The sequence below is a fragment of the Nonomuraea sp. NPDC003707 genome (assembly GCF_053587055.1).
Genome location: NZ_JBSFNK010000027.1, coordinates 1 through 54,318, shown reverse-complemented (window position 1 = coordinate 54,318; position 54,318 = coordinate 1). Strand labels below are relative to the sequence as shown.

Below are 54,318 nucleotides of genomic sequence, written 5' to 3'. Positions count from 1 at the left end.
ACCTGTCGGCCACCCGCATCCGCCGACAGGTCGAGCAGGCGTTCGGCGCGTGGCGGAAACCGAGCCACCCCCCGCCCCGTCTCACCCCAGCCCCCCGTCTCACCACCGAGGCCGGAGCCGGGCGATGCCTCATCACGCACCTGCCCGGCGCGAAACAGGCCGCCCTGATCCTCGGCCGGGCCGGACCCGTAATACCGCTCGGCCCCCGCGCGGGCCTGGAGATCGCCGTTCACGCGCTCGGCGGCTGGTCCGGATCGCGGATCAACCAGGTACTGCGCGAGGAACGCGGCCACGCCTACGGCGTCCAGGGCTGGCTCGTCTCACGCCCGGCGGCGCGCGGCCGGCACCAGTGCACCCTCCAGCTCCGAGCCGCCACGGCCAACCCGGACCTCGGCCACACGGCCCGCGAACTGATCGACACGGCAGCCGCGGCGGCCGGCGGCGACCTCACGCCCGCGGACCTGCGCTCGGCCGCCGACCACCTGATCGGCGTGCAGGGCGTCCGCTGGGAAGCGGCACGCCACCTGACCGAGGCCTACGCGCACCTCGTCAGGAAGGGCTACCCGCCAGAGTTCCTGCAGCGCCGGACCACCGCCATCGCCACCGCCATCGGCCCTGCCCGGCCCGGCATCGCCACCTTCGACCCGCAACACCTGCGACCGGAGCGCCTCACACTGGCAGTGGCCGGAGACGCCGACATCATCCACCCCGCACTGTCCGCCATCGGGCTGGCGCCAGAGATCGTCGAAGGGAACCCGCCATGACACAGGCGGCGTTCCGCCGATCCTTGCGCCTGCTTCCGCACGTCCGCGCCCTGGTCGCCGACGGCCGGCTGCACGTGGTCACACAACTGCGCACCGCGTCCCTGGGCCCGGCCTCCCCGGACAAGCGCGCGCTGCTGCGACACCTGAGCGCCGGCCTGCCCGACCGCGAAACCCACGACGACCTCGTCCAGCAGCTTCTGCGCCAGGGCTGGCTCTCGATCACCGTCGAGCAGCGGGGACGCCCCCTCTACACGCTGCGACCCCACCGGCCACCGCCGGCCCCGCCCCCGCAACAGCCCGCAGCGAAACTCTGCCTGTCGAGGTTCGCCCTCATCACGAAACAGAACGCGACCATGGTCGTGGACTCCCCGCGATCCTGGTGCACCCTGCTCGTCCACGACCCCCTGACGCTCGCCACGCTGGCCGGGCTCCCCGCCAACCAGGACGACGTCCCGGACCACCTGCTGCGAGATCTGGCCTGGGCCCGCCTCGCCGTCCCGCACGGACAAGAGGAGGACTTCCGGCTACGCCAATGGAGCCCGCACGAGCTGTGGTTCCACGCGCGCAGCCGGACGGTCCGCGACACCCCCTTCGGAGTCACCTGGTGGGCGCGGGAACGCTTCGCGCCCCTGCCCGCCCGCCACGACCCCTTCCCCGGACCCCAGGTCGACCTCCACGTCCCCGACCTCGCACGGCTGCGCCGCGACGACCCCACCGTCACAGCCGTCCTCGAAGACCGGCGATCCATCCGCGACCACGACGAGACCCGGCCCCTCACAGCCGCGCAACTCGGCGAGTTCCTCTACCGGTGCGGCCGCGACACCGGCGCCTACCTGCGCGACGCCGTCGAGCACGTCCGCCGCCCCCACCCCAGCGGAGGAGCCTCCCACGAACTCGAGATCTACCCGCTCATCCGCCACGTCGACGGCCTCGACCAGGGCCTGTACCACTACGACCCGGCCACGCACCGGCTCGAACAGGTAGCACCCATGACGGCCGCGGTACGCCGCCTGCTCGAGGTGACCGCCGCCTGCGCCCGCACCACCACCCCACCCCAGGTCCTGCTCGTCATCGCGGCACGCTTCGGCCGGGTCATGTGGAAATACCAGGAGATGGCCTACGCGCTCATCCTCAAAGACGTCGGCGTCCTGACCCAGACCATGTACACCGTGGCCACCGCGATGGACCTGGCCCCATGCGCCATCGGGGGAGCGGGCGCGACCGAGTTCGCCGACGCCACCGGCCTCGACCCGATGACCGAAAGCAGCCTCGGCGAATTCATCCTCGGCACCCGCCGCCCCGACGACCCGGGGGAGAGGCCCGCACCATGACCATCGCCGACGACGCCCGCACCCTCCACGAACACCTCCTACGGCTCCGGCACGACCTGCACACAGAGCCAGAGATCGGACTGACGCTCACCCGCACCCAGCACAAACTCCTCCAAGCCCTGCACGACCTGCCGCTGGAGATCAGCACCGGCAACAAAGCCACGTCGATCACCGCGGTGCTACGCGGCGCCCGGCCCGGCCCGACCGTACTGCTGCGCGCCGACATGGACGCCCTCGCACTCCACGAACACGGCGACGCCGACCGGACCTCACGCTTCCCCGGCCGGATGCACGCCTGCGGCCACGACATGCACGCCACGATGCTGGCCGGAGCCGCACGACTGCTCAGCGACCGCCGCCACACCCTCCACGGCAACGTCATCTTCATGTTCCAGCCGGGGGAGGAGGGCCACGCGGGCGCCAGAATCATGATCGAGGAGGGCGTGCTCGACGCCGCCGGCCCCCGCCCGGCCGCCGCCTACAGCCTCCACGTGGTCTCCGCCGGCATCCCGCGCGGCGTCTTCGTCACCAGGGCCGGATGCGTCATGGCCGGCCGCACCGTGCTCACGGTCACCGTACGCGGCGCCGGCGGACACGCAGCCCTGCCCCACCTCGCCAAGGACCCGCTGCCGGCCGCCTGCCGGATGGTCACCGCGCTGAGCACCATACGCCTGCCGCACCAGGACCCGGTCACCGTCTCGGCCGCCGACTTCCACGCCGGCACCACCCACAACGTCATAGCCGACCAGGCCCGCTTCTTCGTCACGATCCGGTCGCCGGCACCGCGCCTGCAGCGCCAGGCCCAGGACCGCGCCGTACGGTTGCTGCGCGACATCGCCGCCGCCCACGACCTGGCCGTGGACATCGACACCGCCTCCGCCTACCCACCCACCGTCAACGCCGAACACGAGACCGCGTTCGTCCACACGGTGGCCCGCGACCTCTACGGCCAGGAGCGCACCGCGCTCGCCGCCCAGCCCTCCATGGCCGCCGAGGACTTCTCCTTCGTGCTCGAAGAGATCCCTGGCGCGGTCGCGGTGCTCGGCGCCTGCCCCGCCGACCGCGACCCCGGCCGAGCCCCCGCCAACCACTCCTCCTACGCCGCCTTCGACGACGCCGTGCTGACGGACGGCGCCGCCATGTACGCCGAACTGGCCGCCCGCCGAACGGCGTTACCCACCTGAAAACCCCACACCGCCCGGCACCGCCCGATGAGAACGCCGTGAAAACGAGGTGTGATCGACCGCTGACATATTCGCCCCGACGGGCACTCCAACCCTCCGACGGGCGGACCGACGATGAGGCCAGGCAGAGTCCTACTCGTGAACGACAACCTGCTGGCGCGCAGCGGGCTGCGATCGATCCTCTCCCAGCAGTCCGACCTCCAGGTCGTGGGCGAGGCCGACAACCTCACCCAGGCCGGCCGGATCTTCGTCCAGGCCAGACCAGACCTGTTCGTCGTGGACTCCCCGTCGGTCACCACCCAGACCCTGGACACCGTCCGGTTCATGACCGACCGGCCCTCGCGCGTGCCGGTCCTCATCGTCACCGCCGACCCCGCCGGCCTCCAACTGGACCTGCTCCGGCTCGGCTGCTACACCCTGCCCCAACGGCAGCTCACCGCCACCGAACTGATCGCCGCCGTGCGCCTGATCATCGCGGGTTACGCCATCGTGGACCGCCGCAACGCGGGATACCTGGCGAGCGCGTTCACACCCCACCACGACGACGACGTCGAAGCGCACACGGCCCAGACCCTCACCAGGCGCGAGCAGGAAATCACCGGCCTCATCGCCCAAGGACTGTCGAACACCGACATCGCCGATGTCCTGGGCATCGCCCACTCGACCGTCAAGGGCCACGTGAAAGAGATCTTCCGCAAGCTCGGCCTGCGCAACAGAGTCCAGGCCGCCCTCTACCACCACACACACATCGGCGGCGATCCGACCAGCCGGCCCACCCGGACGTAACCACCCGCGCCCCCCGCGCCCGCAGCCGCGGACCAACCGGACGCCCGCCTCCCGGACGCCCGCCTCACACCAGCGCCAGCTGCGCCGCCCGAGGCCGCCGCGGCCCCGCCTCCGGCGCCCCGCACCCCATCCCGTACATCTGGCACAACTGCGCGATCTGCCCCGTGATCCGCCGCTCATAATCCGGCGACGGCATCCCCGCCCGGTCGTACAGCTCCTCATAACGCTCCACCAATTGCGGATGCGCCCCCGCCAGCCACTCCCCATACCACGAGCGCGTCCCCGGCGGCAGCCGCAACACCACCGGCTCCACCGCCCGCGCCCCCGCCGCCGCGATCCGCCGCACCGTGGCACCCAGTTGATCGGCCGCGTCACTGAGCAACGGCAGCACCGGCGCCATCAGCACCCGGCACTCCACCCCGGCCTCCACCAGCGCCGACACCAGCTCCAGCCGCGCCTGCGCGGTCGGCGCCCCCGGCTCCACCGCCCGCCGGATCCGCTCGTCCACGAACGCGATCGACACCGCCACCCGCGCCCCGGCCCGCGCCAGCAACCCCGCATCACGCAACACCAGCGCGCTCTTGGTGTAAACGGTGAACGGCACCGCCGCCTGCGACAGCGCCCCGATCACCCCCGGCATCAGCCGATACGTCTCCTCGGCCGCCTGATAACAGTCGCCGCTGACCCCCACCGCCAGCTCCTGACCGTCCCAGCGCACCAGCTCCGCCCGCAACCTGGCCACCGCGTTCGGCTTCACCACGATCCGCGTGTCGAAATCACGCCCCGCATCCAGCCCCAGCCGCCCATGACCCGCCCGGGCACCACAACCACGGCAGGCATGCGCGCACCCACGATAGGGGGACAGGGCCCACTGCTGGGCGATGCCCGCGGTCTGCGGCACCCGCTCGATCATCGTGCGGGCCTGCAACTCGTAGAAACCGTCACGCACCACCGCACGCCGCTCGATCAGCGGACGCTCATCAGCGGCCTCGTCGACAAGCGCAAGCGCGTCCCAACCCACACCGACCAATGGAACACGCATTCGACAGCCTTTTCAAGCTGTTCCGCCAACCACACCGCCCCCGGACCGGATCCGGCACCCCAGCTAAACTGGCACGCACGTACCACTTTACGTCTGGGGGACCCCCATGCCCTGGCTCCTGCTCGCCCTCGCCATCACCACAGAAGTCCTGGCCACCACCGCACTCAAACTCAGCAACGGCCTCACCCACCCCGGCTGGACCATCGCCGTCGCCGCCGGCTACATCACCTCCTTCACCCTCCTGGCCCAAGCACTCAAACTCCACCTCGACATGGGCACCGCCTACGCCATCTGGGCCGGCGCCGGCACCGCCGCCATCGCCCTCATCGGCGCCGCCTTCATGGGAGAGACCCTCACCCCAACCAAGATCGGCGGTATCCTCCTCATCATCGGCGGCGTCGTCATCCTCAACCTCGCAGGTGGCCATTGAACCCGGACCAGGACCCCACCCAAACAGGGGAGCGGCCCCCACCACACCCGCCCACCCAAGCACGCGGACGCCGCCGCCGCGCCACCCTCCTGACCTCCGCCGTCCACCTCCTCACCCAAGGCGGCTTCGCCGCCGTCACCCACCGAGCCGTCGCCCACCACGCCAACCTCCCCCTCGCCGCCACCACCTACTACTTCGCCTCCCGCGACCAACTCCTCGCCGAAGCCTTCGCCCAACTCGTCGAAACCGAACTCACCACCACCCGCACCTGGATCACCGACCACGGCCTCACCGCCCTCACCGACCAGATCGCCACCGCCGACCGCACCCGCCAACTCGGCCTCTGGGAGCTCTACGTCCACGCCGGCCGCGACCCCGTCCTCCAACAGATCGCCCGCCGCTGGGCCGACGGCTGCATCCGCATCATCGCCGACACCCTCCACCTGCCCGAGACCGACACCCGCGTCCGCCTCCTCTACACCACCCTCAGCGCCCTCTGGCTCGAGCAAGTCGTCGAACAACGCCCCCTCGACGAAGCCCGCACCCTCCTCACCCTCGCCGTCACAACCGCCGAAAACTCATTGCCGCCCCCCTGACCCCTCCCTACACTTCCTCCGTGCTCAAACCCCACTACCCGATCACCACCGACCGCCTCCACCTACGCCCCTTCACCCCCGACGACCTCGACGCCGTCCACGCCTACGAATCCCGCCCCGACGTCGCCCGCTACCTCTACTGGGAACCCCGCGACCGCGACACCACCCAAACCTTCCTCGACAAAAGAGCCACCCGCACCGCCCTCCACGACGAAGGCGACGCCATCGACCTGGCCATCACCCTGCGCCACACCGGCCAACTCATCGGCCAAACCCTGCTCATCTGGACCAGCAGACAACACCGCCAAGGCGAAATCGGCTACATCCTCCACCCCGACCACCACGGCCACGGCTACGCCCCGGAAGCCGCCCGCGAAATGCTCCGCCTCGGCTTCGACGACCTCGGCCTCCACCGCATCACCGGCCGCCTCGACGCCCGCAACACCGCCTCCGCCCGCGTCCTGGAAAAACTCCACATGCGCCGCGAAGCCACCCTCATCGACAACGAATACGTCAAAGGCGAATGGAGCAGCGAAACCATCTACGCCATCCTCCACGCCGAATGGACGCCATGAACCCCATCCACCACCTCGCCCTGCAAACCGACTGGGAAACCGCCCAGAAAGCGGGGGAGTACCGCATCTCCACCCTCGGCCACACCCTCGACGAGATCGGCTTCATCCACTGCAGCCGCGACCAGGCCCAACTACGCGGCGTCCACACCACCTTCTACGCCCACGTCACCGAACCCCTGCTCATCCTCGACATCGACCCCACAGGCCTCGACATCCGCCTCGAAAACGGCTTCCCCCACCTGTACGGGCCTCTGCCCATCACCGCCGTAACCGCCGTCCACCCCTGGTGACACCACAGGAAAACAGGACGGCCGCGGGGGAGCGGCCCCCCACCTCAACCCGAGCGAAACCGGCCTCACAGCCAACCCCCCGCCCGCACAATGGGCCCATGGACACCCGAACCGCCGCCCAACGCTTCGCCGACACCTGGCAACACGGCTGGACCCACCACGACACCGCCGCCATCATCGCCCTCTACCGCGACGACGCCGTCCACACCAGCATGCCCTTCCGCCCCCCACACCAGGGCAGACAAGCCATCGCCGACTACATCCAATGGTCATTCGCCGGCGAAACCGACCCCCACGTCACCTTCGCCGACCCCATCGTCGACGGCGACACGGCCGCCATCGAATTCCGGGTCCACGCCCACGACAACGGCCGCCCCATCACCCTCGCAGGCTGCGTCTTCGCCCGCTTCGACCCCGACGGCCTCGCCACCGAAACCCGCGACTACTGGCACACCACCGACGGCCACTCATAACCCCGACAACACCACACCCGGCCCGCACGACCGGTCACCCCGCACCCCCGCACGGGGAAGAACACACCGAAACGATCAGCGCACCACCCGCAGCGGCGTCCGCACCGGCATCTGCACAGGAGCCACCGGCGCCGGAGCCGGCTCCGGACGCGCCATCTGCTGCGTCTGCTGCTGCGCCATCTGCTGGGCCTGCTCCTCGGCACGCCGCTCCGCGCACCCACCCGCGCAATAACCGTTCGTCAGAATGAGACGACCCCGCAGCGCCGTGTACGCCTCCTTACCCGTCGCAGGCACGACCCCCTGACACACCGGGCATAACACCGACTGGCTCCCCACGTGCTGCTCCTCTCGCGGCGCGAATAGCAGGACTTCCAGCTTAAAACCACACCTCGCGCCAAGGACAGCGAATCGACAGAACGTCAAACTCTCCGTAAGCACCCAGGGGAGCCCGCCACACCACCGCACCGAACCCCAAACCCCCCGCTCAACCCCCGAAACCGCCCCCGCCGCACCACCCGGGACACCGCCGCGCAGCCGGGAAAAAAATCCCATCAGACCCACCGGTCCCACCCGCCGAGGGGAGCGGCGGACCCCTCCCGAAAGCGGCTACTTGACATAATGTTCATTATCAAGCAAACGGCATGAACCGTCCGAGCGGGGGCAGACGGCTTAACATGCCTGCCCTGGAGATCACAACCCCCGGTCTCGTCGCACTCACAGGCGTGATCACCGCCCTGGCCATCTGGCTGATCATCCTGGCCGCCCGGCTCACCAGGAACCCGCGCAACCGGCCCGGCGTCAGCATGGACATGGTTGATCAAGCTCGTGAGCTCAAGTCGCTCGGCCAGATCCAGGAAGCCGTGTTCTTCGTACGCGGCGAGACCGGCATGAGCCAGCGGGCCGCCGCCCGCTTCGTCAACCGCCTCTGACCCCCTCCCGGCCCCGAACCTCGACATTTGCTCCCATACCGAACAGAAGCTGAATTCTGTTCGGTATGGGATATAAAGCAGCAAACAGCGCTTAAAGGGCGTAAGCGCCCGGACGGGCCATCCCCGCGCCGGTCCATGCCCGCCTGCCGGCGGCCGGGGACGTGCGGCGCGCGAGACTGCCGGGGGTTGAGACTGCTGCGGGTTCACGCGAGGGCCCCTTGTGCGGGCCGCTCCCCCGGGGTTGGAGCTCCGGGATGGGGGTTTCGGTTCGGGTGTCACGCACGGTCGCGTTCCCACCACAGGTGATGTTTCGGGCAAAGTAGGTCAACTAGGGCTGGTCAGGGCGGGTTTTTGTCCGGAACTGTCACCACCAGTCGACGATTCGTGTCAGCATCAAAGGCATGTATGGGCCATATGGGGCTGTCTTAAATGCATGGGGCCGAAGGGAACGCCCCTCCCGCTGAGCAGTCCCCCGCCCCCGAACCCGTGTCGTTCCCCTTGCCTGGAAAGAAGTCCCCCGTTGCGTATCTTGCTGCTGTGCTCCTCGTTCAACGGCCTGACCCAGCGTTGCTGGCTGGAGCTGCGCCGGGCCGGTCATGACGTCGGTGTCGAGCTGGCCGTGTCGGAGCAGGCGATGGTGGAGGCGGCCGAGCTGGCCAAGCCGGATCTGGTGATCTGCCCGTTCTTGAAGGAGCGGGTGCCTGAGCGGCTGTGGCAGGCGCATCGTACGGTGATCATTCACCCGGGTCCTCCTGGGGATCGGGGGCCGTCGTCGCTGGATTGGGCGATTTTGGAGGCCGAGTCCGAGTGGGGGGTGACGGCGTTGCAGGCGGTGGAGGAGATGGACGCGGGTCCGATCTGGGGTTTCCGGACGTTCGCGATGCCGTCGGAGGCGCCGCGTAAGTCGGCGTTGTACAACGGGCCGGTGGCGGATGCGGCGGTGGAGTTGGTGGCGGAGGTGGCGGCCAAGGCGGCGGATCCGTCGTTCGTGCCGGATCCGTTGGATTACCGGTCGCCGGAGGTGCGGGGGCGGTTGCGGCGGGCGATGCGGCACTCCGATCGGGAGTTCTCGTGGGAGGAGTCGACGGAGGAGATCGTTCGGCGGGTGCGGGCGGCTGATGGTGCGCCTGGTGGGCGGTCGGTGTTGTGTGAGGTGCCGGTGCGGGTGTTCGACGTGTATCGGGGTCCGGAGCTGGGTGGGCGGCCGGGTGAGGTGGTGGCGCGGCGTGAGGGCGCGGTGCTGGTGAACACCGGTGATGGTTCGGTGTGGGTGGGGCATGTGCGGTTGGAGCAGGAGGGGTCGATCAAGCTTCCGGCGGCGTTGGCGTTGGGTGATCGGGTGGCTTCGGCGCCGGAGCGTTCGGGGTACAGCGAGATCACGTATGACCGCAGTGATGGTGTGGGGGTGGTGAGTTTCGACTTCTACAACGGGGCGATGTCGTCGGATCAGTGCCGGAGGTTGGCGTCGGCGTTGCGGTATGCGGTGGCGCAGGACACGAAGGTGCTGGTGGTTCGGGGTGGGGAGACGTTCTCCAACGGTATTCATCTGAATGTGATCGAGGCGTCTCGTCAGCCGGAGCTGGAGGCGTGGATGAACATCAATGCGATCAACGGGGTGTGCCGGGAGGTCGTGGGGTGTACGAGTCAGCTGGTGGTGACGTCGATCGGGGGGAATGCGGGTGCCGGTGGGGTGATGATGGGTCTGGGGGCGGACCGGGTGATCATCCGGGATTCGGTGGTGTTGAATCCGCATTATCGGACGATGGGGTTGTTCGGGAGTGAGTTCTGGACGTATGTGTTGCCGCGGCGGGTGGGGGCGGAGACGGCGCGGCGGTTGACGCGGCAGGCGTTGCCGGTGGGTGCTGCCGAGGCGGTGGAGTTGGGGTTGGCGGATCGGATGCTGGGGGGTTCGCGGTTGGACTTCGAGCGGCGGGTGCTGGAGTACGCGGAGCGGTTGGCGGTGGATCCGGGTTATGATCGGCTGCTTGCGGGTCGGCGGCAGGTTCGGGAAGTGGATGAGCGGCGTAGGCCGTTGGACGCGTACCGGGCTGAGGAGCTGGCGGAGATGAGCCGGGACATGTTCGACGATCGGCATGAGTTCCGGGCGGCGCGGCGGGGGTTCGTGCATAAGGTGCGGGCGCAGGCGACTCCGGAGCATTTGGTGCGTCTTGGTGGGTTGTCCGGCGCGTCGGCGTCTGCTGGGGCTGGGGCATCTCATATGTGAGATATGGTCTCGTGTTGTGTCAGATGATTACCTTGTACGGATCGGCCGGTTGATCCGGGATGCGCGCCAGCATCGTGGTTGGACGCAGCTGCAGTTGGCGGATGCTCTGGCGACGTCGCAGAGCGCGGTCAACCGGATCGAGCGCGGCAACCAGAACATCAGTCTTGAGATGATCGCCCGGATCGGTGAGGCGCTCGACAGTGAGATCGTCTCGCTGGGGTATGCGGGGCCGATGCATCTGCGGGTGGTGGGCGGTCGCCGGCTGTCGGGCAGCATCGATGTCAAGACGTCGAAGAACGCGTGCGTGGCGTTGTTGTGCGCGTCGTTGCTGAATTCGGGGCGGACGATCCTGCGCAAGGTGGCGCGGATCGAGGAGGTCTACCGGATCCTGGAGGTGCTGGCCTCGATCGGGGTGCGGGCCCGGTGGATCAACGAGGGCAGCGATCTGGAGATCGTTCCTCCGGCCCGGCTGGAGCTGGAGGCGATGGACACGGAGGCGGCGCGCCGTACCAGGAGCGTGATCATGTTCCTGGGGCCGCTGATGCACCGTACGGAGCAGTTCCAGATCCCCTATGCGGGGGGCTGTGATCTGGGGACGCGTACGGTGCAGCCGCACATGTCGGCGCTGAAGCATTTCGGGCTGGACATCACGGCGACGGGCGGCTTCTATCACGCGCGGGTGGATCGGGGGGCGGCGCCGTCGCGGCCGATCGTGTTGACCGAGCGGGGTGACACGGTGACGGAGAACGCGCTGCTGGCGGCGGCGCGGCACGACGGGGTGACGGTGATCCGTAACGCCTCCTCCAACTACATGGTGCAGGATCTGTGCTTCTTCCTGGAGCAGCTCGGGGTGCGCGTGGAGGGGGTGGGGACGACGACGTTGACGGTGCACGGCCTGCCGGAGATCGAGCGGGATGTCGACTACTCCCCCTCTGAGGATCCGGTGGAGGCGATGAGCCTGCTGGCGGCGGCGGTGGTGACGTCGTCGGAGCTGACGATCTGCCGGGTGCCGGTGGAGTTCCTGGAGATCGAGCTGGCGGTGCTCGAGGAGATGGGCCTCGATTGTGATCGGGGGCGGGAGTACGCGGCGGCCAACGGTCGTACGCGGCTGGTGGATCTGACGGTGCGGCCGTCGAAGCTGGTCTCCCCCATCGACAAGATCCATCCGATGCCGTTCCCTGGGCTGAACATCGACAATGTGCCGTTCTTCGCGGCGATCGCGGCTTCGGCGCAGGGGTCGACGTTGATCCATGACTGGGTCTACGACAATCGGGCGATCTATCTGACGGAGCTGACGCGGCTGGGGGCGTCGGTGAAGCTGCTGGATCCGCATCGGGTGCTGGTGGAGGGTCCGACGCGGTGGCGCAGCGCGGAGATGATGTGCCCGCCGGCGTTGCGGCCGGCGGTGGTGGTGCTGCTGGCGATGATGGCGGCGGAGGGCACGTCGGTGTTGCGGAACGTGTACGTGATCAACCGCGGGTATGAGGATCTGGCGGAGCGGCTGAACGCTCTGGGGGCGCGGATCGAGACCTTCCGCGACATCTAGGGCGTCGGCCCTGGGCGGGCGCCTGTGCCTGTGTCGAGGTGCCCGCCCGGGGGCGGTGTTTCTGTCGGTGCCTGCCGCTACCGTCGTGCTTGGTTCGTCGTGGCGCGAGGGAAGGGGTGGCCGGTGCGGCCTGCGGAGCTCGACCGGTTGACGGTGGCGGAGGCGGGTGACCGCTATGTGGAGCTGGTGCGGGCGCGGACGGTGACGGGGGCGTTGTCGTCGTCGACGGCCGAGGTGTATGCGCGGGATGTGGCGACGCTGGTGGAGCTGGCCGGCGCGGATGCGGTGCTGGACGATCTGACGGGCGCGGATGTGGATGCGCTGCTGCTGGCGTTCGCCCGGCGGCCGGATGGGCGGCTGCGTACTCCGAGCGGGGGGCAGTCGCCGTCGTCTCAGGCGCGGTTTCGGCGGTCGATCTCGGCGTTGTTCAAGCATGCGACGCTGGCGGGCTGGGTGCAGATCAATCCGATGACGGCTTCGACGGTGACGTCGAAGGAGCGTGGGGGGTTGCGGCCGCAGCGGCGGGCGTTGACGCGGGAGCAGGCGCAGGGGCTGATCGGGGCGGCGCGGACGTTGGGGGATGTTCCCCCGCCGGAGGGCAAGCGGCGTGATCAGCGTACGGAGTTGCGTGATGCGGTGATCGTGCTGTTGCTGGCGACGATGGGGCCGCGGGTGTCGGAGTTGGTGCGGGCGAATGTGGAGGATTTCTTCACCAACGACGGGGTGCGGTATTGGCGGATCTTCGGCAAGGGCGGGCGGACGCGGGATGTGCCGTTGCCGGATGATGTGGCGGCGGTGTTGCAGGAGTATCTGGCGCGGGGGCGGCCGGCGGCGGCGGAGAAGGCGTTGCTGTTGTCGTGGCGGGGGCGGCGGCTGGCGCGGGGTGATGTGCAGGCGGTGATCGATCGGGTGCAGCAGCGGGTGGATCCTGATCAGCGGCGTTCGGTGACGCCGCATGGGTTGCGGCATACGACGGCGACGCATTTGCTGGCCGATGCGGTGGACATGGATGCGGTGCGGCGGGTGCTGGGGCACAGTGATCTGGCGACGTTGGGTCGGTATCGGGATGAGCTGCCGGGTGAGCTGGAGGTGGCGATGCGTGCTCATCCGTTGTTGCGGGGCCGCTGAGGTTGGGGGCGCTCCCCCGGTCCGCGGGATGGATAACTATCCCGGTATTTGTATCCCTGGGTATAGAGTGGGTGTCATGGTACGACCTCCGCTGACTCTCGAGGAGCGGCTGCGTGGCGAGCAGCTGGGCTTGGTGCTGCGCCGGGCCCGTGGCGAGCGCAGCATCGTCGAGGTGGCCGCTGCGGCGGGGATGTCGGCCGAGACCCTTCGCAAGATCGAGACCGGCCGGATCGCCACGCCTGCGTTCTTCACGATCGCCGCCCTGGCTGATGTGCTCGGCATCTCGCTCGATCAGCTGGCCACGCGCTCCACTCCTGCCGCCACCTGACCTGCCGTCCGGCCGGGACGATGGTGGTGCTCTCCCGTGCTGTGACCGCATGCCTACGGCGGTGCCGCCTGCGCGGAGGTCGTGCGGCGGCGGTTTGACCCTGACGCAGGGTCAATCTCTCAGCATGGTCGGCATGACCACGAAAACCAGTGCGATCGAGGTGGCCGGGCTGCGCAAGGCGTACGGCGCCCTTGAGGTGATCGCCGGAGTCGACCTGAGCGTTCCCGCGGGCACCGTCTATGCCCTGCTCGGCCCCAACGGGGCCGGTAAGACCACCACGGTGCGGATCCTGTCCACGTTGCTGCCCGCGGATGCCGGGCAGGCCCGGGTGGCCGGGTACGACGTGCGCGGCGAGGCGGAGCGGGTGCGCGCGTCGATCGGGGTGACCGGGCAGTTCTCGGCGGTGGACGAGTTGCTGACCGGGCGGGAGAATCTGCGGCTGATGGCCGGCCTGGGGCATCTGGACCGGCGGCGGGCCGAGAGTGTGGTGGGGCGGTTGCTGGAGCGGTTCGATCTGGTGGGTGCCGCCGATCGGCGCGCGGTGACGTACTCGGGCGGTATGAAGCGGCGGCTGGACCTGGCGATGACCCTGGTGGCGGGGCCGCGGCTGATCTTTCTCGACGAGCCGACCGCCGGCCTGGATCCGCGTAGCCGCCGTGACCTGTGGGGCATTGTGCGGGAGCTGGTGGCCGGCGGGGTCACCGTCTTCCTCACCACCCAGTACCTGGAGGAGGCCGACCAGCTGGCCGACCGGATCGGGGTGCTGGACGGGGGCCGGTTGGTCGCCGAGGGCAGCGCGGCCGAGCTGAAGCGGCTGGTCCCCGGCGGTCACATCGAGCTGCAGGTCGTCGACGGCGAGCGGGTGGCGGAGCTGGCGCGCCGGTTGCCCGGAGCGGTCCCGGACGCCGGGGCGCTCACCGTGACCGTGCCGCATGACGGCAGTCTGGCCGCGCTGCGGCGGCTGCTGGACGGGATCGGAGACGACGGCGCGGTCACCGGGCTGGCCGTGCGGACCCCGGATCTGGACGACGTGTTCCTGGCCCTCACCGGCCGCCCCGCCGCCGAGGAGGTGCCGGCATGAGCGGTGTCGGCTATGCCGTGCGTGATTCGGCGACCATGCTGCGGCGCAACCTGAGGCGTATGGCCCGCTACCCGTCGATGACGCTGATGCTGGTCGGCCAGCCGCTGCTGTTCCTGCTGCTGTTCGTCTACGTCTTCGGCGGCACCATGGGCGCCGGTCTGCCGGGGGCTTCGGCGGGGGGCCGCGGCGACTATCTGACGTTCATCACGCCCGGGATCTTGATGATGACGGTGGCGAGCGTGTCCATCGGGACGGCGGTTCTGGTCGCCACCGACATGACGAACGGGATCATCGACCGGTTCCGGACGATGGCCATCGCCAAGGTCTCGGTGCTCACCGGTCACGTGCTGGGCGCGATGATCCAGACGGCGTTCGCGCTCGTGGTGGTCGTGGGGGTGGCGTTCCTGATCGGTCTGGACAGCGGCGCATCGGTGATGCAGTGGTTGGGCCTGGCGGCTCTGCTGGTGCTGGTGTCGTTGGCGATGACGTGGTTCGCCGTGGCGCTGGGGCTGGCCAGTCCGGACCCGGAGACCGCGAGCAACCTGCCGACGATCTTCGTGTTGCTGCCGTTCGTGGGCAGCGGGTTCGTACCGGTCGCGTCGATGCCGTCGGGGTTGCGGTGGTTCGCCGAGCATCAGCCGTTCACGCCGATCATGGACGCGTTCCGCGGTCTGCTGGCCGGGTCGCCGGCGGGGCCTGAGGTGTTGTGGGCCGTGGGCTGGTGCGCGGTGATCGGGTCGGCCGGCTATGCGTGGTCGCGGCGCCTCTACCGGACTCGCGCCGCGCGCTAGGAGACTGGGATGATGCTGACCATCGGCGAGCTGGCGTCGTATGCCGGGGTGACGGTGCGCGCGGTGCGGCACTATCACGCCAAGGGGTTGCTGCCGGAGCCGGGGCGGGACCATTCCGGTTATCGCCGGTACGAGGCCGGTGCTGTGGTGGAGCTGATCAAGATCCGGACGCTCACGGGGGCGGGGGTGCCGCTGGCGCGGGTGCGGGAGCTGCTGCGGGCCGATGAGGAGGAGTTCGCGGCGGCGGTCGCGGACATCGACCGGCGGCTGCGGGCGGAGATCCGGGAGCGGCAGCGGCTGCGGGAGCGGATCGCCCGGCTCGCGGCCGGGGACCAGCTGGTGCTGCCGCCGGAGGTGGTGGAGTTTCTGGACCGGTTGCGGGCGCTCGGGGTGGATGAGCGGATCGTGGAGGTCGAGCGTGACGGCTGGATCCCGCTGGCGGCGCACTCCCCCGAGCGGGTGGCGGAGTGGGTGGCGCGCAAGCGGGAGCAGCTCGCCGAGCCGCAGCTCGCCGACTTCTATCTCACCCTGGGCCGGGCTCTGGACTGGAGCGCCGGGGACCCGAGGCTGGCCGAGCTGGCCGACGAGCTGGCCGCCTACATCACGCGGATGGCCGAGGAGCAGGGTGAGGACTATGTCGACGTGGCGGGGGTCGAGCCGCCGTTCGTCCAGTTGATGGACGATCTGGCGTTCGACTCGGCGCCGCCGGCCCGCCGGCTGATCGAGCTGCTGAAGGAGCGCGGCTGGACGGGCTGGACCCGGCTCGAGCGCGTGGACCCACCACCCCGAGAGGGGCGGCGTTCCCGGTGACGGCGGGCGGGCTCCCGCGGAGATCCCGGTTCTGGAGTTCGTGCGCCTGCCGCGGCCGTGGGGGCGCTGGCGTACCGGCCGGCCATCTTGCCCCGGCCGGTGCGGCAGGGCGATCCGGCAGGGGCGGCGCAGGAGGACATCGGGCAGTCGAAGGCTTCCACGCGGGGAAAGTCGTCGTCGCTCACTCTGCGGAGCGGATGACTGGTCAGGACGTGGGGCCGGACTGCGCGGCAGGACCGTGGATGATCTGTTCCAGGCAGTCGCGGAACAGGTCGTCGACGGTGCGGCCGGCCTGGAAGTACTCTGTCACGCCGGCCATCACGGTGGGGTGCGCCGTGGCGTAGGCGGCCATGTCGAAGCCGTCCAGGGCGTCCGCGTCGGGGCGGCCGGCCTGTTCCTCCAGGACGTAGCCGACGGTGAAGCGCAACACCGTCAACACGATCAGGCGAGCCTGCCGCAGGGGAATGCCCCGCCCGACCAGTGTGCTCATCGCCAGTTCGGAGATGGCGGCCATCTTGAGGGACAGCTGGGAGGCCGCGATGATCCGGGCTCCGTCCGGGTGGGCCAGCAGTGCGCGGCGCAGCCGCTCGGCCAGGCCGATCAGCCAGTCCTGCCAGTGCTCCTCCGGCGCGGGCGACGCCAGTTCGGGGAACTGCTGCTCAAGAATCGCCTCGGCGATCGCGGTGACCAGCGCCGCCTTGTTCGGGATGTGCCAGTAAAGGGTCGGCGACTGTACGCCGAGCCGGGCGGCCAGTTTGCGCGTGGTCACGCCGTCGAGACCCTCGGCGTCCAGTAGCGCGACGGCCTCGGTGACGATCCGCTGCTTGTCCAAAGCCAATTCCGGCACCTCCCTTCCGGAGTCTATCAGTGATAGAGTTCTCTATCGGTGATAGAGACTCGCGCGCCAGAGGAGGCAACGATGAGACACCAGCACCCGCTTCGCGACCTGCTGCACTGGGCGACCCATCGCATATCGGGGGTTCCCGCGCACCTCGAGCAGCCGACCGGGCACCAGGGCCAGGCCCGCCACGCCCATGAGCGGCGGCGCTCGCACACGCACCACCGTTCGCACCACCGTTCGCACCACCACGGGTTCAACCACTCTCCGGCCCGTCCGCCTCGCGTCCTGGCGGCGTGGCAGACGCGGATCGCCCGCTTGTTCGGGCAGGAACTGGGATGAAGGCAGCGGTGCTCCACGAGGCCGGCGGCATCCCGCGCTATGAGGACTTCCCCGATCCGGTGGCCGGCGACGGCGAGGTGATCATCGATGTCAAGGCGGTCGCCGTCGAGAACGTCGACAAGGCGATCGCGGCCGGTACGCACTACGCCAGCGAGAAGTACATCGGCCGGCTTCCGGTGATCCCTGCCTTCGACGGCATCGGCGCCCTCCCGGACGGCACGCTCGTCGGGTTCGGCAACATCCGCCTGCCCTACGGCGCGCTCGCCGAGAAGGCCGTCGTGCCCCAGGGCTCCTACATGCCGATCCCCGACGGCATCGACCCGGCCGTGGTAGCGGTGATGGCCTCGGCCGTCACCGCGATGTCGATGAAGACGGCCGCGGGGTTCGTTCCCGGGGAGACGGTGCTGGTGCAGGGCGCCACCGGGGTCGCCGGGCGGCTCGCGGTCAAGGTGGCCCGACTGCTGGGCGCCGGCCGGATCGTGGCCACCGGCCGCGACGACAACCAGTTGCGCGAGGTGCAGGCCATCGGAGCCGACACGGTGATCAACACCGCGGTCTCCGACGAGGCGCTGGCGCAGGCGTATCTCGACGCCAGGGGGGACGGCTACGACGTCGTCGTGGACTACCTGTGGGGCAGGCCCAGCGAGATCCTGCTGCGCGCCCTGGTGCCGCGGTCGTTCGCCTTCGGCAAGCCGACCCGGGTGGTCCAGATCGGCGAGTCGGCCGGCACCGAGGTCGCCATCGCCGGGTCGAGCCTGCGCACCTCCGGCGTGGAGATCTACGGCGCGGCCAAGGGCCTCGACCGGCAGACCATGGACGAGGTGTACCAGCAGGTCGTGACGTGGACGCGGTCCGGCGAGCTCACCTTCGAGGTGGAGAAGGTCCCGCTGAGCGACATCGCGACCGCCTGGCAGCGAACCGACCTCAAAGGCAGGCGACTCGTCGTGATGCCATGACCGGCCCGCGCCCACGACACACCAGCGGTGATCACCGGTCAGCGTTCCGTCGCCGTCCCCACCCACGACGTCGACGGAACCGTCTCGAGCGGCGGTGCCTAACCCCAGCGGCCGCCTGCCACGATCCGGGACCCCACGAGGCGATCACCTAGCGGCCCTGGGCAGCTGGGATGGAGGGTGACCCGGCAGAGACAGCCGGGCCACGTCCTCCTCCCTTCACCAGCACGCCCTGAGACCGCTGCCCGGACGGGCTTCGGGCAGCGGGCTCAGGGCGTCAGTCGATGGGCCGTCAGGTCCGGGCCGTCCGCTCCGCGTTGACCGCCTGGACGGCCTCGTGGATGTGCTGCCTGCTCGCCGGGTCGAGCACGGCCTGGGCGAGAAGGGTGTCGGTGGCGTCGCGCCGCGTCTCATCGGCGGGAATGTCCAGATACGCCAGCACCACCTCCTGATCGTCGAGATAAGGCAGCAAGGGCCAGGCGTACGGGGTCGCACTCGTACCTTCTGCCGCGCCCAGGACGGCCTCGTCCTCGACGCCCCGCAGCGCCATCGCGGCCTTGAGACAGCAGCGTTTCGCCTGGTCGATGATCTGCGCCAGGCGGTTGAGCGCGGGCACCGTGGCGCGCCCGGCGTTGTTCTGCTGGGCGCGCGCGGAGGGGTCGAAGTTCGCGCGCAGGTCCTCGCATTCGAGTTGCAGGTCCTCCAGGGTCTTGATGATGGAGTCCAGTCGCCGGCTGACGTCGGCGTGCCGCTTGGTCCTGGCGTCGGTCTGCGGCGGTGACGTGGCGAGGTCCTGGCAGGAGTCGTACGCCTGGCTCAGCGCGGTGACGGCCTGCGGCATCGCCGCGCTCACCTTTTTGACGGGCGCGGAGGCGCCGTCGGCCGGGAAGCCGTTCAGGGTGCCCAGGCATTCGCCGGCGTCACGCAGATGGGCCAGCGCCCAGGCCAGCGGTTCGGCGCCGGCCTGCTCGGGCAGCGGGTCACGCCGGGCGCCGCGGCGATAGACGGCGTCCAGGCCGCCGTGCCCGGCGGCGGTCACCCAGCCCCTGGACAGGTCGAGCTTGCTGCGCAGCCTGCCGCGTACGGCATCGGCGATGGCCACCGGGTCGGCGGTCACTTCTGCTCCTTTTCCGCTTCTGCTGCGTGCTCGTTCATCCGGTCCTTGAACAGCGGGTCGTCCCGCTCACTGTTCCAGATGGGCAGGTCGGCCATCATGCCGTTCAGTTCCTCGACGGTTTGCTGATCGAGGGGCAGGTTGTTCATCGCCGCGAGGTCGGCGACCAGCAGGGGAAGCTGGACCCTGTTCTCGGTGGGTGCGACGATGTCGGTCGCTATCTCGAAGAGCTTGCGAGCGCCGTCGTAGGGCTCAGTGGCGGCCTCGGTGTCCTCGGACTCATCGGATCTCTGATCGTGGGCCGTCACGAGTTGCCGGTCCAGGCCGCGCCCGTACATTTCTTTCAAGGTCCACAGCAGCTGCCTGGGAGGCACCCGGGGGCCGAGCCTGGCCACGTGGATGAGCCAATATTTCACGGCGGAGTACAGGGCATATTCCCGTTCCGTCCGCTCGCTGAAGATTACCTGGTACAGATCGATAGGTTCGTTGAGCAAGGCGTTCCAGTGGGTGGCGGGCCTGGTCTGAGTCGACGCCAGGGAGGGCGGCGGGATCCGTAAGCTCCTGCCGGGGCCCGCCGAGGCGGGGTTGAACACGAAGTCGGCCACCTTGACCAGAAAAGAGCTGTTCGTCGCGGCCAGCTCGAAGAGGTCATTCATATCGAGAAAAGGCAGGAGATATGACTCGGACACATCCCTGAACGACATCAGTCCCGCCAGGGTGCTCGGCGGCGGTGCGTTCACAGGCAGTGCGTCCCGCTTGGTCTTGACCAGGGCACGGATGGGCTCGCTCTGCTCGCCTGCCGCCTTTCTGGTCCTCTTGGGGGACCGGCTCCCGCTTCCCCGTTTCTGCTTGTCTCTCTTCATGCGGACCAATGTCGTAGGGCGTCCCGGTGACGCCTACTAGCCGGCCCGCCAGTTTCGCGGACCGGGCGCGGCCGATTCCGGACACGTCGCCGGACGGGGACGGATGGGCGCCGGAACTGGGGTCCAGTCAGATGGTGCGCACCTCCACCTCGTCGGTGAACGACCAGGCGCTGCCGGCCGGCTCGACGGCGATCCGGACGTAACGGGCGGTGGTGGTCAGCCCGAGGAGACGGTACGTACGGGTCCGGTCGGCAATCGTTATCTTGGGTTTGGCCTCTTCTCGCAGGTCAGAGTGAGATGATCTTTAAGGTACGTTGACTGGCGTTGGAAGCATGTCGCATCGATGGCGGAACCGATGTCGGCGCTGGGGGTCGGCCTGGTCGGCGGGCGGCCTCATCGAGCACTTCACAGGCTCTGGGCCCAGCGGCGAAGCTCGGTGGCGGCCTCGTCGGGGGCAAGGGAGCCGCGTTCCAGGTGAACCTCCTGAAGATGCCGGATCGCGGCCCCCACCAGCGGGGACGACGGGATGCCGAGCACCTCCATCACCGCCCTGCCGTCGAGTACGACGGGGACATCGTCACGCCTGACGTACCTGTCACGTTCGGCGGCGGCGCGGGCATCGGCCTCCTCCTTCGCACGGCGCGCCGCCTCCCAGGCGTCGTAGTCGGCGGCGTCCAGGGCACGCACGCCCGCCCGGCGCCACCCCTCCATGTCGCGCTCCTGCCCGAAGCCGACCGCGTCGAAGAGGTCCAGCGCAGCGGTCCCGATCGCTCCGAGGCGCGCGAGCACGGCGTTGATCGGCCAGTCCTCGCACGGTCGCGCAGTCGCAGGGATCCAGGCGTGCTCGGGACCCCAGGTCTGACGGCCGTTCTCCCACAGGGCAGCGGTCTGGCTGCCGTCACCACCCCAGAAGTCCGCCTCCACGTAAGCGACTCGACCGCCGCGTGACCAGACCTCCAGCCTCTCGGCGAACGCCGGCGACATCCACCTGAACGGCCCGGCCTCCTGCCGTACGTCGGTCAGCTCGTTGAAAACCTCGTCGGTAACCGGCAGCAGCCCCAAGCGTTGCCGAAGCGGCACCACCACAGCCCGCGGCACGTCATCCGGCAGGAACCGGAGATGGTCGAAGTCACCGACAACACCGCGCAGCACGTACGACATGCCCGCACCCTAGATCGGGCAGCGGCATGGATTCAGCACATTTCATAGGTCGGACGTCGCGGTGTCGACCATCTTCAACGGGCGTGCACGGCTCAGTGCGGCCGGAGCGATGTCGTTCTTCAGTGCCGTTGTTCAGTGCCGGGTGCCGCCGTCAGGGCTGGGTACGCCGGGTCGGGTGAGGCGTTCGGGATCGACGATCTTGTCGTAGAGGTCCGCGGAGATGCCGCATTGGAGCGCCGCTTCCTTCAGCGGCAGGCCCTTGTCGAGGGCGTGGTGGGCGATGTGGGCGGCCCGGTCGTAGCCGACGACGGGGCTGAGCGCGGTCACCATCATGATCGAGTGCTCGATGTTGTGGTGCAGTGTCTCGGTGTTCAGCCGGGCCCCTTCGACCAGGTAGGTGCGGAAGTGGTCCATCATGTCGGCCAGGATGCGCGCCGAGTGCAGCACGTTCCTGATGATGACGGGGCGGAAGGCGTTCAGCTCGAAGTTGCCCTCGCCGCCGGCCATCGAGACGGCGGTGTCGTTGCCGGCCACCTGGATGGCGACCATCAGCATGGCTTCGGCCTGGGTCGGGTTGACCTTGCCCGGCATGATCGACGAGCCCGGCTCGTTGGCCGGCAGGATCAGCTCGCGCAGGCCGGTACGGGGCCCGGAGCCCAGCCAGCGCAGGTCGTTGGCGAACTTGAACAGCGGCACGGTCAGGGTGCGCAGCGCCGCCGAGGCGCGAACCAGGTCGTCGCAGGAGGCCTGGGCGGCGAACTTGTTGGGCGCGCTGACGAAGGGCCGCCCGGTGAGCTCGGCGATCTGTGCGGCCACCTGTTCGCCGAACCGCGGCGGGGCGTTCAGGCCGGTGCCGACCGCGGTGCCGCCGACGGCCAGCCGGTACAGGCCGGTGCGGGTGCGTTCGAGGTGGTCGATGGCGTCGCCGAGCTGGGCGGCGTAGCCGGACCATTCCTGGCCGACGGTCAGCGGGGTGGCGTCTTCCAGATGGGTGCGCCCGATCTTGACCACGTGCGCCCATTCCCGGCTTTTGGTCTGGGCGCTGTCGCGCAGCCTGGCGGCGGCGGGCAGCACGTGGTCGTCGATGGCCTGGGCGGCGGCGAGGTGCATGGCGGTGATGAAGGTGTCGTTGGACGACTGGCCCATGTTCACGTGATCGTTCGGGTGGATCGGGTCCTTGCTGCCCAGCCGCTCGCCGACGAGCTGGATCGCCCGGTTGGAGATCACCTCGTTGACGTTCATGTTGGATTGGGTGCCCGAGCCGGTCTGCCACACGTACAGCGGGAACTCGCCGTCCAGGTCGCCGCGGATGACCTCGTCGGCGACGCGGCTGATCAGGTCGGCCTGCCACCGGGGCAGGCGGCCCGCGCGGGCGTTGACGATCGCGGCGGCCTTCTTGATGTAGCCGTAGGCGTGGTAGACGGCTTTGGGCATGCGGTCGTCGCCGATGTCGAAGTGGATCAGCGACCGTTGGGTCTGGGCGCCCCAGTAGTGCCCGGCCGGGACCTCGATCTCGCCGAGCGAGTCGCTTTCCGTCCGGGTGCCGGTCTCGTGCAGCCCGATCGGCACGTCCCGGACCCGTGGCGTGCTCATCGCCCGTTCCCGCGGATCGCGCGGTAGGCCGGCTGCCACATCGCCTCGTGGACCTGCTGCACCGTGTCGCGCAGCGTGGTGCGGGCCAGGTGCTCCTCGGCGGCCCGGTTGGCGACGGCCACGGCCACCGTGGCCGAGACCTCGCGCAGATTGTCCACCTGGGGCAGCAGCGAGGCTCCCGCGGCCGAGACGTCGACCATGCCGGCGACGGCTTCGGCGGCCGCCTGCAGCATGCCGGAGCTGACCCGGCGGGCTCGCGAGACCACCACGCCCAGCCCCAGCCCTGGATACAGCAGGGCGTTGTTGGCCTGGGCGATGACGTAGGTGACGGTCTTGTGGGTGATCGGCTCGACCGGGATGCCGGTGGCGATCAAGGCGCGGCCGCCGGTCCAGCGGATCAGGTCGGCGGGCATCGCCTCGATGCGTTCGGTCGGGTTGGAGATCGGGAAGATGATCGGCCGCTGGACCTGCGCGGCCATCGAGCGCACGATCTCCTCGGTGAACGCGCCGTGGACGGTGGAGGTGCCCAGCAGCATGGTCGGCTTGACCCGCCGGACGACCTCGGCCAGCGAGATGCCGTGCTCGTCCCGGGACCAGCCGGCGACCTCGTCGCGGGGGCGGGCGTAGGGCTGCTGGTAGTCGCGTAGGCCGGTCATGTCGTCGATGAGCAGGCCCTGCTTGTCGATGGGCCAGATCCGCCGGGTGGCGGTGTCGCGGTCCAGGCCGTCGCGGATCATCGCGTCGCGCAGCTGGTCGGCGTTGCCGATGCCGGCGGTTCCGGCGCCGAAGATCACGATGCGCTGGTCGCGCATCGGTGTCGCGGAGACGCGGACGGCGCCGAGCATGGCGGCCAGCACGATGGCGCCGGTGCCCTGCATGTCGTCGTTGAAGGTGCAGATGCGCTCGGTGTACTTCTCCAGGATCCGCCGGGCGTTGGAGGGGCCGAAGTCCTCCCAGTGCAGCATGGCGCCGGGGAACATCCGGGTGGCCGTGGTGACGTAGGCGTCGATGAAGGCGTCGTAGCGCCGCCCCCGTACGCGCGAGTGCCGGTTGCCGACGTAGGTGGGGTCGTTCAGCAGCGCCTCGTTGTCGGTGCCGACGTCGAGGGCGACCGGGATGACGCGGGCGGGGTCGATGCCCGCGGCGGCGGTGTAGACGGCCAGTTTGCCGGCCGCGATGCCGGCCCCGCCGCCCACTCCCCAGTCGCCGATGCCCAGGATCTCCTCGGCGTCGGAGGCCACGATGAGATCGACGTCGTCCGGGCCCAGCTGGAGGCTCTGGAAGGCCCGCTCGATCCCGTCCACGTCGTCGATCGACAGGTACACCCCTCGCGGGCGGCGGTACTCGTGGCTGTAGGTGCGGATCGCCTCGGCCACCGTGGGGTCGTAGACGATGGGCAGCATCTCGCGCAGGTGGTCGCTCAGCAGCCGGTAGTAGAGCACTTCGTTGCGGTCGCGCAGCGCTTCCAGGTAGACGTTCTTGAGGAGGTTCGTCTGCTGCCGCCCGTACTGCACGTACGTGCGGCGCACCTGCTCCTCCAGCGTCTCGACCGCCGGTGGGAGCAGGCCCTGCAGTCCCAGCTCGGCGCGCTCCTGCGGGGAGAACGCGGTGCCCTTGTTCAGCAGCGGCTCCCGCAGCACCGCGAGCCCGCGCAGGGACGTCACGAAGCTCCCGTCCGGCTGCTCGGCGAACATCAGGCTCGGCAGATCCGGTTTCCTCTTGCCCGGTGACATGGTCGTCCCCCTCCTGAGCGTCTGGGACGAAGGCTGCCATCCCCTCTCTGGCCTTCCCCCGTCACGGGGGTGGATGCCGAGCTGAAGTCAGGACCATCCCCTATGTAGGCAAATGACCCATTGTGGACGCGCAGGATGGAGCCCCCCGCCGGGGTTCTCAGAGGGTCTCGAGGGCGTCGCCGGGGAGCGTCGGCGTCTGCCACAGCTCGTGGGCCGGGGGCGACCAGTCGCAGGCGAAGGGGCCCTGCCGGGTCTCGACGAGTCCGACGACCTCCTCGCGGGCCGCGGTGACGTGCCGGTGCACCCGGTCGTCGATGAGCCCGAGCCGTCTGCCGTGCCGATATTCGTCTTCGTCCTTCCACCGGTGCCGGGACAGGTCGGGTTCGACGATCAGGTCGAGCAGGAGGTCGAAGGTGTCGATGCCCAGGCGGGTGCGCTGTTTGGGCAGGTCGAAGTCGATGTACCAGGTCAGCGGGCGGTGGTCGGCGTCGAAGAACTGGCGGACGGTGAAGTGTTTGTCGATGCCGTACCAGCTGCGCACGACGGTGCCCCGCCAGGTCCACCACCCGAGCTCCCACCGGCCCGAGGCCAGCTCGTCGATGGTCTGCTCGCGGCGGCTGCCGCCGTCGAGGAAGGAGGTGATCCAGGTGGTCGAGGCGAGGCTCTTCAGCCCTGGCCAGCCGGCCACCACGAAGTACTCGTCGGTGTCCTGCAGGACCCGGTACGGCGCGGCCGTCCACACCTTGCCGTTCCAGACGTGGCGGCGTACCGCCGTGGCGCCCTCGTCGAAGCGGGTGTTCCCGTCGGCTGTCATGCGTTCGATCATGTCGGTTCCGGCGAGGGTCTGTCACGATCTTGGTTGTGGAGCGGGTGAGCCCCGTGTGCGTGGCGCGGGTGGGGGCTGGTGCAATGGCGGGCATGAGTGTGGTGCGTTCGCTGGTGTTGTTCGTGTTGGCCGCCCTGTTCGAGATCGGCGGGGCGTGGCTGGTGTGGCAGGGGGTGCGGGAGCAGCGTGGGCTGGTGTGGGCGGGCGCGGGGGTGATCGCGCTGGGCCTGTACGGGTTCGTGGCCACGTTGCAGCCGGATGCGCATTTCGGGCGGATTCTGGCCGCGTACGGCGGGGTGTTCGTGGCGGGGTCGCTGCTGTGGGGTGTGGTGGCCGACGGGTTCCGGCCAGATCGGTGGGATGTCGTGGGGGCGCTGGTGTGCCTGGCGGGCGTCTTGGTGATCATGTACGCGCCCCGCGGCTGACGGGTCCCCGGCGGCGGGGGTGGGACGGCCAGTAACGGGCGCCGACGGGGGCCGGGACGGCGTCGAGGTCGGCGAGGTCGGCCGCGGACAGCCGGACGTGTGCGGCGCCCGCGTTGTCGGCGAGGCATTTCGGGGTCTTGGTGCCGGGGATGGGGACCACGTGCGGGCCCTGGGCGAGGAGCCAGGCCAGGGCGACCTGTGCCGGGGTGGCGTCGATCCGGTCGGCGACCCGGCCGACCTTGGTGGCGAGCACGGCGCGGTCGCGGTGGCCGGTCAGGGCCCGTCCGAGGAGTTCCTCGTTGGTGTGGGGGCCGTAGACGTCAGCGGTGTCGATCAAGGTCACGCCCAGGTCGAGGGCCTGGTGGATGACGGAGACGGAGGTGGCTTCGTCGCGGGGGGCCGCCATGTCGTACATGAAGCTCATCCCCCTGGCGCCCAGGCCGATGACGCCGACCTGCGGTCCGTGGGTGCCCAGGGTGGTGTTGCGCATGCTGTGTTCTGCCTTGTTCTGCCTTCGTATGTGGATCGGAGGGGCGGCCGGGTCCGGGCGGGCGCATCGCCGCGCCCGGACCCGGCAGGCCGGTCTCAGCCGAGGCGGGAGACCTGGTAGTGGCTGATGAGCCAATCGGCCTGCGAGCGCTTCAGCAGGACGAGGAGGTTGACGCTGACCGTGGGCCGGTCCGTGAACGAGAAGTCGACGCTCAGGTAGCCGAGCACGACGTCGTCGCACAGGCGCCGGCTTTCCAGGACGTGGTACGCGGCCGACAGGCCGGCAGGCTGGGAGGCGTAGTAGTCGGCGACTCCCTGCCGTCCCACGCTGTAGGGGCGAAGCCCCTGGAAGATCGCGTCCTCGGTGAACACCGACGCGACCCGATCCGGCCGGTGACCGTCGACGCCCGCCTTCCACCGGTCGAGGACGCCACGCAGGATCGTTTCGGTGTCTGTCATATCGCTGTTCTCCCTCAGTGGCCCGCGCTCATGCCGCCGTCGACGTGGAGGATCTCGCCGGTGACGAACGCGGCGTTCTCCAGGTAGGTCACCGCGTCCACGATGTCGCCCGGCTCCCCCATCCGGCCGACCGGGTGCAGGCCGGCGAGCATCTCATGGGTGTTCTCGGGGTGCATGGGCGTCTTGATGGTGCCGGGCGAGACGGCGTTGACGCGGATGCCGCGAGTGGCGTACTCGATGGCGAGGGATTTGGTGGCGGACTGCAGTCCGCCCTTGGTGAGCGAGGCCAGGACGGAGGGGACCCGGGCGTCGGCGTTGTCGACCAGGCTCGTGGTGACGTTGACGATGTGGCCGCCGCCCCGGGTGAGCATCCGCTCGACGGCCAGCTGGGTGATGCGGAAGAAGCCGGCGAGGTTCACGCCGATCACGGCGGCGTAGTCGCCCTGGGTGTAGTCGGTGAAGGGCTTGGCGACGAAGATTCCGGCGTTGTTGACCAGGGTGTCGATGCGGCCGAAGCGCTCCACGCCGGCGGTGATGACACCTTCGGCGGTGGCGGGGTCGGCGATGTCGCCCTGGACGGTCAGGACGTCCGCGTCGTTGGAGGGGGTGATGGTGCGGGAGGTGGCGACGACGGCGTAGCCGAGCTTGCGGTAGGCCTCGACGAGGTGGGCGCCGATGCCTTGCGAGCCGCCGGTGATGACTGCGACCTTCTGGGTGCTCATGATGACCTTCTCCGGGATGGGGTGGGATGCCGCGGCCTGCCGTCTTCATAACTAGCCGACCGGTCGACTATTGGACCGTAGGGGTCCGGGCGGGGCGAAGTCAAAGGTCAGGAAGGCTTGCGCCGGGACGTGTTTCCTCGCACCTGAGAGGCCCGGACTCCCAACGCACGCCGGTGGAGACGGATCGTTGTCGGGCGGCCCGACGGTGGACCCTCACGTCACCGCCGCCTCCCCGGCACAGCGCTGGATTTGACCGGTCTTCCGAGTGGGTGCGATGCTCGACCCGGTTCGGTCGTCGAGATGGCGGTGGAGCGCTGGGATGTGAGTCACCGGTCCAGGGCCGGTGGTTGACACCGCATCGTTGCGCCGCTCGACCGGTGCCGAGCCATGTCCGAATGGCTCTTCGCGAAAGGTCGACAGGCGATGAAGATCGCTTTTGTGGGTGATGTCCACGGTTGTGTGCTGCACGCGCTGGGCGCTGCGGTACTGCTCCAGAATCGTCGCGGCATCCGCCTCGACGCCGTGATCCAGGTCGGAGATCTGGGCGCGTACCCGTCGTTCGAGCGGTTCGACGAGTCCAGCCGCCGCTTCTGGCGGGACCATCCCGCCCAGGGGGACTTCTTGCGCCTGCTCGATCCGTCGCCGTCGTTCGCCGAAGGCGTGCGCCTGGCCCTCGGGCAGGTCCCTTCCGTGCTGTTCGTCAGCGGCAACCACGAGGATCACGACTGGCTGGCCTCCTTGCATGACGCGGCGGCCGCCGAGGTCGTGCAGGTGGACCCGCTCGGCGCCTACCGCCATGTCGCCTGCGGAACCGTGGTCGAGGTCGCCGGGCAGCGGGTGGCGTTCCTGGGACTGATCGAGGCTCCCGGGAAGATGGATCTGGACGAGAGCGCTTACGCGCGGCTGAGTGCCGTCGAACCGGGTGGCGTGGACGTCCTGGTCACCCACGACGGCCCGTACGGGATGTCACGCGACCGGCGCGGGAACGTGCAGGGCTCGGCGAAGCTGACCCGGCTCATCGAACACCTGCAGCCGCGCCTGCACATCAGCGGCCACTACCACCACCCCAACGGCCCACGCCACTACGGCCGCACGACCTCCTACGCGCTCGCCCAGCTGGTACAGCCCAAGAACACCAGGTGGGAGCCGGAGCCCGGCAACCCCGGACAACGGGTGACGGCCGCAAGCATCGGCCTGCTCGACACCGAGACCGGCGGCTTCGAGTACATCCAGGACGAGTGGCTGGCCGAGGTCAAAGGTGACGCACTCGACCTCGCCGGACTCGCCGCCGCCACCCGCTGACGGCCTTCGGCCTGTTACGCCGCCGAAGCCTCGCTCGCATTCATGTTCCGTTGCTCAGGCGAATCAGTCGGCGGGCTTGCCGAACCAGCGGGAGAGGTGGTCGTCCAGGTCCTGCTGATCGTCGCCGATCCAGGCGACGTGGCCGTCGGGGCGTAGCAGGACGCACGGAACATCCAGTGCCGCAGTGGGATCCGCGAGGTAGTCGACCCGGTCTGACCAGCCGCCGACGGTCAGGCGTTCGGTGCGGTCCAGCAGCAGGCCGCGGCCGCGATGCAGCAGACCGTAGAGCCGGCCCTGTTCCACGTCGATGTCGCGCAGGCGGCGGCCGAGCAGGTCGGGGCCTGCGCCGAAGTCGTAGCGGACGCCGATCGCGGTGATCTTCTCGATCAGATGGCGGTTCACCTCGTCGAAGTCCATCAGCTCGGTGAGCAGCCTGCGCACGGCCCGCGGGCCCGGTTCGGTGGACAGCAGTTCCATCTGGGCGCGGGTGTTGTCCAGCACGTCCTCGGCGACCGGATGACGTTCGGCCTGGTAGGTGTCCAGCAGTGTGTCCGGCGCCCAGCCGCGGATCTGTGCGGCCAGTTTCCAGCCGAGGTTGAACGCGTCCTGAACGCCCAGGTTGAGGCCCTGTCCGCCGGTGGGTGGATGGATGTGTGCCGCATCGCCGGCCAGCAGCACCCGCCCGACCCGATAACGTTCGGCCAGCCGGGTGGCATCCCCGAAGCGGGACAACCAGCGCGGGGAATGCACGCCGAAATCGGTTCCGGCGATGGTGCGCAGCCGTTGTTGGAAATCCTCGAGGGTGGGCGGTTCCGCGCGATCGCCGACTCCCGCCGCGGGGACCACGACGCTGTAGATTCCTCTGCCGAAGGGCCGCAGCCAGAATGGCTGATGGGTCGCGCCGATTTCGGCCACCTTGGCGGCGATCTCCTCCTGCGGCACACCCACTCCCATCTCGCCCATCAGCGTCTCGGTCCGCGAGGGCTCGCCGGGGAAGCCGACGCCGAGCAGTTTGCGCACCGTGCTGCGCCCGCCGTCACAGCCGATGAGATAGCGCGAACGCAGCCGTTCCCCGTCGGCCAGCTCGACGGTCACACCCTCGTCGTCCTGCTCGAAATCGGCCACCGCGCAACCGCGCCGGACCTGCGCACCCAGTGCGATCGCATGCTCTTCGAGCAGACGTTCGATGACCGGTTGCGGGATGCCCAGCAGATAAGCGTGCGCGGAATCCAGGCCCTTGGGCGCGGGTTTGGCGATGGCGGCGAAGAAACCGCCGGCCGGGCGCTGTCTTCCGTGTTCGAGAATGCGATCCAGCAGTCCGCGCATGGCCATCAGCTCGAGACTGCGAATATGCAGACCGACTATGCGGACGAACGACTTGGGCTCGGTTTCCTTCTCCAGAACGAGTACCCGCACGTCGTGCAGCCGCAGTTCGGCGGCCAGCATCGCACCGGTCGGCCCGCACCCGGCAATGATCACGTCGTACATGAGGGGCGCGCGATCGGCGCCGGAGTCCGGCGACCGGAGTCCGGGGACGTCGCGCTCGACCCTGTCGTCCGACGGCGGCTCGGCGGAGATCTGAGAGTGCATAGGTGTTGCCTTTCGGGAGTGCCTTGTTGGCGAGGCGCTCCCGGCGACACCTACGTCAATCGCCCGGCCGTGACGGGAAGGGGGAGCACCCACAGCGATACAGCGTTCATGGGTCTCACCTCCTCGGGCGGCGTCACGGTCGACTGCAAGCTACAAGCCCGAGCATGATCCCGTCCAATCCTTTTCCAGCCACGTGATCACGGCTCCGAACGGGCCTGTGCGGTTGCGGGGCGACCCCGGCCCGGGCTGGTCCCGTGGGTCACCGACGGCCCCACCCGCATCCGCTCAAGGATTGGCGGCGTGCGGTGGATGCCCCGTAAGGTGCCGATCATGGCTTGTCGTATTTCTGAACTGATCATCAATTGCCGGGACCCGCAACGGCTGGCGGCGTTCTGGTGCGAGGTGCTGGACTTCATCGTGCTCGACGACACTGACGACGGCGCGGTGGAGATCGGACCACGGGAAGGGTTCGGCGGATTGCAGCCGACTCTGGTCTTCAGCCCCGCTGCCGAGCTCAATGCGGGCAGGCCGCGGCTGCACTTCGACGTCAACGCCACCGACCGCGATCAGGACGCCGAACTCGAACGCCTCCTGAAGCTCGGGGCGCGCCCGGCCGACATCGGCCAGACCGGCCAGGAGCCCTGGCACGTCCTGCTCGACCCCGAAGGCAACGAGTTCTGCCTCCTGCGAAGGCGCCTGAGCTGACCCTCCGGCTGGGTTCGTGCAAGGTTGTGGACACCGGGAACGACGTACATGTTGCCGGTGGAGTGGGACTGAGGCGGTCGCCGTGGTCGTAGCCTCAGTCCCACCCACCACTTTGTCCGGCCCTATTCAGCGGGCATGACGACGAACGAGAAGTCTGCGGTCGTCGTGCGGTTGAGGGGGAGGTCGCCCTTGATGCGGCGCCCGACCTCGCCCCTGCTGATCCCGAGCCCCTGGGCGATCAGCCGCTCCGGGCGGACGGGCACGGGATCGAGGAAAGCGACGTCCACCCGGTACGGCCATGCCGTCTCGGCAGCCGATGACTCCAGCTGCCACGCGCCGCGCCAATCGAGGGTGAACCGGTTGCGCCGCGCGAGCGCGGGGTCCAGGAGCGCGTCAGCGACGAGCGCCTGATCGTTGTCCTCGAAGGCGCGGAGCCTGGCCGGATCCAGCGATCGGACCGGCACCCGCTCATGGACGGTGATCTTCGAGGTCCGGTCGCAGCCGACGCAACGGACGAGCAGCCACACGTCAAGCAGCTTGCCGTTGGCGTTGATCCGGAACCTGCCCTCGCCGACGGTGGCCGCCTGCGCCCGGCAGTCCAGGCAACGCACGGTGAGCAGCGGCAGCCGAGTCCTCCGCACGGTCCAGGGCAGCACGAAATGATCTCTATGGGATTGTGAAGACATGATCTCTCTAAGACCTGACACAAAACGCTGAGTGGCCGGGGCGGCTCAGCGATTCAGAGCAGCCCGGCGAGACCGACCACGCGGCCGGTGAGAAAGCGCAGAAGAAGATGTCAGGCAGCGAGAGCAGGCGGCGTCACGCGACAGTCCCCACGACGGATCCGATAGTGCTGGCCGCAGGCTACTGGATCATCGGCGAGCGCCACAATCGATTTTTGTCTCCTGCCGATCATCGGCGACGAGGATGGCAGCGCGACGGCGCTGGCTGGGGCGAGCGGCGGCCACCATCATGGCGAGGGAGAGGACGTCCCCGAGGGCGCCGGTGGACAGGGGCAGGACAGGGGCAGGGCGGGGGCAGGGCGGATGGTCAGGTGCCGGCCACGGCCCCTTGTGGCGTACGGGCGCCGAGCAGGGCAAGGCAGTTCGCCCACAAGGGGCCGAGCCGGTGGGTGCTGTTGTAGAGCTTGGCGAACAGCACCTGGCCCTCGAGCTGGGCGACCACCGCCCGCGCGGCTTCCCGGGGGTCTGCCACCTCGACCTCCTGCCGCTCGAGAGCCTCGGCGATGACCGATGCGACCATCTCGACCTGCGCGTCGAAGATCTCCTGCAGCCGGGTGCGGATGGCCTCGGTCTGGTTGCTCATCTCCAGGGTGAGGTTGCCGAACAGGCATCCCGAGACGGTGCCGCAGCTCTGCTGGGCGGTACGCAGGCCGGCCTCCGTCTCCTCGAACAAGCGGCGCAGCCGGGGCAGCGGCCGCGCGTCACCGTTGAGAGCGGTCGCCCAGGCGCGCTGCTGAGCGGCCCAGTGCTCATCGATGACGGCCAGCGCGAGGGACTCCTTGGAGTCGAAGAAGTAGTAGAAGCTGCCCTTGGGCACGCCGGCGGCCCGGCAGATCTCGGCCACCCCCAGGGCCGAGTAACCATGCGTCTCGATGAGCGAGCGTGCGGCGCTCAGGATCCGCTCGCGAGCATCACTGGTTCGGCCCATGAGGCCAGTTTACGACCGGTCGACTACTATCCGCGGGGCCGTCCTGCGCAGGCCTTCCGGTGCAGGTCACGTCCTTGATCATCCGGTCGTGGCGCGGACATCCCCGTACGGACATACGGGTGAATAGGTACCCATATGGGGATTTATCCCGTCTTCCCCGTGGGTGGGTCGGAGCGAAGCTAAACGTGTCTCTGAACACATGCGCCAACACGGGGAGGAGACGATACACGTGCCAGCCATGTTGCAGCCGCACATCGAGCACGGCACCGCCGGACAGCAGCCCACGCTGCGCCTGCTGTCCTGGAACGGGCTCCTGGCCATGGGGGACGGCCTGGCCGTTCGCGCCGGGTGGGCGGGGCAGGACCGCTCGGCCTCGTGGCTGCTGTCGGCACGGCCTTCGGCGGTGCCGAGCGCGCGGCGCATGACCGCGGTCCGGTTGGCCGCCTGGGGGTTGTGCGAACACGCCAAGAACGCCGACCTGCTGGTCGGCGCGCTGGTCGCCGACGCCCTGCGGCACGCCACCGCCAAGGTCAGGCTCTCACTGTGGGTCGAGGACGACCTGCTGCGCTGCGAGATCGAGGACGACCGCAGCGCGCTCGCCTTCACCGCATCGTGCCGCAAGGCCGCCGATCGCGGGCACAACCCGGTGCTGGCCCGGCTGGCCTGCTGCTGGGGGGTCGCCGGCAAGGTCGTCTGGTTCGAACTCGTCACCGGCGACCGCGCCTGCGAGCCCGCCTGAGCCCGCCCGGCACGTACACCCGTACCTGCCGCCCGAGCGGCACCGAGGGAAAGGAACGACGCATCGTGCGCCACACAAGGATCCGCGTCTCCAAGCGGCCGACGCGCCGCCCCGCCCAGGGTGTGGACCTGCGGACCCCGTCAGGACGGGCACTGCCCTACTGACACCGCCGACGGCCGGAACCGGCCCTCACCCTGGAGCCGGTTCCCGCCTCCTCAGCACCGATCCCTCAGTCGTGCCCGTTGGCCCGGGCCCGCTCCCCCACCCACACCGCGATCTGCGCCCGCGAGTTGAACCCCAGCTTGGTCAAGATGTGCTCGATGTGCCCCTCCGCCGTACGCTGCGCGATCACCAGGGACGCCGCGATCTCCTTGTTCGTCATCCCCTGGGCGACCAGCTCGGCGATCTCCTTCTCCCGCCGCGTCAACGGCGTCTCCTCCGCCGCCTTGGCGGGCCGCTCGGGCTTGTCCTCCTCCAGGGCGTAGGCCAGAGCCTCCTCCAGCGGCAGACGCGCCCCGCGCCGCACGGCCGTCTCGAACGCCGCCTCCCCCAGCACCTCACGCATCGCCCGGTCACAGTCGTCGTGGTAGCGGGCCAGATGCCCGTACCCCGACAGCGGCGCCCCGGCACAGCTCCACATGGTCTCCAGCACCCCCAGCAGGCGGGCCGCCCGCTGGTGACGGCCCTGGCTGGCGGCGATCCAGGCCAGCGCCTCGATGTTGACGCCCGCGCCGAGCGGGTCGCCGACCGCGCGGTTGAAGGTCAGGCTCTGCTTCTCCAGCTCGGTCGCCCGCTCCAGATCCCCCTGGCGCCACACCTGCACGCCCAGCGCCATCGTCGTGTACGCCTTGTGCCAGCCCTCCCCATAGGCCTCGCACTCGGCCAGGCACTCCTCGCCCGCCGCGATGGCGGCCGAGGAGTCACCCAGGAACGAGTGGGCGAGCGTCAGCCGGATGAGCGACAGCGCGATCCCGACCGGGTCGCCGGTACGGCGATGGCGGGCAAGGGCGTCCCTGTATAGCTCGATCGCGGCTTCCGTTCGCCCCTCGCACATGGCCACCATTCCGCGGAACAGGGCCACGTAGGCCAGCACCGGCTCGTCCTGCAGCTCCTCGCCGAGCCGGCTGCTCTCCTCGAGCAGGGCGGTGGCGGCCGGTATGTCGGCCTGAATGATCGCCAGCCAGCTGCCGGCCCACAGGGCGCCGGCCCGCACCGGGCTGGGCTCGGTGTCGGCGGCCAGCGCCTGCTCCAGCCAGCCGCGCCCCTCAGCCAGGTAATAACTGGTGATCCAGTGATACAGCAGGTCGCCGGACATGCTCAGCCCCGCGCGGGCCTCCTCCGGCGTGTTCAGCCAGCTGTCCAGGGCGGCCCGCAGGTTGGCATGCTCGCGCCGCAGCCGGGCGAACCACGCCACCTGGCCGGGCCCGAACAGCTCCGCCCTGGCCCGCGCCGCCATATCGCGGTAATAAGTGCGGTGCCGTCGCTGCAGGGCGGGCTCGCAGCCGGAGCCCGTGAGCCGTTCGCGACCGTACTGCCGCAGCGTCTCCAGCATCCGGTAGCGTACGCCGCCCGGATGGTCCTCTCGTATCAGCACGGACTTGTCCACCAGGCCGATCACCAGGTCGAGGACGTCCTGCGGGTCGATCCCGTCCTCGCCGCACACCGCCTCGGCCGCCTCCAGATCCAGGCCCCCCGCGAACACCGAGGCCCGTTCCCACAACAGGCGTTCTTCTTGCGAACACAGCGCGTAACTCCAATCGATCAGCGCCCGCAGCGTCTGATGCCGGGGCAGCACCGCCCTCGACCCTCCGGTCAGCAGGCGGAAACGGTCGTCGAGCCGGTCGAGCAGCTGCTCGGCCGACAGGGCCCGCAGCCGCACCGCCGCCAGCTCGATCGCCAGCGGCAGCCCGTCCAGCAGGCGCACGATCCGGGTGACGACCTCCCGGTTGTCCTCCGTGACGGTGAAGGACGGCAGCACGGCGCGGGCGCGTTCGGCGAACAGCCGGACCGCGTCCTGCCGGATCAGCCTCTCCAGCGGCACCTGAAGATCCGGCAGCGGCAGCGGCGACAAGGGCACCGCCTGCTCGCCGGCGATGCCCATCGCCTGCCGGCTGGTGGCCAGCACCCGCAGATCCGGCGCCGCCCGCAGCAGCGCCTCGCTCAGCGCCGCACACTCGGCGATCATGTGCTCGCAGTTGTCGAGGATCAGCAGCGCCTGCTTGTCGCGCAGATGACACGTCAGCACCCGCATCGGCGTGTCGCCGGTGTGGTCGCGGATCTCCAGCGCCTCGGCCACGGCCTCGGCGAGCATGACCGGGCCGTCCAGCTCGGCCAGCTCCACCAGCCACACCCCGTCCCGGAAGGCCCGCCGCACGTCCTGGCCGACCCGCACCGCCAGCCGCGTCTTGCCGACGCCGCCCACGCCGGTCAGCGTGACGGCCCTGGAGGCGGACAGCAGCTGTTTGACCTCGGCCACCTCGTGCCGACGCCCCACGAAACTCGTCACCTCGGCCGGCAGCCCGCCGTTGGGCCGCCCTCCGTAGGTGCTGGCAGTCACCGCTGTCATTGGCGCCTTCCGCGACGCGGCCGGCGCTGCCGTCGGCCCGCATCCCACGTCGTCGCCCCCAGGTTATGTCGCGGCCGTTATCCCAGACGAGCACGGTCAAGAACCCACAACAAGTTTTGGCCATCGCATGGTGTAACGGCGTCTCGACCTTGACGGCCGGCCGCTCCTAGCGTGGAGGGAGGGAGGGGAGCAGACCATGTTCATCCAGGTCATCGAGGGCCGGGCGATCGAGGTCGACGATCTGCACCAGGCGCTGGAGCGGTGGGTGCGCGAGCTCTCGCCCGGCGCGCAGGGCTGGCTGGGCACCACGGCCGGCGTCACCGACGACGGCCTGTTCATCAACGTCGCCCGCTTCGCCGGCCGGCCGGCCGCCCACCGCAACGCCGACCGGCCCGAGCAGGGGCAGTGGTGGGTGGAGACCGCGAAACTGTTCGCCGGCGAGGTGACCTTCCTCGAATGCGACGAGGTCATCGAAATCCTGGGCGGCGGGTCCGATGAGGCGGGATTCGTCCAGGTGCTGCAGGGGCGCGTACGCGACCACGCGCGGGTGCGCGAGGTGCTGCAGCAGGGGCAGGAGGAGCTGGCGGGCTTCCGTACGGACCTCATCGGCGCCACCGCCGCGCTGTGCGGGCAGGACAGCTGCGTCGAGACCGCCTACTTCACCAGCGAGGTGGCGGCCCGGCAGGGAGAAGCCAAACTGCAGCCGCCGGCGATCCGGGAGCTGCTGCGGGCCTGGCAGGAACTGTTCGTCTCCGACGTGGACTTCTTCGACCTGCGCGAGCCGTGGCTGTACTCGCCGCGCTAACCGCTCACACATGGGCCGGCATCCGTACCGGCACCTCGAACCAGACCAGCTTGCCCCGGCCCGTGGGAACGCTGCCCCAGCCGGAGGAGAGCACCTCCACCAGCAGCAGCCCGCGCGAGCCCTCGTCGTCGCGGCAGGCGGCACGCGGGCTCGGCGGCACCGGACTGGAGTCCTCCACCTCGCAGCGCAGCAGCCCGTCGGCCGCCGACAGGCTCATGCGCACCAGGCCCCGCGCGTGCCGGACCGCGTTGGTGACCAGCTCGCTGATCAGCAGCTCGGCGTGGTCGCACGCCTGCTGCAGCCCCCACTCCGCGAGCTGGGCGCGGGCGGCGTGCCGGGCCCGGCGCACCGAGTGCGCCTGCGCGGTGAACGTCCACGACGCCAGCGCGGCGCTCACGCGGCCCGCTCCAGGACGGCCGCCGGGACGATGCTGCGCCCGTCGGGCAGCAACTCGCCGGTGTCGTCGAAGAACACCACCCCGTTGCACAGCAGCCCCCATCCCTGCTCGGGGTGGTAGGCGATCAGGCGCGCGGCCTGGTGAGCGGCGGAGTTCGCCGGAGGACAGGGAGGCTGGTGCGTACACATGGTGCGGATTCCCCCGTTCCTCGCATCCAGCTGGTTATCCGTACGCTTCCAACGTGCCTCACAACACCACGCCAAGAAGAGGTGAAAAATACCCTTATAGGTACCTACGTCTGGTAGGTACCTAGTGTCGTCAGCGCCTCCCGGCCCTCATCCCACCGCCACCGCACATCACGGCCACTCAGGTGCACCCCGCCGATCCAGCGGTCCACGCCGTTCAGCCGCACATGATCCTCCTCACCCGCCAGCACCCGGGCGCCCACGGCGGTCAGACCCACCACCGTCGCCCCTCCGACCGGCCCACCGGCGGGCCGAAGATCCAGCAGCGGATACGGCGCCCCCGCCAGACGATCCATCATCGCGAAACACCACGTGTCCCCCAGATACCGGCGCGCCTCCCGGGCCGTCGCCCGCACGAAGACGTCCCCGGCCGAACCCTCCCGCGCCGCGGCGGCCAGGACCCGACGCTCGGTGAGGGAGAGCCCGTCACGGGTGGAGGGATACTCCCGGCACAGACGCTCGAACGCCTCACCCAGGAAACGCAACTCACCGGAACGGACCGCCGCGATACCCGGCAGACCCTCCGGCGTCGGAGCGCGAAAAGCCGCCCACGCCCGGGTCGCCAACTCCAGCGCCGCCGGCGACAACCTCGCGCACGCCCGCGTCGACGGCAACTCCCGCAACTGCTCCGCACGCAACTCACCCAAGCCGCCGAACCGCGCGATGCCAGGATGCTCCCCGATACAGATCAACGTGACAGCCTCGGCCGGCACCCCCAACTCCGCCAGCCAGGCCAGAATCTCCACGATCTGCAACTGATCGTACAGATCAGCCTCGAACCACAGCACATACTCGCCGCCCCGGTTGGCCTCCACCGCCGCATCCCGCTCCACGAACATCCGCAGCCCCTCACCGCGGTCATCGGCGCCCGCCCCCACCAGGAACGCGGCCCTGACCCGGCGCAGCTCCTCCCGCCCCACCGCCGGAACCGGCCCCTCGTGCAGCACATCCCGCCAGAACACGATGCGCCGGGCCAGCCCCGTGCCCGCCAGATCGGTGCCGTCACCGTTACTGATGTGCAGCGCCCCCAGCCAGTCCTGCTCGGCCGCAGGCTGCTCGCCCAGGAGCCGGCGGCGCGCCACCGCGTACGACTCACCGGTCTTGGCCATACGGGCACGCACCCGCCGCTTGAAATCCGCCTGCTTGGTCATGAACATCTCCCGAACGCCGCCGCGGCGCCCCCAGCGACCGGCGCGGCAGACGCACGACCAACCGGCAGATCCTCCGTCCGAGAGGTGAACCTCCCTTTGCCTCCATCAGATGACCCGGCCGGGGCGGGCAGCCGGAGGTTGGGCGGGGACGGCCGCCACCGGCCATGCTAACCCCGCCCCACCGGCCCCCGCGAGACCCCTCAGCCCGAACGCACCGGCTGACGCAGCACCGTACGCGGCTCCGGATCATCGAACGCCGTCAAATACACCTCATGATGCAGCCCATGGGGCACCAGCCCCCGCTCCGCCATGAACGCCTCCATCACCGCCAACGACCGATACTCCTCACTGAACGCGCCCACATGCAGCACCTCCACACACTCACCCTCCGTGAACGTCACCACCCGCACCCGATCCACCGCCGCCCCCGACGAACGCGCACCCTCCCGCGCCCGCTCCACCAGCCCCGCCTCCGGCACCCCCGCCAGCGGCAGCAGCAGATGCCAGCGCCACAACTCCCGCGGCACCTCCAGCCCCGGACGCTCGTCCTCCACGAACCACAACCCCTCCAACGGCCCCGCCGGGCCGCCCATCCCCGCCGCCACCGCATACAGCGCGCCGATGGCCGACACGTGCTCACTCCCGCCCGGCTCACCCATGCCCGTCACATTCAGGCAGGTCACCGGACCGTACGTGACCAGCTCAGGATTCATGACTCCTCCACACAGATCATCAGATGCGTAACGAGATACTCAGGCGAGGTCACAGCCGGATCCGACACGTACACCTCGCGAATCGGCCCCCGAACCGCACACCGGCGCTCGCCACACCAGGCCAGCACCGCATGCGCCGTCAGAGACATCTGGTCATAAGGCCCCACATGCGTCGCACAGGCGAACCTGCCCCCCGGCAACACCCGCACCGGCGCACCCCCACCGCCCTCCCCGTCCCCGAGCACCCGGGCGGCCTCCACGTCGAACACCTCACCGAAATCCACCGGGAACAACCCGATCAGCTGAACCGGCCCGGCAGGCCCCAGCAGACGCGACAACGCCGCCGACGCCGCCCGCCCCACATCCTCCGGCCCCGCCGCCCGCTCGGTCGCCACCGCCACCCGCCGCGCCGGCTCCTCCACCACCCGCACCGGCACCGACGGCAACCCCTGCGCCATCACCCGCTCCAGCGACGCGAGCGTACGACGCCGCCGCGCCAGCTCCGCCTCCAACTCCTCCCTGACCCCTTCAAGCGCCTGCGCCCCGCCCGCCAGCACCTCACCCACCACCGCCAGCGGCACATCCAGCGACCGCAGCAACGCGATCGACAACGCCACCCGAGCCTGCGACGCCCGGTAAAACCGGTAACCCGTCACCGCGTCCACCTGCGCCGGCCGCAACAACCCCAGCTCGTCATAGTGACGCAACTGCTTCACACTCAACCGCCCCAACCGGGCGAACTGCCCGATCGGCAGCAACTCCTCGTCCACGCCGACCAGCATGGACCCTCCCACCGAGGGAGAGTCCAGCCCGCTCCACGACCAATACATGCCCTTGCAGGCATATAGCCAAGCGGGTATATTAACGAGCCATGCGCTTCGACGTGCTCGCGGAACCCGCCCGCCGCCACATCCTCGACCTCCTCCTCGAACGCCCCCGCCTCGTCAGCGAACTCACCACCCACCTCGGCCTCACCCAACCCGGCACCTCCAAACACCTCCGAGTCCTGCGCGAAGCCGGCCTCGTCACCGTCCGCAAAGACGCCCAACGCCGCTGGTACGAACTCCGCCCCGCCCCCCTCGCCGAAATCGACGCCTGGCTCACCCCCTACCGCAAACTCTGGAACCACAGCCTCGACCGACTCGAACACCACCTCGACACCATGGAAGAGGAAGACGACCGATGAACGAAAACCTCACCATCCACCCCGACGGCCGCACCACCCTGCGCATGCAACGCCGCCTCCCCCACCCACCCGAAAAGGTCTGGCGCGCCATCACCCAGCCCGAACACCTCGCCCACTGGTTCCCCGCCACCATCACCATCCACGGCGACCGCATCAACTACGGCTTCGGACCCGACGGCCACATCACCGAGAACAACCCACCCCACACCTACGCCCACACCTGGGGCGAGGACGAACTCCGCTGGGAAATCCACCCCGACGGCCCCCGCGCCAGCATCCTCACCTTCACCCACACCTTCACCGACCACCACGGCGCCGCCAGCTTCGCCTCCGGCTGGCACACCTGCCTCATGGCCCTGCTCCACACCCTCGACGAACGCCCCGCCCAGCAACCAGCCGACAAGCAACCCGCCGAGTTCGCCCGCCTCCACGAGGACTACGTCGCCATCCTCGGCCTCGTCCCCGCCACCGCCGCAAACGGCGACGTACGCGTCGAACGCCAGCTCACCCGCCCCGCCGAAGACGTCTGGCACCTGCTCAACGGCGACGACGCCACCCCCGGCGACCCCCCGCCCGCCCCCTTCACCGCACCCGGCCTCCGACCCGGGCCGGTCACCCGCGCCGAGAGCGCCAAACTCCTCGAATACAACACCCCGACCGGCCCCGTCCGCTGGGAGCTCACCCAGGGCACCGGCCAGGGCGCCCGGCTCATCGTCACCCACACCGGCGACACCACCACCCTCGACGCCTGGCGCATCCACGTCGAGGAGCTGGCTTCCGCCCTGGTGGATCTGTGATTTTCAAAGGGTGAAGAGGGCGGTGCAACCACCCACGCCCTTTACAATGTAGATCACTAACCTTGGATTCCGAGAACCGCCGCCGTCATGGCCCGCGCCCGCCCCGGCGCCGTCAGCAGGTCCGTCGAATCCGACAGCTGATCCACGCATCCCACCAGGGGCAACCCCCTGATCACCGGGTCGGACACCGACTCCAGCAGCGCCTGCGCGAACCGGTCCCCGCCGATCACCTCGAACGGCCGGTCGAAGAACCCCCGTACCCGCTCATCCAGCCGCTCGGCCAGCCCCACCCGGTTCTGCAGCGCCGCCACCCGCGCGTACGCCCCCGACAACCCCTCCTGCCGCTCCCGCCAGGAGCGCGCCGCCACCGCCGCCCCCAGGCACTCCCCCAGCTCCGTCGAGCCCGGCATGCGCGCCAGCGCGCTGCCGAGCCATTTCGCGTACGGCGGGTAGCGCCGCCGCAACAGCAGCGCCAGCCGCATCACCTCCCGCGCCAGCCGCGCCCCCACCACGGCCGAGCCCAGCTCATCGCCCACCTCGCCACATCGGCCCGGGAACGGCTCCTCCTGCGCGATCCGCCGCCACTGACACGCCAGCACATACCGCCACACATCCCCCGGATACCAGCGCAACGCCGCCCGGGCCGTCTCCAGCCCGCCCCCGGGAACGGCGGCCTCCAGCCCGTCGTGGAACACCTCGCCCCGCGTCACCTCGGCCAGGCTCTGCCACGGTGCCGACAACCAGTCCAGCAGCGACACCCCCTCACGCGGATCGAAACCCAGCCGCTCCACCAGCCACGACCCCAGCTCCGTCACCGCCACCCCGGGCTGCACGCTGCCGTGATAGCCGAACACGGTCGGAAAACCGCCGAACCGCTCCGGCAGTCCCGCCACCACCTTCGCCCGCACCTCGGGCGCCATCCCGGGCGCCACGAACACCAGCACCCGCGGTCCCCAGTCATGATCGGCCGAGCGGGCCGTGTCGAACTCCAGCACCTCCGACCCCGGCCCGATCAACGCCGCACTGTGCGCGACCCCGGACACCAAAGGCGCCACCACCTCGCCGTAGAAGGCGCGGGACAACTCGATACCTGGTACAAAATCGGACATCACGCCGTCAACTCTGCCCCAGCGCCGCCCGAACCTCACCCGATTTTCCCGGCGCCCGCCCTGGAGTCAGCCGGGGGTCAGCCGGGGGTCAGCCAGGGAGCCAGCCGGCCACGTGAGAGGCCATCACCCGCCGGCGCCGGTAGCCGATCCGCTCATAGACCGTGACGGCCGCCACGTTGCCGTCGTCGACCATCAGCGCCGCCCGCCCGTAGGCGGCCAGCAACTCCGCCGACGCCCACCGGCACACCCGATCGGCCAGCCCACGCCCCCGCAGGCCCGCCTTCGTCGCCACCCCGGCCAGCAGCCCCACGCTGGGCGCCGGCCAGGCGTCGGCCGCCACCGCCGCCAGCTCGCCGCCGACGTGCACCCCGGCCCACCGCCGCACCCCGGCGATGCCGGGCACCGCGTACGAATCGGGCGCATCAGCCGCCAGCAGCGCCGCGACCTCGTCCTCGTCCTCCGGCTCCAGCCAGCCCACCCCGCCGGGAGCGGGGCCGTCCAGCGCCGGCAGGCTCATCCAGGAGAACGTCCCGGACTCGCGCAGGCCGTCGAGCTTGGCCGTCACCTCGCGTAGCAGCTCCAGCTCCCCGAACGGCCGGTAGGAGGGCCCCAGCTCGGCCAGCGCGTACCCGACCAGCTCCACCGCGTCCGAGGCCGCACCCCACACGCCCAGCCGGTCGCGGCGCGAGGCCCCTGGGCCGGCGGCCACCACCGCCCCGCCCAGCGCCCACGCCCGCGCGCCGCCGCGCAGCCCCTGCGCCACCCACACCAGCAGGTCGTCGTCACCGCACGCGGCGCGCACCTCGGCGTCGTGGCGTAACTCCCGTATCGCCACAGCTCGTTACAGGATGGCGCCGGGCCGGTAGGCCGCCGCCTCCGGGTGCGCCGTCACGACCTCGCCCACCTGCCGGGCCACGGCCTCCACCTGGTCGGCGGCCGCGCCGGTGAACGACACCTGGTCGGCCAGCAGCGCCTCCAACCGGGGCCGGTCCAGCGGGAAGCGGGTGTCGGCCGCCAGCAGGTCGAGCAGCTCGTTGCCGGCGCCGCGCGAGCGCATCGCCAGCGCCGCCCCCACCGCGTGCTCCTTGATCAGCTCGTGCGCGCTCTCCCGGCCCACCCCGGCCCGCACCGCCGCCATGAGCATCTTCGTCGTGGCCAGGAACGGCAGATAGCGGTCCAGCTCGGCGGCGATGACCGCCGGGAAGGCGCCGAACTCGTCCAGCACCGTCAGCATCGTCTCCACCAGCCCGTCGAAGGCGAAGAACGCGTCCGGCAGCGCCACCCGGCGCACCACCGAGCACGACACGTCACCCTCGTTCCACTGGTCGCCCGCCAGCTCGCCCGCCATCGAGGCGTACCCCCGCAGCACCACGGCCAGGCCGTTGACGCGCTCGCAGGAGCGGGTGTTCATCTTGTGGGGCATCGCCGACGAGCCGACCTGCCCCTCCTTGAACCCCTCGGTGACCAGCTCGTGCCCGGCCATCAGCCGGATCGTCTTGGCCAGCGACGACGGCGCCGCCGCCAGCTGCACCAGCGCCGTCACCACCTCGAAGTCCAGCGAACGCGGATAAACCTGCCCCACGCTGGTGAAGCGGTGCGCGAACCCCAGGTGCGCGGCCACCTTCTCCTCCAGCTCGGCCAGCTTGCCCAGGTCGCCGCCCAGAAGATCGAGCATGTCCTGCGCGGTGCCCACCGGCCCCTTGATCCCGCGCAGCGGGTAGCGGCCGATCAGCTCCTCCAGCCGCCGGTAGGCCACCAGCAGCTCGTCGGCCGCCGACGCGAAACGCTTGCCCAGCGTGGTCGCCTGCGCCGCCACGTTGTGCGAACGCCCGGCGACCACCGTGGCCTTGTGCTCCTCGGCCAGCGACGCCAGGCACCCCAGCAACGCCACCACCCGGTCACGCACCAGCAGCAGGCTGTCACGGATCTGCAACTGCTCGACGTTCTCGGTCAGGTCACGCGAGGTCATCCCCTTGTGCACCTGCTCGTGCCCGGCAAGCGCGTTGAACTCCTCGATGCGCGCCTTCACGTCGTGCCGCGTCACCCGCTCACGCGCCGCGATCGACTCCACGTCGACCTGCTCGACCACCTTCTCGTAGTCGTCGACCGCGCCCTGCGGGACCGTCACCCCCAGCTCGGCCTGCGCCCGCAACACCGCCAGCCACAACCGCCGCTCAGCGATGATCTTGTACTCGGGGGACCACAGGCGGGCCAGGTCCGGCGAGGCATAGCGCGAGGCCAGGACATTCGGGATACGCGGCTTGGACGTCACGTCGGACAAGTCTATTCACACGCCCGCGCCCGCACGGCACCAGGCCACGCGAGCGCCGCGATCACGCCCTGACTAGAAGGCGCCGACGTAGGCCGCCAGGTGCTCACCGGTGAGGGTGGAGCGGGCCGCGACGAGATCGGCGGGCGTGCCCTCGAACACGATCCGGCCGCCATCGTGACCGGCGCCCGGGCCGAGATCGATGATCCAGTCGGCGTGCGCCATGACCGCCTGGTGGTGCTCGATGACGATGACCGACTTGCCGGAGTCGACCAGCCGGTCCAGCAGGCCGAGCAACTGCTCGACGTCCGCCAGGTGCAGGCCTGTCGTCGGCTCGTCCAGAACGTACACGCCGCCCTTGTCGGCCATGCGGGTGGCCAGCTTGAGCCGCTGCCGCTCGCCGCCGGACAGCGTGGTGAGCGGCTGGCCGAGGCTCACATAGCCGAGCCCGACGTCGGCGAGCCGGCCGAGGATGGCGTGCGCGGCCGGTGTACGCGCCTCACCGGCGCCGAAGAACTCCTCGGCTTCGGCCACCGGCATCGCCAGCACCTCGCTGATGTCGCGGCCGCCGAGGCGGTGCTCCAGCACCGAGGCCTGGAACCGCTTGCCGTCACACTCCTCGCACACCGTGGAGACGCCCGCCATCATCGCCAGATCGGTGAAGATGACGCCGGCGCCGTTGCACGCGGGGCAGGCGCCCTCGGAGTTGGCGCTGAACAGCGCCGGCTTCACCCCGTTGGCCTTCGCGAACGCCTTGCGGATCGGGTCGAGCAGGCCGGTGTAGGTCGCCGGGTTGCTGCGCCGCGAGCCGCGGATGGCACCCTGGTCGATCGACACCACACCCGCGCCGGCCGGGATCGACCCGTGCACCAGCGAGCTCTTGCCGGAGCCGGCGACACCGGTGACGACGGCCAGCACCCCGAGGGGGATGTCCACGTCGACCTCGCGCAGGTTGTTCGCGCTCGCGCCGCGGATCTCCAGCGTGCCGGTGGGCTTGCGCACGCTCTCCTTGAGGGCGGCCCGGTCGTCGAGGTGGCGGCCGGTGACGGTGCCGCTGGCCCGCAGCCCCTCCACGGTGCCCTCGAAGCAGACGGTGCCGCCCGCCGTACCGGCGCCGGGGCCCAGGTCGACGACGTGGTCGGCGATCGCGATCGCCTCCGGCTTGTGCTCCACGACGAGCACCGTGTTGCCCTTGTCGCGCAGCCGGCGCAGCAGGTCGTTCATCCGCTGGATGTCGTGAGGGTGCAGGCCGATGGTGGGCTCGTCGAAGACGTAGGTGGTGTCGGTGAGCGAGGAGCCGAGGTGGCGGATCATCTTGACCCGCTGCGCCTCGCCGCCCGACAGCGTGCCCGCCGGCCGCTCCAGCGACAGGTAGCCCAGCCCGATCTCCACGAACGACTCCAGCGTGCGCAGCAGCATCGCCAGCAGCGGCGCCACCGACGGCTCCTCAAGGCCGCGAATCCATTCGGCCAGGTCGCTGATCTGCATCGAGCACGCGTCGGCGATGTTGACGCCGTCGATCCGCGAGGAGCGGGCCGCCTCGCTGAGCCGGGTGCCGTCGCACTCGGGGCAGGTGGTGAAGGTCACCGCCCGGTCCACGAACTCGCGGATGTGCGGCTGCATCGCCTCCCGGTCCTTGGACAGGAACGACTTCTGGATCTTGGGGATCAGCCCCTCGAAGGTGAGGTTCACGCCCTCGACCTTCACCTTGGTCGGCTCCCGGTAGAGGAAGTCCTGCATCTCCTTCTTGGTGAAGTCGCGGATCGGCTTGTCCGGGTCGAGCAGGCCGGACTCGGCGTAGACCCGCACGGTGAAGAAGCTGTCGGACTTCCAGCCCGGGATGGTGAACGCGCCCTCGGCCAGCGACTTGGAGTCGTCGTAGAGCTGGGTGAGGTCGATGTCGGAGACCGCGCCCCGGCCTTCGCAGCGCGTGCACATGCCGCCGGTGCGGGTGAAGGTCTGCACCTCCGTCTTCTTGGCGCCGCGCTCGACGGTGATCGCGCCGCTCGCCCGTACCGAGGGGACGTTGAAGGAGAAGGCGTTGGGCGAGCCGATGTGCGGCCGCCCGAGCCGGCTGAACAGGATGCGCAGCATCGCGTTGGCGTCGGTGGCGGTGCCGACCGTGGAGCGGGGGTCGGCGCCCATGCGCTGCTGGTCGACGATGATCGCGGTGGTCAGCCCGTCCAGCACGTCGACCTCGGGCCGCGCCAGCGTCGGCATGAAGCCCTGCACGAACGTGCTGTACGTCTCGTTGATCATCCGCTGCGACTCCGCGGCGATCGTGTTGAACACCAGCGAGCTCTTGCCCGAGCCGGAGACCCCCGTGAACACCGTCAGCCGGCGCTTCGGGATCTCGATGCTGACGTCCTTGAGGTTGTTCTCGCGTGCGCCGTGCACGCGGATCAGATCGTGGCTGTCGGCAACGTGCGGCGCAGGCGACTGCGGGTCCGTCCTCGTGGCCTTGCTCATCGTCTCTCCATCTGTTGGGCAGGACCGCCTGGCTCGATCCGACCAGTTTCGAGCATTATGTCGAGTTTTGGTGTTTGTGCGGTCGGCGAGGACCGCCGCTCACTGGTCCTGAAGCAGCCCCAGCACGTTGCCATCGGGGTCGGTCACGGTGGCCACCAGACGGCCGCCGCCGACGTCGCGCACAGGGTCCTTCACGGTGGCACCGGCAGCGGTCACCTCGGCCAGCTTCGCCTCGATGTCCGGCACGTGCCAGTAGGCCACCGGCGAGCTCATCGCCTGCGGTCCACCGGCCGGCACCAGCCCGATGTGCTGGCCCGCGGCCTCGAAACCGACGTAGTAGGGCCCGTCGGCCACCGGCTCGACGCCCAGCAGGGCCGCGTACACCGCCTTGGCCTTCGCCAGGTCCGCCACCGGGTGCAGCACCGTCTTGATCCCCTGGGTGGAAGAGTCGCCCATGGTTCGCTCCTGTTCGAAAAGGTGAGGTCTGTGCTGGTCACGCTAGCCGCACCGTACCGATGCGCGCTTCTCCATTCCTGACCGGTCGCGCCCGGATCCTGTGAGAAACTGACCAGGTGAGACGGCAGGACCTCGACGATCTCGTCCGGCTGCGGCGGGCCCGCGACCGGATGGACCGCGACTACGCCGAGCCCCTCGACGTCCCGGCGCTGGCGCGTGACGCCCTGATGTCGTCGGGCCACTTCTCCCGCAGCTTCCGCGCCGCCTTCGGCGAGACGCCCTACAGCTACCTGATGACCCGCCGCATCGAGCGCGCCAAAGCACTGCTGCGGCGCGGCGACCTCTCCGTCACCGAGGTCTGCTTCGCGGTCGGCTGTACGTCACTCGGGTCGTTCAGCACCCGCTTCACCCAGCTGGTCGGCGAGAGCCCCAGTGCCTACCGGGCCCGCGACCACGACCGCGCCGCCGACATCCCCGCCTGCATGGCCAAGATCTACACGCGACCGGTCAGAAACGGAGAAGCGGGCCCCTCCGCCCGCCCATAAAGTGAAGCGCATGGACATCAAGCTCTCCACCTGCTTCATCGCCGTCGACGACCATGACAAGGCCCTCGCCTTCTACCGCGACGTCCTCGGTCTTGAGGTACGCAACGACGTCGGATACGAGGGAATGCGCTGGGTGACCATCGGGTCACCCTCCCAGCCGGACGTGGACATCGTCCTCGAACCACCACTCGCCGACCCCAACGCCTCACCGGCCGACAAACAGGCCATGGCCGAGCTGATGGCCAAAGGCCTGCTGCGCGGCATCATCTTCACGACGGACGACTGCGACGCCACCTTCGAGCGCATCAGCGCCGCGGGCGGCGAAGTGCTGCAGGAGCCGATGGACCAGTTCTACGGCGTCCGCGACTGCGCCTTCCGCGACCCCGCCGGCAACATGCTGCGCTTCAACCAGACCCTCGCCAAGTAAGCCCCGCGGAGCAGCACAGCCGCCCTATGTCGGTGCTTTGGGGGGTTGTACTTGCGCGGTCGGTTGCCCACAGCCCCACGCCCTTTACAATGTAGATTCGTAAGCTGGGGCGCATGATAAGCGCATGACGAGCGACGACACCCCCCTGGACGGGGCCGCCGCATGGCGGGCCCTGACGCCGCTGATGGACCTGATGACCCCCATGGCACTCCGGGTGGCCGTGACCCTGCGGCTGCCCGACCTGGTGGACGAGCACGGCTCCGACCTCCACGACCTGGCCGCCCGCGCCGGCGCCGACCCCGACGCGCTGGGCCGGGTGCTGCGCCACCTCGTCGGCCGCGGCGTGTTCACCGAGCCCCGGCCCGGCACGTTCGCGGCGAACGCGACCGCCGCCCTGCTGCGCCGCGACCACCCGTCCGCGGCGTGGCGGTGGCTGGACCTGGACGGGTTCGGCGGCCGGATGGACCTGGCCTTCACCGGCCTGCAGGACACGGTGCGGACCGGCCTGCCCGCCTGGCCGGCGGTGTTCGGAGCGCCGTTCTGGGACCACCTCGACGCCGACCCCGAGCTGAGCGCGTCCTTCGACGCGACGATGGCGGTCAACGCCGCGGGCCGCGAGCTGGCGGAGGGCTACGACTGGCCGGCGCTGGGCCGGGTGGCCGACGTCGGCGGCGGCACCGGCAGGCTGCTGGCCGAACTGCTGCTGCGCCACGACGGCCTGCGCGGTCTGCTGATCGACCTGCCGGACACCGTCTCACGCGGGCAGCGCTACCTGGCCGAGCACGGGCTGGCGGACCGGTGCGAGACGGTCGGGCGCAGCTTCTTCGACGAGCTGCCCACCGGCGCCGACGCGTACGTGCTCAACCGGGTGCTGCACGACTGGGCCGACGCCGAGGCGACCGCCATCCTGCGCCGCTGCGCCGGCGCCGCGGGCCCGCACGGGCGGGTGCTGATCCTCGAGTCGCCCAGCACCTCGGAGGTCGATCCGGCCATGTTCGCGGAGATGAACCTGCGGATGCTGGTCCTGACCGGCGGCCGGGAACGGACCGTCGACGACTACCGGACGCTGGCCGCGACCGCCGAACTGCGGGTCGCCGCCGTGCACGACATCCCACCGTGGCACACCGTCATCGAGTGCGTCCCCGCCACCTGACGATCCTCGCGCGCGGCCCGGATTGTCGGTGGCCTGTGCCAGAGTGGGCGCCATGCTCGCGATCACGGTGCAGACGGAGAACGGACAGCGGCACATCCGGGCCACCACGCAGGAGCTTGCCGACCTCGTCGGTTAGGCCGACGCGGAAGCCACCGGGCCCGTTGGCGGCGGCGGATTCAGGCGCGCTGCGGTTCGTAGTGCAGCGCGGCGATCCCGCAGTCGAACGGCCGGGCCGCGACCAGACGCAGCCGCTTGTAGTCGCCGGCGTCGCCGAACACCGGCATCCCGGAGCCGATGGCGACCGGGTTGACGAACAGGTGGAGCTCGTCGAGCAGCCCCTGGGCGATCAGGCTCGACACGAGCGTGCCACCACCATAGGCGATCATGTCGCCGCCCGGCCGGGCCTTGAGCCCGTTGACGATCTCGGCGAGGTCGCCGCCCGCGACCACGGCGTTCTCCCAGGGCGACTCGGTGAGGGTGTTGGAGATGACGACCTTGGGCGTGTCGTTCATCTTGTCGATGGACTTCTGGTCCTCACCCTCGGGCCCGGCCGCCCACGCCGGGATGAACCCCTCGGCGAGCCTGCGGCCCAGCACGATGCAGTCGACGGGGTCGGTGAGCGCGCCGATGTAGGCGTTGATGTCGTCGGTCCACGGGAAGTTCAGCCAGTCCATCTCGCCCTTCGGGCCGGCCATGTAGCCGTCGACGGTCATCTGGACCTGGAGTTTGAACGTGCGCACGAGGTGCTTCCTTCCGGGCCGGGGGGTGGTGATCCAGAGCGTAGCGGCGCGCCCGTACGACCCGCTCGAGATTCCCTCCGCTCAGACCAGGCACCCGTCCTGGCCCTGGTCGTGGAGCCCGGCCGCGCTCTCCACGATGCGCCGGTAGTCGGGGCACTGGGTGAAGTCGTCGGCCGTGCACCGCATGAGGTGCTCGATCAGCGCCTTGGACGCCGCGAGCTCCCGCTGACGTTCCTCCAGCTCGGCGTGATGGCGCTGGAGGAGCGCCTGGCGTTCGGCCAGGCCGTAGGCGCCGAGCATCTCCCGGATCTGCTCCAGGCTCATCCCGCCCGCCTTCGCACGGATGATCGTCAGGACGCGGATGACGTGGTCGCGGGTGTAGCGGCGGCGGCCGCTCACCCGGGCGGCCGGAGTCAGCAGGCCCATCGCCTCCCAGTGGCGCAGGACATGCGGCGCGAGATCGAACCGCTCGGCCAGCTCTCCGATCTGCATGAACTCGCTTGACTTCATGTCGACATTAACTTGCAGAGTTGTCTCCACGTCAAGCGATCATCGCTTTGGGAGGCAGAGATGTTCGACGCCGTCATCGTCGGCGCGGACCCGGCGGGCATGGCCGCGGCCCTGACCCTGGAGCGGGTCCACCGTGGGGTGCTCCCGTTCGACACCGCGCTGGGCCGCAACGCCCCGGCCGGCCACGTCCACGACTTCCTGACCCGGGACGGCACGCCGCCCGCCCGGCCCGCGCGGGGTGCGGGCGCTGTGGGGCCGCACCGCCTTCCACTGCCCGTACTGCCACGGCTACCGGTGCACCGGCAAGCACGTCGCGGTGACCGGCGCAGACCAGCGGCCTTCCTGGTGCAGTGGCGTGGTGTGGGGGGCATTGCGACCGTAGAGGACAGGCGCTTATGCCTTCAAAGACCGGCTTTGCCATGAACAGATAACTCGAAATGCATAGCCCCTCGCTGAGGGCCCGCATCCAGCTCGCCACCCCGCATTGGCTCACCCAAGGAGCGTTCGACGCAGAAGAGCTTGAGCTTGCCCGTGTCGTCAGCAGAGGGCCAGGCCGCTGCGATCGAACGGAGGCGCGCCCGGCTCGCCCTCTCCAGCCCAGCGGCGGTACGGCCGGGCGATGCGAAGCGCATCGCGGCCTGGCAGCACTCCATCATGCCACCCAGAACATAACGCCATAGCAATATTCATCTTAGACAAGATAACTCCAGAGCCATAGCGTCGGAGGTGTGAGAAGCCAAGGTTCCGCCGCAAAGGGAAGGGCTGGGGTAGCGATGCCCACGCAACGCGAGGTAGATGAAGCCAAGATCCGCCAGCTGGTCAGCAAGATCGTCGAAGGGCTCCAAGGCAAGGATCTCGAGGGTCTGAAGCGGCTTTACGCAACGGACATCGTGTCCTTCGACATCGAGCCGCCGCTCCAGCATGTGGGGATCGAGGCGAAGCTCAAGAACTGGGCGCCCGTGTTCACGTTCTTTGAGCGTGTGACTTATGAGGTTCGCGACCTGGCGCTCACCGTGGGCGATGATGTGGCGTTCGGGCACGCGTTCGCTCGTCTCAGCGGCACGCTGAAGAACGGGACGGCGACGAGCGGTATGTGGGTCAGGGTCACCTACTGCCTCCAGAAGATCGACGGCACCTGGTTGATCGTGCACGACCAGGTCTCGGTGCCGCTCGACATCTCCAGCGGCAAAGGCGTTGTCGATCTCGAGCCCTGATCCTGCCACCCCACTCCCGCCTGCGCCGCGTCGCCGCGGCACCCCATCCATGGAGGAACCCCATGATCCCCGTCCCCGCGACCGTCGAGATCCCGGGTTATCTGGTCGGCACCTGGAAAGCCGACCCGGTGCACTCCGAGATCGCCTTCACTGTCCGTCATCTCATGATCAGCAAGACGCGTGGCCGGTTCACCGCCTACGACGTCACGATCGTTACAAGCGAGGACCTGCTGGGCTCGTCGGTGGCCGCGACGATCGACCTCGCGTCCATCGACACCGGCCACGAAATGCGTGACAACCACCTGCGCACCGCCGACTATCTCGAGATCGACAAGTACCCGACGATGAGCTACCGCTCGACCGGCATCCGCCAGACCCGCGACGGTTGGGCCATCGACGGTGAGCTGACGTTGCACGGCGTCACGCGGCAGGTACCGCTGGCCGTCGAGGTGAACGGCTTCGGCTCCGACCAGTGGGGTGCACAGCGGGCCGGCTTTTCGGCGACCGCGGAGATCAACCGGCGCGACTTCGGCATTGACATCAGTACCCCGATGGAGGCCGGTGGCGTCGTGGTCGGCGACAAGGTGTCGATCAGCCTCGAGATCCAGGTCGTTCTCCAGAAGTGACCCGACCCGGACGGGCGGCCCGCAAGGCCCTCATCCGCCGATCGTGCGCTTCCGTGGTTTGACCGAGCGGGATCGGGACACCGCCGCACCGGTCCAGCGCCTCGTCGAGCTCAGGAGGATTGCCATGAGCGCCGATCCCGGCATCGTCATCATCGGAGCGAGCCTGGCCGGCGCGAAGGCCGCCCAGGCCCTGCGGCTCGACCACGGCTACGACGGGCCGATCACCCTCGTCGGCGACGAACCCCACCTGCCGTACCAGCGCCCTGCCCTGTCCAAGGGCTACCTCCTGGGCACCACCGGGCCCGGCGACCTCGACGTCCTGAAGCCGCAGTTCTACGCCGACCAGGACGTCATTCTGGCACTCGGCGGCCACCGCCACCGCCCTCGACCTGGACGCCCGGCGGGTACGGCTAGGCGACGGCACGGAGTTCCCCTTCGCCCGGGTGCTGATCGCCACCGCCGCCCGCCCGCGCCGCCTCCAGGTGCCGGGCGCCGATCTCGACGGCGTCCGCTACCTGCGCAACCGCGACGACAGCGAACACCTGGCCGCGGCCCTGCGCGCGGCCGGCAACGTCGTCGTCATCGGCGCCGGATGGCTCGGCTCCGAACTCGCGGCCGCGAGTCGTACCTTCGGCAACCACACCACCGTCATCGACCCCCTGCCCACACCGCTCTACCACGTGCTGGGCGACCGGATCGGGGGCCTCATCGCCCGCCGGCACCGCGACCACGGCGTGAACCTGCTCCTCGGCGACGGCGTCGAGGCCATCCTCGGCACGCGCTCGGTCGAAGCCGTCCAGACCATCACCGGACGGACGATCCCCGCCGACCTCGTCATCGCCGGCGTCGGCGCCACCCCCAACACCGAACTCGCCCAGGCAGCGGGACTGCACGTCGACGGCGGCATCCTCACCGACCAGCACCTGCGCACCTCGCACCCGGCCGCCGTGGCCGCCGGCGACGTCGCCCGCCACCGGCACCCGCGCTACCTGAACCCCGTACGGATCGAACACTAGACGAGTAAGTCCGAAGTTCTTGGGCGGTAGCCACCAATGGGGAAGGGCCTCGTTGATCGTTTTGTGACGAACGACATCGAGACCCTTCTTA

At 69.8% G+C, this 54,318-nt stretch carries 59 protein-coding genes and 2 pseudogenes (1 of these 61 only partly in view); 33 read left to right on the top strand and 28 right to left on the bottom strand.

The window, feature by feature from the left end:
- The 4 genes from ACWDRB_RS46465 to ACWDRB_RS46450 form a co-directional block, all read left to right on the top strand.
- Positions 1-764 carry the 3' portion of a M16 family metallopeptidase gene (locus tag ACWDRB_RS46465; RefSeq protein WP_449905241.1) on the top strand. 631 nt of this gene lie to the left of the window's left edge, so the window shows 764 of its 1,395 coding nt (coding positions 632-1,395); the start codon falls outside the window, past its left edge; the stop codon is at positions 762-764.
- Positions 761-2,095, top strand: coding sequence for a SagB family peptide dehydrogenase (locus ACWDRB_RS46460; RefSeq protein WP_449905239.1), 1,335 nt, complete (start codon positions 761-763; stop codon positions 2,093-2,095). The genes ACWDRB_RS46465 and ACWDRB_RS46460 overlap by 4 nt, the downstream gene beginning before the upstream one ends.
- Complete coding sequence (locus ACWDRB_RS46455) at positions 2,092-3,279, top strand: M20 metallopeptidase family protein (RefSeq protein ID WP_449905237.1); 1,188 nt, start codon at positions 2,092-2,094, stop codon at positions 3,277-3,279. The genes ACWDRB_RS46460 and ACWDRB_RS46455 overlap by 4 nt, the downstream gene beginning before the upstream one ends.
- Positions 3,280-3,417: 138 nt before the next feature.
- Positions 3,418-4,065 (top strand): LuxR C-terminal-related transcriptional regulator, encoded by a 648-nt coding sequence (locus ACWDRB_RS46450; RefSeq protein WP_449905235.1) that lies wholly within the window; start codon positions 3,418-3,420, stop codon positions 4,063-4,065.
- A gap of 64 nt (positions 4,066-4,129) precedes the next feature.
- Here ACWDRB_RS46450 and ACWDRB_RS46445 read toward each other — a convergent pair whose 3' ends face one another.
- On the bottom strand, positions 4,130-5,107 hold the full coding sequence (locus tag ACWDRB_RS46445; RefSeq protein WP_350736340.1) for a radical SAM protein: 978 nt from the start codon (positions 5,105-5,107) through the stop codon (positions 4,130-4,132).
- 106 nt (positions 5,108-5,213) lie between these two features.
- Here ACWDRB_RS46445 and ACWDRB_RS46440 point away from each other — a divergent pair, with 106 nt between their 5' ends.
- The 5 genes from ACWDRB_RS46440 (at position 5,214) to ACWDRB_RS46420 (ending at position 7,471) form a co-directional block, all read left to right on the top strand.
- Complete coding sequence (locus ACWDRB_RS46440) at positions 5,214-5,537, top strand: DMT family transporter (RefSeq protein ID WP_397368065.1); 324 nt, start codon at positions 5,214-5,216, stop codon at positions 5,535-5,537.
- On the top strand, positions 5,534-6,133 hold the full coding sequence (locus tag ACWDRB_RS46435) for a TetR/AcrR family transcriptional regulator (RefSeq protein ID WP_449905232.1): 600 nt from the start codon (positions 5,534-5,536) through the stop codon (positions 6,131-6,133). Before ACWDRB_RS46440 ends, ACWDRB_RS46435 begins: the two co-directional genes overlap by 4 nt.
- Positions 6,134-6,153: 20 nt before the next feature.
- Complete coding sequence (locus tag ACWDRB_RS46430) at positions 6,154-6,708, top strand: GNAT family N-acetyltransferase (RefSeq protein WP_397368063.1); 555 nt, start codon at positions 6,154-6,156, stop codon at positions 6,706-6,708.
- On the top strand, positions 6,705-6,998 hold the full coding sequence (locus tag ACWDRB_RS46425) for a DUF952 domain-containing protein (RefSeq protein WP_355203506.1): 294 nt from the start codon (positions 6,705-6,707) through the stop codon (positions 6,996-6,998). Before ACWDRB_RS46430 ends, ACWDRB_RS46425 begins: the two co-directional genes overlap by 4 nt.
- A gap of 98 nt (positions 6,999-7,096) precedes the next feature.
- Positions 7,097-7,471, top strand: coding sequence for a nuclear transport factor 2 family protein (locus tag ACWDRB_RS46420; RefSeq protein ID WP_364248512.1), 375 nt, complete (start codon positions 7,097-7,099; stop codon positions 7,469-7,471).
- A gap of 75 nt (positions 7,472-7,546) precedes the next feature.
- Here ACWDRB_RS46420 and ACWDRB_RS46415 read toward each other — a convergent pair whose 3' ends face one another.
- Positions 7,547-7,765 (bottom strand): hypothetical protein, encoded by a 219-nt coding sequence (locus ACWDRB_RS46415; protein WP_449905229.1) that lies wholly within the window; start codon positions 7,763-7,765, stop codon positions 7,547-7,549.
- A 380-nt stretch (positions 7,766-8,145) separates the two neighbouring features.
- On the opposite strand from ACWDRB_RS46415, the gene ACWDRB_RS46410 reads away from it, so the two are divergent.
- From ACWDRB_RS46410 to ACWDRB_RS46375, 8 genes are all read left to right on the top strand, one after another.
- On the top strand, positions 8,146-8,400 hold the full coding sequence (locus ACWDRB_RS46410) for a hypothetical protein (protein ID WP_350736356.1): 255 nt from the start codon (positions 8,146-8,148) through the stop codon (positions 8,398-8,400).
- Positions 8,401-8,920: 520 nt separating this feature from the next.
- Positions 8,921-10,624, top strand: coding sequence for a hydrogenase maturation protein (locus tag ACWDRB_RS46405; protein ID WP_449905227.1), 1,704 nt, complete (start codon positions 8,921-8,923; stop codon positions 10,622-10,624).
- Between the two features lie 16 nt (positions 10,625-10,640).
- Positions 10,641-12,170, top strand: a complete 1,530-nt coding sequence (locus ACWDRB_RS46400; RefSeq protein WP_350736361.1) for a helix-turn-helix domain-containing protein — start codon at positions 10,641-10,643, stop codon at positions 12,168-12,170.
- A 123-nt stretch (positions 12,171-12,293) separates the two neighbouring features.
- Positions 12,294-13,298: a tyrosine-type recombinase/integrase gene (locus ACWDRB_RS46395; protein ID WP_350736364.1), complete on the top strand. Its 1,005-nt coding sequence runs from the start codon at positions 12,294-12,296 to the stop codon at positions 13,296-13,298.
- A gap of 76 nt (positions 13,299-13,374) precedes the next feature.
- A complete protein-coding gene (locus ACWDRB_RS46390; RefSeq protein ID WP_449905224.1) occupies positions 13,375-13,626 on the top strand; it encodes a helix-turn-helix domain-containing protein in 252 nt (83 codons plus the stop codon).
- Positions 13,627-13,759: 133 nt separating this feature from the next.
- The gene (locus ACWDRB_RS46385) at positions 13,760-14,707 is read left to right on the top strand and encodes an ATP-binding cassette domain-containing protein (protein ID WP_449905222.1); all 948 of its coding nucleotides are present in this window, start codon (positions 13,760-13,762) and stop codon (positions 14,705-14,707) included.
- A complete protein-coding gene (locus tag ACWDRB_RS46380) occupies positions 14,704-15,498 on the top strand; it encodes an ABC transporter permease (protein ID WP_449905220.1) in 795 nt (264 codons plus the stop codon). The genes ACWDRB_RS46385 and ACWDRB_RS46380 overlap by 4 nt, the downstream gene beginning before the upstream one ends.
- A gap of 9 nt (positions 15,499-15,507) precedes the next feature.
- Complete coding sequence (locus ACWDRB_RS46375; RefSeq protein ID WP_449905218.1) at positions 15,508-16,308, top strand: MerR family transcriptional regulator; 801 nt, start codon at positions 15,508-15,510, stop codon at positions 16,306-16,308.
- A gap of 205 nt (positions 16,309-16,513) precedes the next feature.
- Here the strand turns inward: ACWDRB_RS46375 and ACWDRB_RS46370 are convergent, their stop codons facing one another.
- Complete coding sequence (locus ACWDRB_RS46370; protein ID WP_449905216.1) at positions 16,514-17,146, bottom strand: TetR/AcrR family transcriptional regulator C-terminal domain-containing protein; 633 nt, start codon at positions 17,144-17,146, stop codon at positions 16,514-16,516.
- Between the two features lie 81 nt (positions 17,147-17,227).
- Between ACWDRB_RS46370 and ACWDRB_RS46365 the strand changes: the two genes are divergently transcribed.
- Both ACWDRB_RS46365 and ACWDRB_RS46360 read left to right on the top strand, forming a co-directional pair.
- Positions 17,228-17,488: a hypothetical protein gene (locus ACWDRB_RS46365; RefSeq protein WP_449905214.1), complete on the top strand. Its 261-nt coding sequence runs from the start codon at positions 17,228-17,230 to the stop codon at positions 17,486-17,488.
- Positions 17,485-18,444 carry a quinone oxidoreductase family protein gene (locus ACWDRB_RS46360; RefSeq protein WP_449905212.1) on the top strand — a complete coding sequence of 320 codons (960 nt, stop codon included), beginning with the start codon at positions 17,485-17,487 and terminating at the stop codon, positions 18,442-18,444. Before ACWDRB_RS46365 ends, ACWDRB_RS46360 begins: the two co-directional genes overlap by 4 nt.
- A 289-nt stretch (positions 18,445-18,733) precedes the next feature.
- Here ACWDRB_RS46360 and ACWDRB_RS46355 read toward each other — a convergent pair whose 3' ends face one another.
- The 6 genes from ACWDRB_RS46355 to ACWDRB_RS46330 all read right to left on the bottom strand — a co-directional run bounded on the left by ACWDRB_RS46355 (position 18,734) and on the right by ACWDRB_RS46330 (position 25,719).
- Positions 18,734-19,558, bottom strand: coding sequence for a hypothetical protein (locus tag ACWDRB_RS46355; RefSeq protein ID WP_449905210.1), 825 nt, complete (start codon positions 19,556-19,558; stop codon positions 18,734-18,736).
- Entirely contained in the window at positions 19,555-20,418 is an 864-nt protein-coding gene (locus tag ACWDRB_RS46350; protein WP_449905208.1) for a hypothetical protein, read from the bottom strand. Before ACWDRB_RS46350 ends, ACWDRB_RS46355 begins: the two co-directional genes overlap by 4 nt.
- A 405-nt stretch (positions 20,419-20,823) precedes the next feature.
- Positions 20,824-21,579: a hypothetical protein gene (locus ACWDRB_RS46345; RefSeq protein WP_449905206.1), complete on the bottom strand. Its 756-nt coding sequence runs from the start codon at positions 21,577-21,579 to the stop codon at positions 20,824-20,826.
- A 132-nt stretch (positions 21,580-21,711) separates the two neighbouring features.
- Positions 21,712-23,172, bottom strand: a complete 1,461-nt coding sequence (locus ACWDRB_RS46340) for a class II fumarate hydratase (protein WP_449905204.1) — start codon at positions 23,170-23,172, stop codon at positions 21,712-21,714.
- The gene (locus ACWDRB_RS46335) at positions 23,169-24,905 is read right to left on the bottom strand and encodes an NAD-dependent malic enzyme (RefSeq protein WP_449905202.1); all 1,737 of its coding nucleotides are present in this window, start codon (positions 24,903-24,905) and stop codon (positions 23,169-23,171) included. Before ACWDRB_RS46335 ends, ACWDRB_RS46340 begins: the two co-directional genes overlap by 4 nt.
- Before the next feature lie 157 nt (positions 24,906-25,062).
- Complete coding sequence (locus tag ACWDRB_RS46330; RefSeq protein WP_449905200.1) at positions 25,063-25,719, bottom strand: DUF402 domain-containing protein; 657 nt, start codon at positions 25,717-25,719, stop codon at positions 25,063-25,065.
- Between the two features lie 104 nt (positions 25,720-25,823).
- Here ACWDRB_RS46330 and ACWDRB_RS46325 point away from each other — a divergent pair, with 104 nt between their 5' ends.
- Complete coding sequence (locus ACWDRB_RS46325; protein ID WP_449905198.1) at positions 25,824-26,156, top strand: YnfA family protein; 333 nt, start codon at positions 25,824-25,826, stop codon at positions 26,154-26,156.
- Here the strand turns inward: ACWDRB_RS46325 and ACWDRB_RS46320 are convergent.
- The 3 genes from ACWDRB_RS46320 to ACWDRB_RS46310 form a co-directional block, all read right to left on the bottom strand.
- Complete coding sequence (locus ACWDRB_RS46320; protein WP_449905196.1) at positions 26,134-26,646, bottom strand: aldo/keto reductase; 513 nt, start codon at positions 26,644-26,646, stop codon at positions 26,134-26,136. The genes ACWDRB_RS46325 and ACWDRB_RS46320 overlap by 23 nt on opposite strands.
- A gap of 95 nt (positions 26,647-26,741) precedes the next feature.
- The gene (locus ACWDRB_RS46315) at positions 26,742-27,104 is read right to left on the bottom strand and encodes a nuclear transport factor 2 family protein (protein WP_449905194.1); all 363 of its coding nucleotides are present in this window, start codon (positions 27,102-27,104) and stop codon (positions 26,742-26,744) included.
- Between the two features lie 14 nt (positions 27,105-27,118).
- Complete coding sequence (locus tag ACWDRB_RS46310; RefSeq protein ID WP_449905192.1) at positions 27,119-27,826, bottom strand: SDR family NAD(P)-dependent oxidoreductase; 708 nt, start codon at positions 27,824-27,826, stop codon at positions 27,119-27,121.
- Between the two features lie 423 nt (positions 27,827-28,249).
- Here ACWDRB_RS46310 and ACWDRB_RS46305 point away from each other — a divergent pair, with 423 nt between their 5' ends.
- A complete protein-coding gene (locus tag ACWDRB_RS46305; RefSeq protein WP_449905190.1) occupies positions 28,250-29,128 on the top strand; it encodes a metallophosphoesterase family protein in 879 nt (292 codons plus the stop codon).
- Between the two features lie 63 nt (positions 29,129-29,191).
- On the opposite strand, the gene rox is transcribed toward ACWDRB_RS46305, so the two are convergent.
- Entirely contained in the window at positions 29,192-30,616 is a 1,425-nt protein-coding gene (gene rox / locus ACWDRB_RS46300; RefSeq protein WP_449905474.1) for a rifampin monooxygenase, read from the bottom strand.
- Between the two features lie 432 nt (positions 30,617-31,048).
- Here rox and ACWDRB_RS46295 point away from each other — a divergent pair, with 432 nt between their 5' ends.
- Positions 31,049-31,423: a VOC family protein gene (locus ACWDRB_RS46295; RefSeq protein ID WP_449905472.1), complete on the top strand. Its 375-nt coding sequence runs from the start codon at positions 31,049-31,051 to the stop codon at positions 31,421-31,423.
- A 122-nt stretch (positions 31,424-31,545) separates the two neighbouring features.
- On the opposite strand, the gene ACWDRB_RS46290 is transcribed toward ACWDRB_RS46295, so the two are convergent.
- Both ACWDRB_RS46290 and ACWDRB_RS46285 read right to left on the bottom strand, forming a co-directional pair.
- Complete coding sequence (locus ACWDRB_RS46290; protein ID WP_449905188.1) at positions 31,546-32,079, bottom strand: DUF1062 domain-containing protein; 534 nt, start codon at positions 32,077-32,079, stop codon at positions 31,546-31,548.
- A gap of 394 nt (positions 32,080-32,473) precedes the next feature.
- Entirely contained in the window at positions 32,474-33,094 is a 621-nt protein-coding gene (locus ACWDRB_RS46285) for a TetR/AcrR family transcriptional regulator (RefSeq protein ID WP_449905186.1), read from the bottom strand.
- 229 nt (positions 33,095-33,323) lie between these two features.
- Between ACWDRB_RS46285 and ACWDRB_RS46280 the strand changes: the two genes are divergently transcribed.
- On the top strand, positions 33,324-33,833 hold the full coding sequence (locus ACWDRB_RS46280) for a hypothetical protein (RefSeq protein ID WP_355203445.1): 510 nt from the start codon (positions 33,324-33,326) through the stop codon (positions 33,831-33,833).
- 229 nt (positions 33,834-34,062) lie between these two features.
- Here the strand turns inward: ACWDRB_RS46280 and ACWDRB_RS46275 are convergent, their stop codons facing one another.
- The gene (locus tag ACWDRB_RS46275) at positions 34,063-36,399 is read right to left on the bottom strand and encodes an ATP-binding protein (RefSeq protein WP_449905184.1); all 2,337 of its coding nucleotides are present in this window, start codon (positions 36,397-36,399) and stop codon (positions 34,063-34,065) included.
- Between the two features lie 196 nt (positions 36,400-36,595).
- On the opposite strand from ACWDRB_RS46275, the gene ACWDRB_RS46270 reads away from it, so the two are divergent.
- Entirely contained in the window at positions 36,596-37,204 is a 609-nt protein-coding gene (locus ACWDRB_RS46270) for a hypothetical protein (RefSeq protein ID WP_449905182.1), read from the top strand.
- A gap of 4 nt (positions 37,205-37,208) precedes the next feature.
- Here the strand turns inward: ACWDRB_RS46270 and ACWDRB_RS46265 are convergent, their stop codons facing one another.
- The 5 genes from ACWDRB_RS46265 to ACWDRB_RS46245 all read right to left on the bottom strand — a co-directional run bounded on the left by ACWDRB_RS46265 (position 37,209) and on the right by ACWDRB_RS46245 (position 40,492).
- A complete protein-coding gene (locus tag ACWDRB_RS46265; RefSeq protein WP_449905180.1) occupies positions 37,209-37,601 on the bottom strand; it encodes an ATP-binding protein in 393 nt (130 codons plus the stop codon).
- Positions 37,598-37,789 (bottom strand): DUF5999 family protein, encoded by a 192-nt coding sequence (locus ACWDRB_RS46260; protein WP_363980205.1) that lies wholly within the window; start codon positions 37,787-37,789, stop codon positions 37,598-37,600. Before ACWDRB_RS46260 ends, ACWDRB_RS46265 begins: the two co-directional genes overlap by 4 nt.
- A 104-nt stretch (positions 37,790-37,893) precedes the next feature.
- On the bottom strand, positions 37,894-38,997 hold the full coding sequence (locus ACWDRB_RS46255) for a hypothetical protein (RefSeq protein WP_449905177.1): 1,104 nt from the start codon (positions 38,995-38,997) through the stop codon (positions 37,894-37,896).
- A 200-nt stretch (positions 38,998-39,197) separates the two neighbouring features.
- On the bottom strand, positions 39,198-39,710 hold the full coding sequence (locus ACWDRB_RS46250; protein WP_449905175.1) for a hypothetical protein: 513 nt from the start codon (positions 39,708-39,710) through the stop codon (positions 39,198-39,200).
- Positions 39,707-40,492: a MerR family transcriptional regulator gene (locus ACWDRB_RS46245; RefSeq protein ID WP_449905173.1), complete on the bottom strand. Its 786-nt coding sequence runs from the start codon at positions 40,490-40,492 to the stop codon at positions 39,707-39,709. The genes ACWDRB_RS46250 and ACWDRB_RS46245 overlap by 4 nt, the downstream gene beginning before the upstream one ends.
- An 89-nt stretch (positions 40,493-40,581) precedes the next feature.
- Between ACWDRB_RS46245 and ACWDRB_RS46240 the strand changes: the two genes are divergently transcribed.
- Complete coding sequence (locus ACWDRB_RS46240; protein WP_350736441.1) at positions 40,582-40,896, top strand: ArsR/SmtB family transcription factor; 315 nt, start codon at positions 40,582-40,584, stop codon at positions 40,894-40,896.
- Positions 40,893-41,693 carry an SRPBCC domain-containing protein gene (locus ACWDRB_RS46235; protein ID WP_449905171.1) on the top strand — a complete coding sequence of 267 codons (801 nt, stop codon included), beginning with the start codon at positions 40,893-40,895 and terminating at the stop codon, positions 41,691-41,693. The genes ACWDRB_RS46240 and ACWDRB_RS46235 overlap by 4 nt, the downstream gene beginning before the upstream one ends.
- A 56-nt stretch (positions 41,694-41,749) precedes the next feature.
- Here the strand turns inward: ACWDRB_RS46235 and ACWDRB_RS46230 are convergent, their stop codons facing one another.
- The 5 genes from ACWDRB_RS46230 to ACWDRB_RS46210 all read right to left on the bottom strand — a co-directional run bounded on the left by ACWDRB_RS46230 (position 41,750) and on the right by ACWDRB_RS46210 (position 47,996).
- Complete coding sequence (locus ACWDRB_RS46230) at positions 41,750-42,802, bottom strand: DUF4037 domain-containing protein (protein WP_449905169.1); 1,053 nt, start codon at positions 42,800-42,802, stop codon at positions 41,750-41,752.
- Between the two features lie 88 nt (positions 42,803-42,890).
- On the bottom strand, positions 42,891-43,637 hold the full coding sequence (locus ACWDRB_RS46225) for a GNAT family N-acetyltransferase (RefSeq protein WP_449905167.1): 747 nt from the start codon (positions 43,635-43,637) through the stop codon (positions 42,891-42,893).
- A 6-nt stretch (positions 43,638-43,643) separates the two neighbouring features.
- A complete protein-coding gene (gene purB, locus ACWDRB_RS46220) occupies positions 43,644-45,074 on the bottom strand; it encodes an adenylosuccinate lyase (RefSeq protein ID WP_449905165.1) in 1,431 nt (476 codons plus the stop codon).
- 72 nt (positions 45,075-45,146) lie between these two features.
- Positions 45,147-47,540: an ATP-binding cassette domain-containing protein gene (locus tag ACWDRB_RS46215; protein WP_449905163.1), complete on the bottom strand. Its 2,394-nt coding sequence runs from the start codon at positions 47,538-47,540 to the stop codon at positions 45,147-45,149.
- A 99-nt stretch (positions 47,541-47,639) separates the two neighbouring features.
- Positions 47,640-47,996, bottom strand: coding sequence for a VOC family protein (locus tag ACWDRB_RS46210; RefSeq protein ID WP_449905161.1), 357 nt, complete (start codon positions 47,994-47,996; stop codon positions 47,640-47,642).
- A 170-nt stretch (positions 47,997-48,166) separates the two neighbouring features.
- On the opposite strand from ACWDRB_RS46210, the gene ACWDRB_RS46205 reads away from it, so the two are divergent.
- From ACWDRB_RS46205 to ACWDRB_RS46195, 3 genes are all read left to right on the top strand, one after another.
- A complete protein-coding gene (locus tag ACWDRB_RS46205) occupies positions 48,167-48,541 on the top strand; it encodes a helix-turn-helix transcriptional regulator (RefSeq protein ID WP_449905470.1) in 375 nt (124 codons plus the stop codon).
- Positions 48,542-48,551: 10 nt separating this feature from the next.
- The gene (locus ACWDRB_RS46200) at positions 48,552-48,968 is read left to right on the top strand and encodes a VOC family protein (RefSeq protein WP_350736462.1); all 417 of its coding nucleotides are present in this window, start codon (positions 48,552-48,554) and stop codon (positions 48,966-48,968) included.
- Between the two features lie 124 nt (positions 48,969-49,092).
- Positions 49,093-50,121, top strand: coding sequence for a methyltransferase (locus ACWDRB_RS46195; protein WP_449905159.1), 1,029 nt, complete (start codon positions 49,093-49,095; stop codon positions 50,119-50,121).
- A 176-nt stretch (positions 50,122-50,297) separates the two neighbouring features.
- Here ACWDRB_RS46195 and ACWDRB_RS46190 read toward each other — a convergent pair whose 3' ends face one another.
- On the bottom strand, positions 50,298-50,861 hold the full coding sequence (locus ACWDRB_RS46190) for a dihydrofolate reductase family protein (RefSeq protein ID WP_449905158.1): 564 nt from the start codon (positions 50,859-50,861) through the stop codon (positions 50,298-50,300).
- Positions 50,862-50,942: 81 nt separating this feature from the next.
- The gene (locus ACWDRB_RS46185) at positions 50,943-51,371 is read right to left on the bottom strand and encodes a helix-turn-helix domain-containing protein (protein ID WP_449905156.1); all 429 of its coding nucleotides are present in this window, start codon (positions 51,369-51,371) and stop codon (positions 50,943-50,945) included.
- 773 nt (positions 51,372-52,144) lie between these two features.
- Between ACWDRB_RS46185 and ACWDRB_RS46180 the strand changes: the two genes are divergently transcribed.
- The 4 genes and pseudogenes from ACWDRB_RS46180 to ACWDRB_RS46165 form a co-directional block, all read left to right on the top strand.
- Positions 52,145-52,585 (top strand): YybH family protein, encoded by a 441-nt coding sequence (locus ACWDRB_RS46180; protein WP_449905154.1) that lies wholly within the window; start codon positions 52,145-52,147, stop codon positions 52,583-52,585.
- 62 nt (positions 52,586-52,647) lie between these two features.
- Positions 52,648-53,211 carry a YceI family protein gene (locus ACWDRB_RS46175; RefSeq protein WP_449905152.1) on the top strand — a complete coding sequence of 188 codons (564 nt, stop codon included), beginning with the start codon at positions 52,648-52,650 and terminating at the stop codon, positions 53,209-53,211.
- Positions 53,212-53,335: 124 nt separating this feature from the next.
- A pseudogene (locus tag ACWDRB_RS46170) lies at positions 53,336-53,485 on the top strand (FAD-dependent oxidoreductase); the annotation flags it as partial.
- A gap of 100 nt (positions 53,486-53,585) precedes the next feature.
- Positions 53,586-54,227, top strand: a pseudogene (locus tag ACWDRB_RS46165) (NAD(P)/FAD-dependent oxidoreductase); the annotation flags it as partial.
- Positions 54,228-54,318: the final 91 nt, after the last annotated feature.

Excerpts from the sequence above, each read along its gene's own strand:
- ACWDRB_RS46460 (WP_449905239.1), top strand. The coding sequence starts at position 761 with ATGACACAGGCGGCGTTCCGCCGATCCTTGCGCCTGCTTCCGCACGTC.
- ACWDRB_RS46455 (WP_449905237.1), top strand. The coding sequence starts at position 2,092 with ATGACCATCGCCGACGACGCCCGCACCCTCCACGAACACCTCCTACGG.
- ACWDRB_RS46445 (WP_350736340.1), bottom strand. The coding sequence starts at position 5,107 with ATGCGTGTTCCATTGGTCGGTGTGGGTTGGGACGCGCTTGCGCTTGTC.
- ACWDRB_RS46440 (WP_397368065.1), top strand. The coding sequence starts at position 5,214 with ATGCCCTGGCTCCTGCTCGCCCTCGCCATCACCACAGAAGTCCTGGCC.
- ACWDRB_RS46425 (WP_355203506.1), top strand. The coding sequence starts at position 6,705 with ATGAACCCCATCCACCACCTCGCCCTGCAAACCGACTGGGAAACCGCC.
- ACWDRB_RS46420 (WP_364248512.1), top strand. The coding sequence starts at position 7,097 with ATGGACACCCGAACCGCCGCCCAACGCTTCGCCGACACCTGGCAACAC.
- ACWDRB_RS46410 (WP_350736356.1), top strand. The coding sequence starts at position 8,146 with ATGCCTGCCCTGGAGATCACAACCCCCGGTCTCGTCGCACTCACAGGC.
- ACWDRB_RS46390 (WP_449905224.1), top strand. The coding sequence starts at position 13,375 with ATGGTACGACCTCCGCTGACTCTCGAGGAGCGGCTGCGTGGCGAGCAG.
- ACWDRB_RS46385 (WP_449905222.1), top strand. The coding sequence starts at position 13,760 with ATGACCACGAAAACCAGTGCGATCGAGGTGGCCGGGCTGCGCAAGGCG.
- ACWDRB_RS46380 (WP_449905220.1), top strand. The coding sequence starts at position 14,704 with ATGAGCGGTGTCGGCTATGCCGTGCGTGATTCGGCGACCATGCTGCGG.
- ACWDRB_RS46375 (WP_449905218.1), top strand. The coding sequence starts at position 15,508 with ATGATGCTGACCATCGGCGAGCTGGCGTCGTATGCCGGGGTGACGGTG.
- ACWDRB_RS46365 (WP_449905214.1), top strand. The coding sequence starts at position 17,228 with ATGAGACACCAGCACCCGCTTCGCGACCTGCTGCACTGGGCGACCCAT.
- ACWDRB_RS46360 (WP_449905212.1), top strand. The coding sequence starts at position 17,485 with ATGAAGGCAGCGGTGCTCCACGAGGCCGGCGGCATCCCGCGCTATGAG.
- ACWDRB_RS46350 (WP_449905208.1), bottom strand. The coding sequence starts at position 20,418 with ATGAAGAGAGACAAGCAGAAACGGGGAAGCGGGAGCCGGTCCCCCAAG.
- ACWDRB_RS46345 (WP_449905206.1), bottom strand. The coding sequence starts at position 21,579 with ATGTCGTACGTGCTGCGCGGTGTTGTCGGTGACTTCGACCATCTCCGG.
- ACWDRB_RS46340 (WP_449905204.1), bottom strand. The coding sequence starts at position 23,172 with ATGAGCACGCCACGGGTCCGGGACGTGCCGATCGGGCTGCACGAGACC.
- ACWDRB_RS46335 (WP_449905202.1), bottom strand. The coding sequence starts at position 24,905 with ATGTCACCGGGCAAGAGGAAACCGGATCTGCCGAGCCTGATGTTCGCC.
- ACWDRB_RS46330 (WP_449905200.1), bottom strand. The coding sequence starts at position 25,719 with ATGACAGCCGACGGGAACACCCGCTTCGACGAGGGCGCCACGGCGGTA.
- ACWDRB_RS46325 (WP_449905198.1), top strand. The coding sequence starts at position 25,824 with ATGAGTGTGGTGCGTTCGCTGGTGTTGTTCGTGTTGGCCGCCCTGTTC.
- ACWDRB_RS46320 (WP_449905196.1), bottom strand. The coding sequence starts at position 26,646 with ATGCGCAACACCACCCTGGGCACCCACGGACCGCAGGTCGGCGTCATC.
- ACWDRB_RS46315 (WP_449905194.1), bottom strand. The coding sequence starts at position 27,104 with ATGACAGACACCGAAACGATCCTGCGTGGCGTCCTCGACCGGTGGAAG.
- ACWDRB_RS46310 (WP_449905192.1), bottom strand. The coding sequence starts at position 27,826 with ATGAGCACCCAGAAGGTCGCAGTCATCACCGGCGGCTCGCAAGGCATC.
- ACWDRB_RS46305 (WP_449905190.1), top strand. The coding sequence starts at position 28,250 with ATGAAGATCGCTTTTGTGGGTGATGTCCACGGTTGTGTGCTGCACGCG.
- rox (WP_449905474.1), bottom strand. The coding sequence starts at position 30,616 with ATGTACGACGTGATCATTGCCGGGTGCGGGCCGACCGGTGCGATGCTG.
- ACWDRB_RS46295 (WP_449905472.1), top strand. The coding sequence starts at position 31,049 with ATGGCTTGTCGTATTTCTGAACTGATCATCAATTGCCGGGACCCGCAA.
- ACWDRB_RS46285 (WP_449905186.1), bottom strand. The coding sequence starts at position 33,094 with ATGGGCCGAACCAGTGATGCTCGCGAGCGGATCCTGAGCGCCGCACGC.
- ACWDRB_RS46275 (WP_449905184.1), bottom strand. The coding sequence starts at position 36,399 with ATGACAGCGGTGACTGCCAGCACCTACGGAGGGCGGCCCAACGGCGGG.
- ACWDRB_RS46270 (WP_449905182.1), top strand. The coding sequence starts at position 36,596 with ATGTTCATCCAGGTCATCGAGGGCCGGGCGATCGAGGTCGACGATCTG.
- ACWDRB_RS46260 (WP_363980205.1), bottom strand. The coding sequence starts at position 37,789 with ATGTGTACGCACCAGCCTCCCTGTCCTCCGGCGAACTCCGCCGCTCAC.
- ACWDRB_RS46255 (WP_449905177.1), bottom strand. The coding sequence starts at position 38,997 with ATGACCAAGCAGGCGGATTTCAAGCGGCGGGTGCGTGCCCGTATGGCC.
- ACWDRB_RS46250 (WP_449905175.1), bottom strand. The coding sequence starts at position 39,710 with ATGAATCCTGAGCTGGTCACGTACGGTCCGGTGACCTGCCTGAATGTG.
- ACWDRB_RS46245 (WP_449905173.1), bottom strand. The coding sequence starts at position 40,492 with ATGCTGGTCGGCGTGGACGAGGAGTTGCTGCCGATCGGGCAGTTCGCC.
- ACWDRB_RS46240 (WP_350736441.1), top strand. The coding sequence starts at position 40,582 with ATGCGCTTCGACGTGCTCGCGGAACCCGCCCGCCGCCACATCCTCGAC.
- ACWDRB_RS46235 (WP_449905171.1), top strand. The coding sequence starts at position 40,893 with ATGAACGAAAACCTCACCATCCACCCCGACGGCCGCACCACCCTGCGC.
- ACWDRB_RS46230 (WP_449905169.1), bottom strand. The coding sequence starts at position 42,802 with ATGTCCGATTTTGTACCAGGTATCGAGTTGTCCCGCGCCTTCTACGGC.
- ACWDRB_RS46215 (WP_449905163.1), bottom strand. The coding sequence starts at position 47,540 with ATGAGCAAGGCCACGAGGACGGACCCGCAGTCGCCTGCGCCGCACGTT.
- ACWDRB_RS46210 (WP_449905161.1), bottom strand. The coding sequence starts at position 47,996 with ATGGGCGACTCTTCCACCCAGGGGATCAAGACGGTGCTGCACCCGGTG.
- ACWDRB_RS46205 (WP_449905470.1), top strand. The coding sequence starts at position 48,167 with ATGGACCGCGACTACGCCGAGCCCCTCGACGTCCCGGCGCTGGCGCGT.
- ACWDRB_RS46200 (WP_350736462.1), top strand. The coding sequence starts at position 48,552 with ATGGACATCAAGCTCTCCACCTGCTTCATCGCCGTCGACGACCATGAC.
- ACWDRB_RS46195 (WP_449905159.1), top strand. The coding sequence starts at position 49,093 with ATGACGAGCGACGACACCCCCCTGGACGGGGCCGCCGCATGGCGGGCC.
- ACWDRB_RS46185 (WP_449905156.1), bottom strand. The coding sequence starts at position 51,371 with ATGAAGTCAAGCGAGTTCATGCAGATCGGAGAGCTGGCCGAGCGGTTC.
- ACWDRB_RS46180 (WP_449905154.1), top strand. The coding sequence starts at position 52,145 with ATGCCCACGCAACGCGAGGTAGATGAAGCCAAGATCCGCCAGCTGGTC.
- ACWDRB_RS46175 (WP_449905152.1), top strand. The coding sequence starts at position 52,648 with ATGATCCCCGTCCCCGCGACCGTCGAGATCCCGGGTTATCTGGTCGGC.